Source organism: Mixta sp. (assembly GCF_024610815.1).
GTDB lineage: Bacteria > Pseudomonadota > Gammaproteobacteria > Enterobacterales > Enterobacteriaceae > Mixta > Mixta calida.
The window spans coordinates 1-47,311 of sequence record NZ_JANION010000133.1 but is presented as its reverse complement, the minus strand read 5'-3'; the positions used below and the strand labels follow the sequence as shown (position 1 = coordinate 47,311).

The window sequence follows — 47,311 nt, the reverse complement described above, 5'->3', positions numbered from 1 at the left end:
CCTGCTGTCACCCTTTGACGTGGTGATATGGATGACGGATGGCTGGCCGCTGTATGAATCCCGCCTGAAGGGAAAGCTGCACGTAATCAGCAAGCGATATACGCAGCGAATTGAGCGGCATAACCTGAATCTGAGGCAGCACCTGGCACGGCTGGGACGGAAGTCGCTGTCGTTCTCAAAATCGGTGGAGTTGCATGACAAAGTCATCGGGCATTATCTGAACATAAAACACTATCAATAAGTTGGGACCATTACCTGCAGCCATGATGCTATACGCCACCAAAAATAAAAACGACGTGTTGGACTTGTAATGCAGCGGTGCACGGCCTTACTCCAGCTGAACAGCTTTTTACCATCACGGCTAATCACTTCAATGCGCAGGCATTCTTTCAGATGGATCAGGTCGGTTGCCCCCATGCTTGCAACTGGAGCTGGAGCTGGCTCAAAGGTCGAACCGGGAGCTAAAGATAAATCTTCCATAAACTGGCGGAATCTCTGAAATGTCTCATTACTTGTTATGTGCTTCCATTACAAGTGGAAGGATTCCGAAAGAATAACGAAGTCGCTTGGTTTTGGAAAGGATCTTTGTCATTTAATGCTAAGTAGCTTTTAGCATCACGGCGGTAGTCAAAGCCCTTACCAGACCCCACAGAATGGCCACAACGCTACGTAAAATCGAACTCAATCCCGCATTTCAATACGATCACGCGCCCAGAGTGGCGCAGGATATATTATTGCACCGGAAAAATAATTGCTTCGCTCATCAAATCGGCGCTACACCGCATCCGCCTGCGGGTTTTGCATCAGAAAAATTATTTTAGTTTTCTTTTTTACAAAACGCCCCCATCAGCCCGCGCCGCCGGGCTTCCTGCTGAAAAACCGCAACTGTAATGTGTGAAATAAATTTCACTTTTTTCAGTAAACCGGATCGCCTTTGGACTGCTGGGAAATTAATTTAATGATTTATATGGGAAAGTTAATTTTACTTGGAGCTGAATTGTGTGAGGCCGCCGGACGATCTGAAAGGATGGCAGGCGTGGCGCGGCGCGGCTTTCACGTGCTGGTGAAACTGAAATCTGTTGCGAAGCGAAAATATTGTTAGCCAGCCGAGAAAATCACGAAGAACGGGAGTATTTCAGGCTGCTATCAGAAAACTTACGCAACACTGGGGCAAAAAAGGGTCATTGGGCAGTACGAAAAGAAAAAACCACCTCGAAAGGTGGATTTAATGCGCTGATTTAACAGCTAAAATTTGGTGGCCCCTGTTGGGTTTGAACCAACGACCAAGCGATTATGAGTCGCCTGCTCTAACCACTGAGCTAAGGGGCCTGTGGGGCGTGATTATAAAGTAACTCGCCTGGGCAATCCAGCTATCGCTTATCGGTTGGCGATTTTTACAGCAGTTCAATTGCTTGAAAAGCCTTCATTTCTTTGAGTGTCGACAGCGCAACGGGACGTGTCGCAAAAGCCGATGCCTGCGTCAGGCGATCGGTTGCTAAACTATTAAGCATTATGCCAGGCTGACGTACAACAGGAGAGCAGGGATGAGTGATCATGAGATCAAAGATATTATCGCGCCCGGCCTGCGGGTGGTTTTTTGCGGCATCAATCCGGGCAAGTCTTCCGCCCATACCGGTCACCACTTCGCTTATTCAGGAAACCGCTTCTGGAAAACGCTCTGGCTGGCCGGCTTTACCGAGCGCCAGCTCAAACCGGAAGAGGAGTTGCACCTGCTGGATACCCGCTGCGGTATCACCAGGCTGGTGGATCGACCAACAAAAGAGGCCAGCGAGCTGTCGACGGATGAGCTGCGCGAAGGTGGCAAATCATTGATAGAAAAAATGCTGCATTACCAGCCAGCGGCGCTGGCGGTGTTAGGTAAGGATGCCTACAAAAAGGCGTTTCGTCAGAGCAAAGTGGAGTGGGGCAGGCAGGCTGCCACCATCGGCGAAACGGAAGTCTGGGTGTTGCCCAATCCCAGCGGCCTGAACCGCGCCACGCAGGAAAAGCTGACGGAAGCCTATAAAGAACTGGAAAGCGCGCTGACGCTGCGCGGACGTTAGCCAATAAAAAAGGCTTCCCGGAGGAAGCCTTTTTACGCTATCGATGCGCTTAGTCGTCCAGGAAGCTGCGCAGCACTTCTGAACGGCTTGGATGACGCAGCTTACGCAGCGCCTTCGCCTCGATCTGACGAATACGCTCGCGGGTAACGTCAAACTGTTTGCCTACTTCTTCCAGCGTGTGGTCGGTGTTCATATCGATACCGAAACGCATACGCAGCACCTTCGCTTCACGGGCCGTCAGGCCAGCCAGCACGTCATGCGTGGCGGAACGCAGGCTCTCAGAGGTGGCGGAATCCAGCGGCAGCTCCAGCGTGGTGTCTTCGATAAAATCGCCAAGATGCGAATCTTCATCATCACCAATCGGCGTCTCCATGGAGATCGGCTCTTTAGCGATTTTCAGCACCTTGCGGATTTTATCTTCCGGCATCAGCATACGCTCGGCCAACTCTTCCGGCGTCGGTTCGCGGCCCATCTCCTGCAGCATCTGACGCGAAATACGGTTGAGTTTGTTGATCGTCTCAATCATATGCACCGGAATACGGATGGTGCGCGCCTGATCCGCGATAGAGCGGGTAATCGCCTGACGAATCCACCAGGTCGCATAGGTGGAGAACTTGTAGCCGCGACGGTATTCGAACTTATCTACCGCCTTCATCAGGCCGATGTTGCCTTCCTGAATCAGATCCAGGAATTGCAGGCCGCGGTTGGTGTATTTCTTGGCGATTGAAATCACCAGACGCAGGTTCGCTTCCACCATCTCTTTCTTCGCACGACGCGCTTTCGCCTCGCCGATCGACATACGACGGTTGATATCTTTTACCTGTTCAATCGTCAGGCCGGTCTCTTCCTCGATCTGCATCAGTTTCTGCATGCTGCGCTGCACATCTTCTTCCACGTCGCGCAGTTTTTCAGACCAGGGTTTGTTCATCGCCAGCGCCGCCTGGAACCAGGTTGGGCTGGTCTCATTACCGGTAAACAGGGTAATGAAGTTTTTCTTCGGCATCTTGCACAGTTCGACACACAGTTTCATGATGATGCGCTCTTGCGTACGTACGCGCTCCATCATTTCACGCATGTTGTTGACCAGATAGTCAAACTGCTTCGGCACCAGACGGAACTGCTTAAACACTTCCGACAGTTTCTGGATCTCTTCAATCGCGTCGGCGTGACTGCGGCCTTTCGCCTTGATCGTCAGGCGCGTCGCTTCATACTGATCGCGCAGCTCGATGAATTTTTCACGCGCCAGTTCAGGATCGATGCTGTTGTCGTCATCGCTGCTGTCGCTGTCGTCGTCTTCATCTTCGTCATCTTCATCGGCGCGCTCTTCTTCTGACAGTTCAGAGCCAACGTGGGTAGCAGTCGGCGCCAGATCTTCTTCGGCGTTAGGATCGACGAAGCCGGTAATCAGATCTGACAGGCGTGACTCGCCTGCCTCAACGCGATCGTACTGCTCCAGCAGATAAGTGATCGCTTCCGGGTACTCGGCGACGGAACACTGCACCTGGTTAATGCCGTCTTCGATACGCTTGGCGATGTCGATTTCGCCTTCGCGCGTCAGCAGTTCGACGGTGCCCATCTCACGCATGTACATGCGGACAGGATCGGTTGTGCGTCCAATTTCAGATTCTACGCTGGATAACACCTGAGCTGCCGCTTCAGCCGCATCTTCGTCCGTGTCAGCGCTGTTTTCGTTCAGCATCAGATCATCGGCATCAGGCGCTTCTTCCACCACCTGAATACCCATGTCGTTGATCATCTGGATGATGTCTTCGATCTGATCGGAGTCGACGATATCTTCCGGCAGATGGTCGTTGACCTCGGCATAGGTCAGATAGCCTTGCTCCTTACCACGGGTGACAAGCAGCTTAAGCTGTGACTGCGGGTTTTGCTCCATAAGACGGTATCCACACTTCTGTTAATTTGATTGGTGTCGGGTCAGCCATAAGGGCCAACAATAACAGTTGAAGGCGTTTGGATTATTGCCGCTGCCCTCGTGGCGGCTTTCAGGGTCTGCCTGAGTATATATCGGCACTTAAGCCGCTAAAGTTTGCTGTGAGACTGTCATGCTTATCCGTTTGCGTTCCGGCCTGCGCGTTGCTCCCCCTATTCTGTTTATATCAGGGGACGCCGTGCCGTAAGCGCTGGTAATGTCTCTTGATACCAACGCGATCGCGAATCTATTTCTTTGCCAGCGCCTGGCTTAATGAGCGCACTTCTTCGCGCTCTTCAGGGCTGAGGCCGTGCGTTCTGGAGCGCGCGATCAGCGCTTCCAGACGCTGCTCCAGCGCAGAGTCGTACATTTTCGCCAGAGAATCCTGAAACATCGCCTCTACTTCGTCATCAACAATCATGTGGTTCCATGTTGCGAGCGTTTCAAGGTGCTGGCTAAAATTTGTGCCGCGATATAACTCTAGTAGCTGGCCAGTGGTCAGGCCAGGGTTTGCGTTACAACTCTGCACCAGTTCCATAAAAAGCGGCAATCCTGGCATATTCAGCTGTTCCAGGCCCTGCAACGACGGCACCATGGTCGCCAGATGCGGGTTTTGCACCAGCAGGCCCACCAGAATGCGCATAGTGGTGCGCTTCAGCTGCGGCGCGGCCGGCTGGGCGCCGCTTTCGGCCTGTTTTGGCAGCAGCTTCTCCAGCTGGTTGTCATCCAGAATGCCAAGCATATTGCCCAGTTCCTGACGCAGATAAATGCGCAAGGTTTCGCCGGGGATCTGGCTAATCAACGGCAGCGCCAGCGTGCTAAGACGCGTGCGGCCGTCGCGGGTACTCAGATCGACCTGCGGCAGCAGCGTGTCGAACAGGAAGCTGGAGAGCGGCATCGCCTGCTCCATCCGCGCTTCGAACGCCGCTTTGCCCTCTTTACGAATCAGCGTATCCGGGTCTTCGCCGTCGGGCAGAAACATAAAGCGTAGTTGACGACCGTCATTCATGTAAGGCAATGCGGTCTCTAAAGCACGCCATGCCGCTTCGCGGCCCGCCCGATCGCCGTCGTAACAGCAGATGACGTTGTCCGTACTGCGGAACAGCAGCTGAATATGATCGGCCGTCGTGGAGGTACCCAGCGAAGCGACGGCATAATCAATGCCGAACTGCGCCAGCGCCACTACATCCATATAGCCTTCGACAACCAGCAGCTTCGCCGGTTCAGGATGCTGCTTCTGCGCTTCATACAGGCCATAGAGTTGACGGCCCTTATGGAAAATATCGGTTTCCGGCGAGTTCAGGTACTTGGGTGTGCCGTCGCCCAATACGCGCCCGCCGAAGCCGATAACCCGGCCACGCTTGTCGCGGATAGGGAACATGACGCGATCGCGGAAACGATCGTAACTCCGGCCCTGATCGTTGGTCACCAGCATGCCTGCGTCAATCAGCGACTGACGATCTTCAGGGTTGCGGCCAAAACGCTTCAGAGCGTTATCCCAGCCGGGCGGCGCGAAGCCGATGGCGAAATGCGCAATCACTTCATCGCTTAGCCCGCGCTGATTCAGATAGGCGCGCGCCGCGGTCGCCTGAGACTGGGTAAGCGCCTGCTGATAGAAATCGGCAAGCCCGGTCATAAGCTGATAAAGGCTTTGACGCTGATGGCGTTCCAGCTGGCTGGGACCGCTGCCGGCTTCATAGGGCACTTCCAGCCCGTGCAGCGTGGCCAGCTCTTCAATGCTTTCGACGAACTCCAGACGATCGTAATTCATCAGGAAGTCGATAGCGTTGCCGTGAGCGCCGCAGCCGAAACAGTGATAGAACTGTTTCTCACCGTTAACGGTGAAAGAAGGGGTTTTTTCGTTATGGAAAGGACAGCACGCGTGAAAATTCTTACCCTGTTTTTTCAGCTTAACGCGGGCATCAATAAGATCCACAATGTCCGTGCGGGCAAGTAAGTCACTGATAAATACGCGTGGAATTCGTCCGGCCATAAGCCCCGTTTTCTTCGCTCATAAACGAAAATAAGCCGCGCTTCCTTCCGGAAAGCACGGCCTCTAACTTGACTCTGTCTGCGTTTAACACGCGGTGGAAGCGCAAGGCTTCCGAAAGAAATTAGTACAGACGAGTGCGGCGTGCGTTTTCGCGAGCCAGTTTCTTGGCGTGACGCTTAACAGCAGACGCTTTAGCGCGCTTACGTTCGGTAGTCGGTTTTTCATAAAACTCACGACGACGAACTTCAGCCAGAACGCCTGCTTTTTCGCAGGAACGCTTGAAGCGACGCAGTGCTACGTCGAACGGCTCGTTTTCACGTACTTTAATTACCGGCATGTAACTCTCACCTCGATAAATTCGGTCTTTTGCTGACGTCAGCGTCAGCTCATTTCAAAATGGTGCGGAATTTTACAACAATAGCGTCTGCGTTGTAAAGCAACATTGAGCTATGCAAACCAACAGAGCGCTCTGGCGGCTGCCGGATTTTTGCAGGCGAAGGAGTATAGCGTAAAGCGCAACGGGGCGTTCAATATTTTTTCGTTTTTTGCTCATAAAGCAGGCAGGCACCTCACAAAATCGCGCCAGCGCCATCAGGCGCTGTGGTACACTGCGCGCCGCAACAGAGAGGTAAAGCAACCATGCGCGTTCTGGGTATTGAAACATCCTGCGATGAAACCGGCATTGCCATTTATGACGATGAGGCCGGTTTGCTCGCTAATCAACTCTATAGTCAGGTGAAAGTCCATGCCGATTATGGCGGGGTGGTGCCGGAACTGGCTTCACGCGATCACGTGCGTAAAACCGTGCCGCTAATTCAGGCCGCATTGCAGGAGGCGGGTCTGGAAGGCAAGGATATCGACGCGGTCGCCTATACCGCAGGCCCTGGGCTAGTCGGCGCGCTGCTGGTTGGCGCAACCATCGGCCGTTCGCTGGCGTTCGCCTGGCAGGTTCCCGCCGTGCCGGTACATCATATGGAAGGGCATCTGCTGGCGCCGATGCTGGAAGATAATCCGCCGCAGTTTCCGTTCGTTGCGCTGCTGGTCTCCGGCGGCCATACGCAGCTGATCGGCGTGACCGGCATTGGCGAATATACGCTGCTGGGCGAGTCCATCGACGACGCCGCCGGCGAAGCGTTCGATAAAACCGCCAAGCTGCTGGGACTCGACTATCCCGGCGGACCGATGCTTTCCCGTATGGCGCAGCAGGGCACGCCGGGGCGTTTTACCTTCCCGCGCCCGATGACCGACCGACCAGGGCTCGATTTCAGCTTCTCTGGTCTTAAAACGTTCGCGGCCAACACCATTCGTGAGAACAGCGACGATGCGCAAACCCATGCGGATATCGCTCGCGCTTTCGAAGATGCCGTAGTCGATACGCTGGCGATAAAATGTAAGCGTGCCCTGGAGCAGACCGGTTTCAAACGTCTGGTGATGGCGGGCGGCGTCAGCGCCAACCGCACGCTGCGCGCGAAGCTGGCGGAGATGATGCAGGCACGCGGTGGGGAAGTTTTTTACGCCCGTCCTGAATTCTGTACCGACAACGGCGCGATGATCGCTTACGCTGGCATGGTGCGCCTGAAGGGCGGCACGCGCGGCGAGCTTGGCGTTACCGTTCGTCCGCGTTGGCCTTTGGCTGAGCTGCCGGCGATAGCGTAAAAAGGCGTATCGCTAAAAAACGATGCTGTTTTTCTGAGGGGGACAGCATCGTTTACACAGAGAACGGAATTAATTGCCCAGCAGTTTATTCAGCAAGCCCCCGATCAGCGGGATATTGCTAATACCGCCTTCTAACCATGATCCGATCTGCCATCCTACGGCCTCGCCCAGCTGCTGGCCTAAATCAGGGAAATAATCTTTTATATCGATGGTGCCGATAATCGGCAGTTTAATCCCCATTTCCGGTATCATCGTATAAAGCGAATTGCCGATAAAACCTGCTACGTTGCCGGAAACAGTCGCGATAAAGCCGCTACCGGCTACTTCATGGAATTCACTTTGTGTTAGCTCTCTCATTATTAACCTCTTCTTTTCTTCCGGTGGATATTTATCCCGAGATGAAAAGTGTGCCTGCTGCCTGATAAAGATTCAGGTGCAAACCATCGGTGGGACGCCGACAATTTTCGGCGGCGTCAGGGCGTTTTTATTCTTCGCCGCTTACGCTCGCTAAAGGTTGGCTCAGATGAAAAGGGTGCCCTCATTGACGACATAAGCCGCCGAAAATGGCCAGCGGATTAAATGTAACAACCGGAGCAAAAGCGGGGCTGGATTTTCAGTTAATTAAAAGATTCCGCGCCAGAATAACTGGCGGCGCGTGATTGAGCCGATCGGCGAAAAGATTAAGGAGAACAGCAGACGCGCCGGAAACGTCAGGATCGCACCGTGTGAAAACGGAAAGGCGAGACGGGAAAACGATGCGGATTACTTACGCTTCTTTTTCCAGATTTTGCTTTCCTGACCGCGCCACAGACGCTGAATATTATCGTGATGGCGCAGCAGAATCAGGCAGGAGAGCATCGCGACCGGAAAGGTAAACTGCGGCTTGAACCACCAGACGTAGAAGGGGGCGATCAGCGCGCTGACGATGGCGCCCAGCGAGGAATAGCCGCTCAACAGCACCGTCAGTAGCCAGGTGCCGGTCATCAGGCCGGTCAGGTCCCAGCCGATAGGCGCGATGGCGCCAAAGGCGGTCGCCACGCCTTTGCCGCCGCGAAAGCGAAAGAAAACCGGGTAGATATGTCCCAGACAGGCGGCGATGGCGGTCAGGCCAAGGTAAACCGGTGAAACGCCCAATGCATACGCCAGCCAGACGGGCAACATGCCTTTCAACACATCAAACACCAGTACTGCCGCCGCCGCGCCTTTGCCGCCAATGCGTAATACATTGGTCGCGCCGGGGTTTCCTGAGCCGTTATGCCTTGGATCGGGTAGGCCTGCCAGTCGGCAAACCAGAATAGCGCTGGAAATAGATCCGCACAGATACGCGAAAATGATCATACCAAGCGCGATAGCACTCATAACACCGTTCCGTTTTGTAAGGGTCGTTTTATTCTCATCATCTGTGGATAATACGCATAATTCGCCGGGAGTGGTATCCGGTTAACGTAAAAACAGAGACTGCCATCATGGATATCGTATTTATAGAACAGCTGTCGGTGATCACCACTATTGGCGTTTACGACTGGGAACAAACTATCCAGCAAAAGCTGGTTTTCGATGTCGAAATGGCCTGGGATAACCGCCGGGCGGCGGTCAGCGACGATGTTAACGACTGCCTGAGCTACGCTGACGTCGCCAGCGCGATTATCGACCATGTCGGTCAGGGGCGTTTCGCGCTGGTGGAGCGCGTGGCCGAAGAGGTCGCCACGCTGCTGCTGACGCGTTTCGCCTCGCCCTGGGTGCGCATCAAAGTGAGCAAGCCAGGCGCGGTCGCGCAGGCGGCGCAGGTGGGCGTTATTATTGAGCGCGGCACCCGTCAGCGCTAGCAGGAACAATTCTGAAATAGATCCAATGTGATTGCTATCACAATGAAACCGAACCACATTATGGCTGTCATAAAGCAGGCTTGACGCTGAGTTAGCATCTTTTCTGGCGGTTACGTTTCGGACGTCCGCCTTTTTAATGGTTTAAACATTAGGGTAGAGGATATTTGATGGCAGATATTCATCAGCTTTGGGTGGCTGCAATCCTTGGCATTGTTGAGGGACTGACGGAGTTTCTTCCTGTCTCATCCACCGGTCATATGATCATTGTTGGACATCTGCTGGGTTTTGACGGCGATAAAGCGGAAACATTTGAAGTAGTTATCCAGCTCGGTTCCATTCTCGCCGTGGTCGTGATGTTCTGGCGGCGCCTGTTTGGCCTGATCGGTATCCACTTCGGCGAAGTGAAGCATGAAGGGGTAGGTACCGGACATCTTACGCTGATCCATATCCTGCTGGGCATGGTGCCGGCGGTGGTGATTGGCTTACTGCTGCACGATCAAATCAAGTCGCTGTTTAACCCTATCAACGTGATGTATGCGTTGATTGTCGGCGGCGTGCTGCTGCTGGCCGCCGAGTTCCTGAAGCCGAAGCAGCCGAAAGCGCCGGGGATTGACGATATCACTTATCTGCAGGCGTTTATGATCGGCTGCTTTCAGTGTCTGGCGCTTTGGCCTGGCTTCTCCCGTTCTGGCGCCACCATCTCCGGCGGCATGCTGATGGGCGTAAGCCGTTATGCGGCGTCTGAATTTTCGTTTATTCTCGCTGTGCCGATGATGATGGGCGCTACCGTACTCGATCTCTACAAGAGTCGCGGCTTCCTGACGATGGCGGATTTTCCGATGTTCGCCGTGGGCTTTGTCACCGCGTTTATCGTTGCGCTGCTGGCGATCAAACTTTTCCTGCATATCATTAAGCGCATCTCATTTGTGCCGTTTGCCATCTACCGCTTTATCGTGGCGGCCGCGGTTTACATGGTCTTTATGTAACCCTGAAGCAGAACGAAAAAAGGAGGCGCATGCGCCTCCTTTTTTATGCGGTCAACTTCTCTTTATGCCGCAGTAGCCGATGTCGCCGTCACGCGTTTAACGCCGAACGCCAGCTTTTCACCGCATCGCAGCGGCGGCGGCTCAGCTCCTCGCGCACCTGCGCGCCTTTAAAGCCAGCTTCAATAACCGCTTTTGTCGGCACCGCCTGCGCAATACGGAACGCTTCACGCACGTATGCGCCCTGAGGATATGGGTTGCTCTCCCATCCGGCGCGTCCGCGGGCGTCCGCTTCGCTGGTTTGCGCCAGCTGTTCAACGCGCTGCGGTTTGCGCCAGGCATCAATGCGATCGAACAGCGCGATCAGGCGCTCGGCGGGCTGATTTTCAATGGTATGCACCACATCATGAAACTCCGCCACCAGCACCGCGAGATCGCGAATGGTGTTCGGCACGCGCAGACGCTGGCAGATATTTTCCACCAGCGGGACGCCGGCCGGTCCATGTCCGGGATGGCTGGGCCACTTCTCCGGCGGCGTCAATGCTTTGCCGACATCATGGCAAAGCGTGGCGAAACGTACATCGGTCTCCGGCGTCAGCTGTGCCGCAATCGCGACGGTCATCAACGTATGCACGCCAGTATCGATTTCGGGATGCCATTTCGCCGGCGCGGGAACGCCGAACAGGTTATCGATCTCTGGAAACAGCACCGCCAGCGCGCCGCAGTCGCGCAGTACCTGAAAATAGACCTGCGGATTACGCGCGCGCAGCGCATTTTCCGTCTCTTTCCAGACGCGTTCGGCGGTCAGGTGGGCCAGTTCGCCTCCTGCCGCCATCTCGCGCATCAGCGCCATGGTCTCATCGGCGATGCGGAAGCTCAGGTGAGCATAGCGGGCGGCGAAACGCGCCACGCGCAGCACGCGCAGCGGATCTTCGATAAAGGCGTCCGAGACATGACGTAGCAGCCGCTTTTCCAGGTCCTGACGGCCTTGATATGGATCGATGTAGCGGCCTTCTTCATCCTGCGCAATGGCGTTGATGGTGAGATCGCGGCGTTGCAGATCCTGCTCAAGCGTCACGTCCGGCGTAGACCAGGTGACAAAGCCGGTATAGCCGCTGCCCGATTTGCGCTCCGTGCGCGCCAGCGCGTACTCTTCACGGCTTTCAGGGTGAAGAAACACCGGGAAATCGCGTCCTACCTGCTGATAGCCCTGCTCCAGCATCATGTCAGGCGTGGCGCCTACCACTACCCAGTCTTTGTCTTTGACCGGCAGCTTAAGCAGACCATCGCGTACCGCGCCACCGACAAGGTATGTTTTCACTACGGGTCTTCTCCAGAGTTCATTAAATCAATCGTCAGGCGTGCCGGCGCCAGCTTGCCGCACCGGTAAAAAGCGTGTCCTGAATCGTTATTCTGGCACAACAATAGCAGAATTACGGAAACGACAGCAGCAGGGCGGTCAATCACAGCCCTGTTGCCGTCGCGGTACGCATGAAAAACGCGTGGCGGGTTAGTTCATCCAGCGATTATTCTTTTTGCGGCGCGGAATCATATGCGGAAGCAGCAGACCCAGCAGCAGGCCCACGCCCGCCACGCCGCCGCCATACATAAACCATTGCATGATGATGGCGCGCTGTTTGTCATCCAGCTGCACATTGGCGGCGTTCACCTTTTTCTGCGCTACAATCAGCTGGTTTCTCAGCTGCTGGTTTTCATCTTTCAGGCCATTGATAACGCTGTCGCTGGCCGCGACCTTTTTCTGCATATCGGCGGTGCGCTGATTCCAGCTGCTGTCGATATTGGCCAGCTTATCGGTCAGATCTTTAACCTGCTGCTCCAGCTGCGGCACGCGGGTGCGAAGGCTCGGCTCGGCGCTCAGCTGAGCCAGCGGAATCCAGTTGGTTTTGCCTTCCGCATCGCGGATTTGGCCATACTGGCTCTCATTGTTGGTTTGCAGCAGCGTCACCTGCTCGCCGGCGTTCAGCTTGCCGACCAGACGATACTGATCGCCGGGGCCGCTGCGTACCCAGGTGGATAATTCATCGGAAATATAACGTTTCTCTTCGGCCTGGGCGGGAACAGTCACGCTGAAAGTCAGCAAAGTCAGGGCAATAAGGTGTGATTTTTTCATTCGATATCGTTTTTTCATGTGTTTCGGAAAAATTTTAGGGCACAGTCTGGATAGGCCGCGCAAAAATCTGAATGAGAACTATCCTGGTCTCAAACTGATGCGGCAACGCTCGCGAAAGCATAATAAAGCAGAGACAGCAGCAGGTTATCTGCATTACTCTTCGGCTTAATCCTGAAATCTGCGCCAGTGAAAGATTGAATAAGAAATTATGACCATCGAAATCGAATTAAAGTTCATTGCTACGCCGCAGGCGGCGGAACAGCTTGGCGACCAGCTGGCCGCCTGGCCGCATCAATACAGCGCGCCCATCGCGCTGACCAACATCTATTATGAAACGGCGGATAACCAGTTGCGCCGCTGGGATATGGGGCTGCGCATCCGCGGCGTCGGGGAGAAGTATGAGATGACCCTGAAGACGGCCGGACAGACGACGGGCGGCCTGCATCAGCGCCCCGAATACAATGTCGATATCGCCAGGCCTGAACTGGATATCGCCCGTCTGCCAGCGGACGTGTGGCCCGAAGGCTGCGACACGGTTGCGTTGCAGCAGCGGCTGGCGCCGCTGTTCACCAGCCATTTCAGCCGCGAAAGGTGGCTGGTCACCTATGGCGAAAGCGAAGTCGAGGTCGCGCTGGATCGGGGCGAGGTCGAAGCGAACGATTTGCGCGAGCCGCTGCATGAAATCGAGCTGGAGTTGAAGCGCGGCAAGCTGGCGGATGTGCTGGCGCTGGCGGCTGAACTGGCGAAAATGGACGGTCTGCGTCTCGGCAGCCTGAGCAAGGCGGCGCGTGGCTACTGGCTGTCGCAGGGCAAACCGCAGCAGCCGGTGCGTCCGTTGCCGGTTTTGCAGGCCAAACCGAAAGCGACGGTGGAAGAGGGCATGCAGGCGGCGCTGAGCCTGGCGTTGCAGCACTGGCAGTATCATGAGGAGCTGTGGCTGCGTGGCGAACCCGGCGCGCAGCAAGCGGTTCTGGAAGCGCTGGAAACCGTACGGCAGACGTTTTCGCTGTTCGGCGCGCTGGTGCCGCGCAAGGCGAGCAGCCAGCTGCGCCAAAAGTTGACCAGCCTGGCAGAGGCGCTGGAAAAAGAGCGGCTCGACGCGCAGGCTTTCTGCTACAGCTCACCGTGGCTTGATGCGCAGCTCAGCCTTTCCAGCTGGCTGATTAGCGCGGGCTGGCGTCCTTTTGTCGTCGGCAAAAACGCTGACCGAATGCAGGGTTCTTTCAAACGCTTCGCCGATATTATGCTGGGGCGCGTCGCCGCCGATCTGAAAGAAACCTTCGGCACCATCCGTCAGTACAATGAATATCAGGATAAGGCGGTGCGGCTGACGCACCAGCTGCTGGCGGTGCATCTGTTGGCGGGCGCCTATCCGTCGCAGGATGTAGAACGCTGGCTGCAAAGCTGGCAACAGTTGGCGCAGGCCATTCACGCTAACCGCTATAACGAGCTGGATCCGCTGTGCCGCCAGGCGCTGCGGCAGCCAGCTTTCTGGCTTAACGGCAACGTCTGATTGCCTTTCAGGGAGAGGTTATGCTGCCAACATTTACCGGACCGCTGCCAGCGTCGTTGCAGCAGCAGGCAGAAAAAGCGGCGCAGCGGCTGGAACGCCCGCTGACGTCGCTCAGCATTCAACAACAGGCGGTGCTGGCTTTCAGCGATTTTGTCGCCGACAGTCTGTTACAGCACCCGGAATGGTGGCGGCAGCTCACAGAGCTACCGCCGCAGCCCGATGAATGGCGTCATTACGCCGACTGGCTGAACGCGCAGCTCCAACCGGTAAGTGATGAAGCGGCGCTGATGCGGGAGCTGCGTCTGTTTCGACGCCGGATGATGGTGCGCATCGCCTGGATGCAGACCACCGGCGCAAGCAGCACCGAAGCGTCGTTGCAGCAGCTGAGCGCGCTGGCCGAGGCGCTGATTGTCGCGGCGCGCGACTGGCTGTGGCAGGCTTGCTGCGTCGAGTTCGGCACCCCCTGCAATGCGGCGGGAGAGCCGCAGCCGCTGCTGATCCTTGGCATGGGCAAGCTGGGCGGCGGCGAGCTGAACTTCTCTTCTGATATCGATCTGATCTTCGTCTGGCCGGAAAACGGCGCGACCCGCGGCGGTCGACGCGAACTGGATAATGCGCAGTTCTTTACCCGGCTCGGACAGCGCCTGATTAAGGTTCTCGATCAGCCGACGGCGGACGGCTTCGTCTATCGCGTCGATATGCGTCTGCGGCCGTTTGGCGACAGCGGGCCGCTGGTTCTCAGCTTTGCGGCGCTGGAGGATTACTACCAGGAGCAGGGGCGCGACTGGGAGCGCTACGCCATGGTTAAAGCGCGTCTGATGGGCAACAGCGATGACCGCTGGAGCCAGGAGCTGCAACAGATGTTGCGCCCCTTTATCTACCGCCGCTATATCGATTTTAGCGTCATCCAGTCATTGCGCAATATGAAAGGTATGATTGCGCGTGAAGTGCGGCGGCGCGGACTTAAGGACAATATTAAACTCGGCGCTGGCGGCATTCGTGAATGTGAATTTATCGTTCAGGTATTTCAGCTGATTCGCGGCGGACGCGAGCGTACGCTACAGCAGCGCGCGCTGCTGCCGACGCTTTCCGCCATTGAGGCGCTGCATCTGCTGACGCAGCTGCAGGTTAACGCGCTGCGTGAAGCCTATCTCTTTTTACGACGGCTGGAAAACCTGTTGCAAAGCATCGGGGATGAGCAAACGCAGACGCTGCCGGCTGACGCGTTGAATCAGGCGCGCCTTGCCTGGGCGATGGGCTTTGCAAACTGGGATGCGCTGCATCAGGCGCTGGAGCAGCAGATGGCGCAGGTGCGGCTGATCTTCAACGAGCTGATCGGTGAAGATGCGCCGGACGGCGCAGAGGAGAGCGAAAATCAGGAGATGAGCGAGCTTTGGCATGACAAGCTGGAGCAAAGCGAGCTGGATAGCCTGCTGACGCATCTCGACGACGGCGAAAGGAAAAGCGTGTTCCGCACGCTGACGGAGTTCCGGCAGGACGTTGATAAGCGCACCATTGGGCCGCGCGGCAGGCTGGCGCTCGATCAGCTGATGCCGCGTTTGCTGAATGAAGCCTGCGCGCGCGTTGATGCGGACAGCACCCTGCGCCGTTTGATCCCGCTGCTGCTTGGCGTTGTGACGCGTACCACCTACCTCGAACTGTTAACTGAGTCCCCCGGCGCGCTGAAGCAGCTTATCCGCCTGGTCGCGGCCTCGCCGATGATCGCCAGCCAGCTGGCGCGTTATCCGCTGCTGCTGGATGAGCTGCTGGATCCCGCCACGCTCTATCAGCCCACCGCGACCGACGCCTATCGGGACGAGCTGCGGCAGTATCTGTTGCGGATTCCCGAAGAGGATGAGGAGCAGCAGCTGGAGGCGCTGCGTCAGTTTAAGCAGGTACAGCAGTTGCGCATCGCCGCGGCGGATATCGCGGGCACGCTGCCGGTGATGAAAGTCAGCGACCACCTGACGTGGCTGGCCGAGGCGATGATTCAGGCAGTGGTGCAGCAAGCCTGGAATATGATGGTGCAACGCTACGGGCGGCCTTCGCATTTGCAGCAGGATGAACGCGGCTTCGCCGTCGTCGGCTATGGTAAACTCGGCGGCTGGGAGTTAGGCTACAGCTCCGATCTCGACCTGGTGTTTCTGCATAATTGCCCAGCGGATGCCGTCACTGACGGCGAACGCGTTATCGACGGCCGTCAGTTTTATCTTCGCCTGGCGCAGCGCGTCATGCATCTGTTCAGCACCCGCACCTCATCCGGCATCCTGTATGAGGTGGACGCACGCCTGCGGCCTTCCGGCTCTGCCGGGATGCTGGTAAGCACGCTGGAGGCGTTTGAAGAGTATCAGCGTCAGGACGCCTGGACCTGGGAACATCAGGCGCTGGTGCGGGCGCGCATCGTGTATGGCGAACCGGCGCTGAGCCAGCGCTTTGAGGCGATTCGTCGTCAGATCCTTTGCCTGCCGCGCGAGGCGGCGACGCTGCAAACCGAAGTGCGTGAGATGCGCGAAAAAATGTATGCGCACCTGAGCCATAAGCATAAAGGGCGCTGGGACATCAAAGCTGACGAAGGCGGGATTACCGATATTGAGTTTATTACGCAATATCTGGTGCTGCGCTACGCGGCTCAGGAGCCGGGACTGACGGGCTGGTCTGATAATGTGCGCATTCTGGCGCTGCTGGCGCGGCATAACAAAATCACGCCGCAGGAGGCGGATGCGCTAACGCAGGCGTACGTTACGCTGCGCGATGAGCTGCACCATCTGGCGTTGCAGGAGCAAGCGGGACACGTCGCGCCGGGGGCGTTTATGCATGAGCGTCAGATCGTTCAGGAGAGCTGGCGGCGCTGGCTGCAAACCACTCCGGCCGGGGCCTGACGGAACCTTTATGCGCGGCGCGGCGTTTTGACGCAGCTGTGCTATTATCGCGCGCAATATTTTTACTGCAGTCTGGAGTCTCTGTAATGAAAGTGACACTGCCCGAATTTAACCGTGCAGAAGTGCTGGTCGTCGGCGATGTGATGCTGGATCGCTACTGGTATGGCCCCACCAGCCGTATTTCACCTGAAGCGCCGGTGCCGGTGGTCAAAGTAGACAACGTGGAAGAGCGGCCGGGCGGGGCAGCCAACGTGGCGATGAACATCGCGGCGTTAGGCGCGTCGTCACGCCTTGTTGGTCTGACGGGCGTCGATGATGCTGCGCGTGCGCTGGGCGTCAGCCTGCAAAACGTGAACGTGAAGTGCGATTTCGTTGCGCTGTCGACGCATCCTACCATTACCAAACTGCGTATTCTTTCCCGTAACCAGCAGCTGATTCGGCTTGATTTTGAAGAGGGCTTCGAAGACATCGATCCTGAGCCGCTGCATCAGCGCATTGCCGCCGCCCTGCCGCACACGGGCGCGTTGGTGTTGTCCGACTACGCCAAAGGCGCATTAGCCAGCGTTCAGCAGATGATTCAGCTGGCGCGGGCGGCAAATGTGCCGGTGCTGGTGGACCCGAAAGGCACCGATTTTGAACGCTACCGCGGCGCAACGCTGCTGACGCCTAACCTTTCCGAGTTTGAAGCGGTGGTCGGCAAATGTAAGGATGAGGCGCAGATCGTTGAGCGCGGTATGCAGCTGGTGGCTCATTATGAACTCTCCGCGCTGCTGGTAACGCGTTCGGAAAACGGCATGACGCTGTTGCAGCCAGGCAAAGCGCCGCTGCATTTACCGACGCAGGCGCAGGAAGTATATGATGTGACCGGCGCCGGCGACACCGTTATCGGCGTGCTGGCCGCATCGCTGGCGGCGGGCGACGATCTGGAAGCCGCCTGTTTCCTGGCGAACGCCGCGGCAGGCGTGGTGGTCGGCAAGCTGGGCACTTCTACCGTATCGCCCGTGGAGCTGGAAAACGCCATTCATGCGCGTCCCGAAAGCGGTTTCGGCATTATGACCGAAGCGCAGCTGAAAGAGGCGGTAGCGCTGGCGCGTCAGCGCGGCGAAAAAGTGGTGATGACCAACGGCGTTTTCGACATTCTGCACGCCGGTCACGTCTCCTACTTATCCAACGCGCGTAAGTTGGGCGATCGTCTGATCGTGGCGGTCAACAGCGATGCCTCTACCAAACGTCTGAAGGGCGACAGCCGTCCGGTTAACCCGCTGGAAAACCGCATGATTGTTTTAGGCGCGCTGGAGTCGGTCGACTGGGTGGTTTCGTTTGAAGAGGATACGCCGCAGCGGTTGATCGCCAGCATTTTGCCGGATCTGCTGGTGAAAGGCGGCGATTATAAGCCGGAACAGATCGCCGGAAGCGAGGAAGTGTGGGCTAACGGCGGCGAAGTGCGCGTGCTGAACTTTGAAGACGGCATTTCCACAACCAATATCATCAAGCGTATTCGTTCGTAAAATCCGTCGCTGGAAAACACGCCGGCAGGCTCAGGAGATAATACTCAGCCTGCCGGTGCGATTGATTACCGCCGAAGCCTCAACGGATTGTTACTGCGGATCGACCGTTTTAACGCCGTCCGTTGAGGTGGGGGCTGCTGGCGATGTCGGCGGCGCAGAAGCTGACGCGCCCTGGGACGCAGGCGTTAAAGGCGTAGCGGTCGCATTCTGAGGCGCGGCAGGCGTAATGCCGGGCGCCGGGGCCACCGCCGCGGTTGCAGAGGCTGGCGTTGATGGCGTTGACGTTGCGGTTCCGCTCTGACCTTCCAGCGCAGCCAGACGCTGTTCCAGTACGGCCAGCTTTTCACGGGTGCGCAACAGTACCTGCGTCTGCACATCAAACTCTTCGCGGTTTACCAAATCCATGCGCGTCAGCTGCGCCTGCAGGACCTGACGAATTTTCTTCTCAACATCATCGCCAAATTCACGGAGTCCGCGCGGCATAGCGTCATGCACCTGACGAGCGAGTTGTTCAATTTTTTTCGGGTCAATCATGGCGGTTTCCTGGTCGCAACAAAGATAACTTAAGTGTAATGCCTGTCAGGAAAAGGATAAACCTAAAATGGCAGTTGCGGAAAACGGATAAGCATATGCTGCTATTGAGCGTTGCCGCACCTGCCGTTTGGCGCTATAGTAAATTCGCTTATTCTCAGGGCGGGGCGAAATTCCCCACCGGCGGTAAATCAGCATTAGCTGAAAGCCCGCGAGCGCTTCCGGTCTCCCGATCGGAAGGTCAGCAGATCCGGTGTGATTCCGGGGCCGACGGTTAAAGTCCGGATGGGAGAGGATAACGATTCTTGTCGAGCCACAGGCTCGCCTCGCGTTATTTTTATGCACTCCTCAAGCACGCCCTGATTCTGGTAACCACAATATTGATAAGGTTTATTTACCATGAATCAGACGCTACTTTCTGAATTTGGCACGCCGGAACAGCGTGTGGAACGCGCCATCGCCGCATTACGCGAAGGCCGCGGTGTTATGGTGCTGGACGATGAAAATCGTGAAAACGAAGCTGACATGATTTTCGCTGCTGAAACCATGACCGTCGAACAGATGGCACTGACTATCCGCCATGGCAGCGGCATCGTTTGTCTCTGTATTACCGAACAGCGCCGTCAGGAGCTGGATCTGCCGATGATGGTGGAGAATAACACCAGTTCGTTCGGCACCGGCTTTACCGTTACGATTGAGGCGGCGCGCGGCGTCACTACCGGCGTATCGGCTAAAGATCGTCTTACCACGATTCGTACCGCCATTGCTGACAATGCCAAACCCAGCGATCTGAATCGCCCAGGTCACGTATTCCCGTTACGGGCGCGTGAAGGCGGCGTGCTGACGCGCGGCGGCCATACTGAAGCGACCATCGATCTGGTGACGCTGGCAGGATTTAAGCCGGCGGGCGTACTGTGCGAACTGACCAATGATGACGGCACTATGGCCTGCGCGCCGGAAGCGATCGTGTTTGCTAAACAGCACAACATGCCGCTGGTCACCATTGAAGATCTGATCTCATGGCGTCGCAGCCATGAAACCCGTCAGGCGAGCTAACGCCTCTTGCTGCCTGAGCGCGATAAAAAAGCCGGATAATCCCGGCTTTTTTTATTGCTGTTTGATAAGCAGCCTGCACCCGGCCCTGTTTTATCTTTTTGCATAGAAAATGTGGTTGCCAATGGTGGCGGTGCGGGCGAACTCGTTGCGCCAGGCAGGCGTAACGGTTTGATTATGATAATAGGTTGCGCCGTTAGTCACATCAGAAAGCTCGCCGTTGATAATCTGGTGAGCTATCTGTTGTGCCCGTTGCCAGCCTTTGTCAGCATCAGGCGGGTAGCTGAAAGCGCTTTTCGTCAGATGCGTCCATGAAAACTGTTTTGGGGCGTAAACTACCGGGCAAATTTTTGTGATGTCCCAGTTTGCCCGGTTCATGGTTACCGATGCGACCGCGATTTGTCCCTTTAACGGTTCTCCACGCGCTTCATGGTAAATATTCAGAGCCAGACACAGAAGGGCACCTTGAGCCAGCATAATGTTTCCGTCATTGTCCAGGGGTGACGGAAGTGTACGAAGCGGCGGGGAACAAGCATACCAGACAGGTCCTGAAAAATCGCGAATAGCAACTATCCTGTTGATTTATAGTCCTCTGCGTGATTATTTTCAGATTAATAGCATTAGCCGATGCCGCTGCTTTGTAGCAAAGTGAGGCTAAAACCCATCACCGTCATGCCGCACAGCACGCCATAGCTGGGGTTATTGTGCGGATCTATCTCACGCGCCAGCGGCATCAGTTCGTCCACGGACAAGGCCACCATAATGCCGGCCACCGCAGCCATAATCGCCGCAATGACGACCGGCGAGAGAACTGGCCCAAGCACCAAAAACGCCAACAGACCGCCCAGAATCTCCGCCATGCCGGAAATACAGGCCCAGAAAAGCGCGCGCGCCTTCGAGCCGGTCGCGGCATACATCGGGCCCGCTACCGCCAGTCCTTCAGGGATATTATGAATCGCCACCGCTAGCGCGATGCCCAGCCCCAGCTCCAGATCGCTACTGGCGGTGACAAAGGTGGCGACGCCTTCAGGAAAGTTATGCAGGCTAATCCCCAGCGTCAGCAGTATAGCCGTGCGTCGCAGGCTGCGCGGCTTTTGCGCTGCCGTCATCAAATCCTGCGGGTGCTGGTGAGGCAACAGGCGATCAAGCGCGAAGTAGCCGAGCAGGCCCAGTAAAAACATGCTGTAGCCCAGCAGTGGAGACATCCCTTCGGTGTGCAGCGCGGCGGGAAGCATCTCCATTAGAGAAATTAACAACATAATGCCCGCGGCGAACCCCAGGGCAAACGCCAGCATGCGGTTAGAGGGCCTCTGGCCTATCACGCCTAAAAACGCGCCGACAAAGGTCGCAGCGCCGGCCAGAATAGTCAGAAGTAAAGGAACCGACATGGCATACTCCATATGATAATTATTCGTATTAAGACTATTGAAATTCTGACAAAAAGCGAGGGGGTATTGCGTAAAGTTTTGTCTGAATAAAGGTCAAAATTATTGAATATGATCGTCATGCTTATCCGCCTGCATCCCGTCTTTGAAGGGCGTAATCTGTGCCCAACGAAACCGATGCAACCATTGAGGATGATATGAGCCATACCCGTATGCCTGCGCTTTTCCTGGGACACGGCAGCCCGATGAACGTGCTGGAAGAAAACCGCTATACCCGGATCTGGCGACAGCTGGGCGCTGCCTTGCCGAAGCCAAAAGCTATCCTGGCGATCTCGGCGCACTGGTATACGCGTGGCGTGGCGGTCACCGTGATGGAAAATCCGCGCACCATCCACGATTTTGGCGGCTTCCCGCAGGCGCTGTTCGATACCCGCTATCCGGCGCCCGGATCGCCCGCTTTAGCGCGGGAGATCGCCGAACGGCTGGCACCGGTCAATGTTCATCTGGATACCGCCTGGGGGCTGGATCACGGCTCGTGGGGCGTGCTGATAAAGATGTATCCCGAAGCGGATATTCCGGTGGTGCAGCTGAGCATTGACGGCACCCGGCCAGCGGTCTGGCATTTCCAGATGGGACAGCAGCTGGCGGCGCTGCGCGATCGCGGCGTGATGCTGGTCGCCAGCGGCAATGTGGTGCACAACCTGCGCATGGCGCGCTGGGAGGAAAGTGCTGAACCGTTGCCGTGGGCAAGCGCATTTGAACGCTACGTACGTGATCACCTGGAGTGGCAGGGCGAGGCCGGGGCGCATCCGCTGGTGAATTTTATGGGGCATGACGGCGCGGCGCTTGCCAATCCTACGCCGGAGCATTATCTGCCGTTGCTCTATATCCTCGGCTCGCGTCAGGCAAATGAGCCGGTAACGGTGCCGGTAGAGGGCATCGAGATGTCTACGTTGAGTATGTTGTCCGTTCAGGTAGGGTAACCGTTGGGATTTGCGGCAAAAGCGGGCAGCAGGGGGCTGCCCGTTAACGCTATTCGATAAAGGCGTGCGGATAGAAACGCGAAAGATCTTGTGTAATCATCGCGCGATCTTCGCGCAGGCCAATGCCGGCGGGTTGATCGTCTACCAGCCAGCTGCCGATCAGCGTATAGCTGTCGCCAAACCGCGCCAGCGGATGGAACTGCTGCACAATCATCCCTTCTTCGCCATAAGGACCGTCGACGCGAGCGATTTCCTGTCCTCGTTCGATAATCCGAATATTGGCCCCTTCGCGTGAAAACAGCGGTTTCACCACATACTTGTCCATCGACGGAACGTTGTCTTCAGCAAAATAAGCTGGCAGTAAATTAGGGTGATTCGGGAACATCTGCCACAACAGCGGCAGCAGCGCCTTATTGGAAAGAATGCTCTTCCATGCGGGCTCCAGCCAGCGCACGCCAGCATCGTTCAGCTTGGTAGAGAAAATCTCACGCAGCATAAACTCCCACGGATAGAGCTTAAACAGGTTGCCGATCACCTGATCGTTGAGATCGGTAAACTGGCCTTTTTCGCCAAGCCCGATGTCATCGATATAGAGAAATTCGCTGGGCAATCCCGCTTCGCTGGCGCAGTCCTGCAGATACTGTACCGTGCCGCGATCCTCTTCGCTGTCGCGATAGCAGGTAAAATGCAGCAGACCAAAACCGTGCTGCTGATGCAGAACGGCGAAGCGATCGATCAGCTTTTCCTGCAGGCTGTTGAACTGATCGCTGCCGGCAGGCAGTTTGCCGGCCTTCAGCTGATCTTCGAGCCACAGCCACTGAAAGAAAGCGGCCTCATACAGCGAGGTAGGCGTATCGGCATTGTTCTCCAGCAGCTTGGCGTCGCCGCTGCCGTCCCAGGCGAGATCGAGGCGCGAGTAAAGCGACGGCTGCGAGGTTTTCCAGGAGGAGCGGACAAAATCCCACGTATGCTTTGGAATGCGGAATTTGGCTAACAGCTCTTCGCTGTTAACCACTTTTTCCACCACCTGCAAACACATCTGATGGAGTTCCGCCGTGGTCTCTTCCAGATAATCTACCTGAGCCAGCGTAAACTGGTAGTAAGCGTCTTCACACCAGTAAGGTTCGTCATACATAGTATGAAAACCAAAGCCGTACTCGGTCGCGCGGGCGCGCCAGTCAGGTCGTTCATCAACAGGAATGCGTTTCATCAGGCTGATTAGCCTCCCATCGAACGGCTGCTGGTGCCGGTGGCGCTGCTGCGCTGCATGGTGGATTGCTTGGCGACGCTTTCGCCAAAGCCGCCGCGGGTAACGGTACGGGTTGTCGCCGGTTTCGGCGCCAGCGCTGTTTTCGGCACCGTCATGGTGCGGCCCGGCGTGGCGGCGCCGTAGTTGCGGCCAGTGGCGTCAACGAACTTGCCGTTCATCGGGCTGGCCGGGTTTTTAGAGCTGAACAACGGCTGCGACGCCATGCCCGCGCCGCCGCCCATCAGGCGACCCATCATATAACCCGCCATCAGCGGCATCCAGAAGCTGCCGCTCTGATGCGCTTCCGCGTTGGTGCCTGCCTGCGTAGGCGCCTGCTGGCACTGATCTTCGCCGAACTCCGCCACGCAGTCCTCGCGCGTCGCATACTTAGGCGCGGTTTTTTCCGCCTCTTTCAACGCGTTGTTATAGGCCGTCGTACACTGTGCGCTCTGGCCCGGGTTCGCTTTGCTGCAATCGTCGGCATTTTGATAAAGGGATACTGTTTCGTCCGCTTGCTCACAGCCGGCCAGCATAAAAACAGCGGTGACCGCCAGCGCCACAGGCGTTAAATGGCGGGCGCGCCAACTCTTACGGAAGGCGTCGAGATGAATATTTTTTGTCCGTTTCATGTGGATAGTCCTCTGCCCAAAGGTAGCGCAAAGGATAGGTTAAACCGGTCTAAAAATGAAGCAATGGACGGCGCTGCGCCTGCATATTTACTTAGCTATACGTTCAAATGGGATGCGGGTTCAGGTAAGCGGGAAAGAAAAGAAAAAAGAGATGTTGCGACCGCTGAATAAGTAAGTTTCAGCGGCCGCATTACGCTATCAATGACGGAACGGATTACCGCTCTGGCGCGCCGCTACCGGCGCCGCGCTTTCAGCGCCTTGATTGTCCGCCGCCTGCATCTGCGTGCCGTGATCGGCCGCCGCGTCCTGCTGCGGATTTTCCGGCGCCACCGTTTCCGGCGAGGTCGGGATCTCTTTGCCGAGGCTGGCGTTCAGCGCCTGCAGATCCTGCTCGTTCAGCGTGCCGAGCGCAGACTTGATGTTCAGCTGATTGATCAGATAGTCATAGCGCGCATCGGAAAGCTGTTGCTTGGCGTTGTAAAGCGTCGTAGTCGCGTCAAGCACGTCGACGATAGTGCGCGTCCCCACCTGATAGCCCGCTTCCATCGCATCCAGAGAGCTCTGCGCGGAAACCACCGCCTGCTTGTAAGCGTCGATGCTGCTGATAGAGGCGTTGATGTTATTAAAGGAGGAGCGCACCGTCTGAACGGTGGAGCGATGCGCGCTTTCCAGCTGCTCGCTGGCGCTGACAAACGCGTACTGCGCCTGCTTCACCTGAGAGTTGACCAGGCCGCCCTGATAAAGCGGCAGGCTGAAGCTCAGGCCCACCTGGTTGTTGCCGGTAATGCTGTCGCTTTGTACGGCGCGGCTGCCGCCATATTTGTTGTTGGACAAATTGGTAGAGGCGTTCAGACCGAGCGTCGGCATATGGCCGGATTCATAATAGCGAATCTGCTCGCGCGCCAGATCCTGCGACAGACGTGCGGACAACAGGTTCAGGTTGCGACTTTCCGCCTCTTTCAGCAGCGCATTAACCGGCTGCGGCTTATCAGTGCGGAAGCGATCGATATTCAGCGACGCCAGCGTCGGATAGTAGTTGCCGGTTACCTGACGCAGCGTTTCCAGCGCGTTGTCCAGCGCATTGCGCGCGGCCACTTCATTCGCCAGCACGTTATCATACTGCGCGCGGGCGTTCTGCACGTCGGTGATCGCCACCAGGCCGACGTTAAAGCGCTGCGTGGTTTGATCGAGCTGGCGGTAGATAGATTGTTTCTGCGCTTCAATATAGGACAGCGAATCGATAGCGCGCAGCACGTTGAAATAGGCGGTGGCGGTATTCAGCATCAGATTCTGCTGGGCAGTCTGATAGGTCACATCCTGGATGCCGGCATTTTTTTCCTGCAGCGTCAGGGCGCGCCATTTGCTCATATCGAAAATGGTCTGCGTTAACTGCAGGGAGCCGCTAGTTGTGTTCGAGTGGGTATCGCTGCTGTCGCGATAGCCGCTGGTATAAGTGTAATCGGCGCCCAGACCTAACTGAGGCAGCAAGGGACTACGGGCTTCATTAATCTTTTCAAATGCCGCGTCTCGGTCAGCTGCGGAACTGCGCAGATCGGGGTTAGTCAGTCGGGCCTGTTGGTAAATTTGCAGCAGGTTCTCCGCCTGACTTGCTACGCTGAAGCCGCCCAGGCTCAGGCCAATAAGTAAAGGGAGCAGTTTCTTCATTTGCATTCCTTGTAGTGCAGCAAAGTTGCTATGGTAGCGCTGACATAAGCGAAAAAATATGCGCCGATTCTACCAGAGTGTGCCAGATTGATAAGTTGGCTGAACGTGCCATCTTCCGTTAATTTACGTAAATAATTCAGAAAGAACCACCCTTCCGGGCGAAGCGTAATTGAAACAACTCATCGCTATCCCCACTGTAAAGGACACCGACTTTATGGTTGAAAATACAAAATACCCAGTGACTTTCAGCAAAAACGATGTAGAAATTATTGCACGCGAGCCACTCTATGAAGGATTTTTTTCTCTGGTCCGCTATCGTTTCCGTCACCGCCTGTTTAACGGCCAGATGAGCGACGAGGTGGTGCGCGAAGTTTTTGAGCGCGGACACGCCGCAGTCCTGCTACCCTATGATCCCCTGCGCGATGAAGTGGTGCTGATCGAACAGATCCGCATTCCCGCTTATGACACCAGCCCAACGCCCTGGCTACTGGAATTAGTGGCCGGGATCATCGAACCCGGTGAAAGCGTTGAACAGGTAGTGCGTCGCGAAGCGATGGAGGAAGCGGGCCTGAAGGTTGGCCGCGTACAGCCGATGATTAACTACCTGGCGAGTCCGGGTGGCACCAGCGAGCGCCTGTCGGTGCTGGTGGGAGAAGTGGATGCCAGCGTGGCGCAAGGATGCCACGGTCTGGAGGATGAGAATGAGGATATTCTTGTGCATGTGGTGAGCCGCGAACAGGCTTACCGCTGGGTGGAAGAGGGGAAAATTGACAACGCGGCCTCCGTCATCGCCCTGCAATGGCTGATGCTGCACTATGAGAAATTGCGAAAAGAGTGGAATCCAACATGATCAAGCGCTACGTCCCTGATTTTCCCGAAATGATGCGGTTGAGCGAAACGAACTTCGCGCAGCTGCGTCGTTTGCTGCCGCGCGACGATGCAGCGGGGGCCACGGTGACCTATCAGGTAAACGGCGCCAGCTACAGCATTACCGTTAGTGAATCGACACGTTACACCACCCTGGTGGAAATCCGCCAAACCGCGCCCGCCGTCAGCTACTGGAGCCTGCCATCCATGTCTGTCCGGCTCTATCACGACGCGATGGTTGCTGAAGTGTGTTCAACGCAGCAGATCTATCGCTTTAAAGCGCGTTATGATTACCCGAATAAAAAGTTGCATCAGCGTGATGAAAAGCATCAAATCAACCAGTTTCTCGCTGACTGGCTGCGTTATTGTTTGTCGCACGGCGCGATGGCCGTACCGGCCTGGTAAGCTGCGATAACCTTGATATGGCGTAGAGATTAAGGAAACTCTTTGGATAGCCTGCTAAAACTTCCTGTGGTGAGTGGGGCCAGTATCAGGATATTACAAATAACGGACACCCACCTTTTTTCGGGCAGACATGAAACGCTGCTGGGCGTGAATACCTGGGCCAGTTTCAACGCGGTGCTGGACGCCATCGAGGCGGAGCGGCAGCCGATCGACCTGGTTATCGCTACCGGCGATTTGGCGCAGGATCATACGCCTGAGGCTTATCAGCACTTCGCTGAGGGCATTGCGCGCTTACCGGCGCCCTGCGTCTGGCTGCCGGGCAACCACGATTTCCAGCCGACAATGTACGGCGCGCTGGCGCAGTCGGGCATTGCCGAAGCCAAGCAGGTCTTTGTCGGCGAACGCTGGCAGCTGCTGCTGCTCGACAGCCAGGTGGCGGGGGTTCCGCACGGTATGCTCAGCGACTATCAGCTCGACTGGCTGGAAAAAACGCTGGCGCAGACCGCCGATCGCCACACGCTGATCCTGCTGCATCACCATCCCCTGCCGTCAGGCTGTAGCTGGCTGGATCAGCATAGCCTGCGCAACCCGCACGCGCTGGAAGCGATCCTGCAACCTTATCCGCTGGCGAAAACCCTGATTTGCGGCCACATTCATCAGGAGATGGATGTGGACTGGCACGGCCGCCGTCTGCTGGCGACGCCGTCGACCTGCGTGCAGTTCAAGCCGCACTGCACCAATTTTACTATCGACGCCGTCGCGCCGGGCTGGCGCTGGCTGGAGCTGGATGAGGACGGCGCGGTGCGTACCCGGGTGCAACGCCTGGCGAGCCGCGCCTTTACGCCCGATCTGGATTCCGAAGGGTATTGAGTATGGCGACGCTGCTTTATCTGCACGGTTTTAACAGCTCACCCGCCTCGGCGAAGGCGACCTTGTTGCAGCGCTGGCTGGCGACGCATCATCCGCAGGTGACGATGCTGGTGCCGCAGCTCCCGGCTTATCCGGCTGAAGCGGCGCAGCTGCTGGAGGAAATCGTGCTGGCGCGCGCCGGCGAAACGCTGGGGATCGTCGGCTCCTCGCTGGGCGGTTATTACGCCACCTGGCTGTCGCAGTGCTTTATGCTGCCAGCGGTGGTGGTTAACCCGGCGGTGCGCCCGTTTGACCTGCTGCTCAATTATCTTGGCGCCAACGAGAATCCATACACCGGCCAGCAATATGTGTTAGAGTCTCGCCACATTTACGATCTGAAAGTCATGCAGATTGACCCGCTTGAGTCGCCAGATTTGATCTGGCTGCTGCAACAGACAGGCGATGAAGTACTCGATTATCGTCAGGCGCTGGATTACTACCAGGCCTGCCGCCAAACGGTTGAAGAGGGCGGTAATCACGCCTTCACCGGATTCGAACGCTTTTTCCCATCGATTCTCGACTTTATTGGTCTGAATCGCGCCTGACGTCGCGGGATCGTATAACCCTTTTACAGCCACCAATTCAGAACGATACGATGACTCAATCCAGCTATAACGCTGATGCCATTGAGGTACTCAGCGGCCTCGAACCCGTTCGTCGTCGTCCGGGAATGTACACCGATACTTCGCGCCCCAACCATTTGGGCCAGGAAGTGATCGACAACAGCGTTGATGAAGCGTTGGCCGGCCATGCGAAGCGCGTGGAGGTGATACTGCACGCCGATCAGTCACTCGAAGTGATCGATGACGGACGCGGCATGCCGGTGGACATTCACCCGGAAGAAGGCGTGCCGGCGGTTGAGCTGATTCTCTGCCGTCTTCACGCCGGCGGCAAATTTTCTAATAAAAACTACCAGTTCTCCGGCGGCCTGCACGGGGTCGGCATCTCTGTGGTCAACGCCCTGTCGAAGCGCGTGGAAGTCACCGTGCGCCGCAACGGCGAGGTGTATGACATCGCCTTTGAAAACGGCGACAAGGTACAAGATCTGACCGTCACCGGCACGGTCGCGAAGCGCAATACCGGCACCCGCGTCCACTTCTGGCCGGACGGCAGCTTCTTCGACAGCCCGCGCTTCTCCGTATCGCGCCTGTCGCATCTGCTGAAAGCGAAAGCGGTGCTCTGTCCGGGCGTCGAGATTGTTTTTAAAGATAAGGTCAATAATACCGAGCAGCGCTGGTGCTATCAGGATGGTCTGACCGACTACCTGAGCGAGGCGGTGAACGGCCTGATCACCCTGCCAGAAGCGCCGTTCGTCGGCAGCTTTTCCGGCGACGTCGAAGCGGTAGACTGGGCGCTGCTGTGGCTGCCGGAAGGCGGCGAGCTGCTGACGGAAAGCTACGTCAACCTGATCCCGACGATGCAGGGCGGCACGCACGTCAACGGTTTGCGTCAGGGGCTGCTCGACGCGATGCGCGATTTCTGCGAATACCGCAACATTCTGCCGCGCGGCGTGAAGCTGTCGGCGGAAGATATCTGGGATCGCTGCGCCTACGTGCTGTCGGTAAAAATGCAGGACCCGCAGTTTGCCGGCCAGACCAAAGAACGTCTCTCCTCGCGTCAGTGCGCCGCGTTCGTTTCCGGCGTGGTGAAAGACGCCTTCAGCCTGTGGCTGAACCAGAACGTGCAGGCCGCCGAACAGCTGGCGGAGCTGGCTATCGCCAGCGCGCAGCGTCGTATGCGCGCTGCGAAAAAGGTGGTGCGTAAGAAACTGACCAGCGGCCCGGCGCTGCCCGGCAAGCTGGCCGACTGTACCGCGCAGGATCTGAGCAAAACCGAGCTGTTCCTGGTGGAAGGGGACTCCGCAGGCGGCTCCGCCAAACAGGCGCGCGATCGCGAATATCAGGCGATCATGCCGCTGAAAGGCAAGATCCTGAACACCTGGGAAGTTTCGTCGGATGAGGTGCTGGCGTCGCAGGAGGTGCATGACATCTCTGTGGCGATCGGCATCGATCCCGACAGCGAGGATCTCTCTCAGCTACGCTACGGCAAGATCTGTATCCTGGCGGATGCGGATTCCGATGGCCTGCATATCGCCACGCTGCTCTGCGCGCTGTTTGTGCGCCACTTCCGCTCGCTGGTGAAAGGCGGTCACGTCTACGTGGCGATGCCGCCGCTCTACCGCATCGATCTCGGCAAAGAGGTCTGGTACGCGCTGGATGAAGAAGAGAAAGATGGCGTGCTGGAGCAGCTGAAGCGTAAAAAAGGCAAGCCGAACGTACAGCGCTTTAAAGGGCTGGGCGAAATGAACCCGATGCAGCTGCGCGAAACGACGCTCGATCCTAATACGCGTCGCCTGGTGCAGCTGACGATCGATGATGAAGATGTGGAACAAACGCTGGCGGTGATGGATATGCTGCTGGCGAAGAAGCGTTCTGAAGATCGTCGCAACTGGTTGCAAGAGAAAGGGGACAAAGCGGAGATCGAGGTGTAAATTTCGCCGCCGGAGGGCGCGTCCCTCTCCCTGGATTTCATGCCGCACGGCTGAAAAGAGAACCGCCCGACATCTTACGATGGCCGGGCGGTTTTTTATCATGTCAGCGGAACCGGGAAAGGGCTGGCCGCGCGCTTCGGCATCGCCGTCAGCGCGCGGCTGCGTCAGATACCGAAGTCGAAGGCTGTTCCATGACGAAGATCTTCACATCCAGCACATCGTCTTTAATCCGCTCACGGTGGGCTTCCATATGCGGCTGTTGCTGATGCTGTTCCAGATGACGCAGGCTGTCCCAGTACTCCAGCATAAAAATGGAATCGGGCAGGTTCTGCTTCCACGGCACCTGCGCCTGATGGTCGACCAGCGCCTGATATTTGCTACAGCCTTGTTCCTGCAGAACGGTCGGCGTCAGCGCCTGTATCGCCGCCAGCACCGCTTCGCGGCGGCCCGGCTTGACGCAAATCTCAGCTACAACTGTCAGCATAATGTGTCCCTGTAAAATATTCAGAGCGTTAAGTTAAGCAAAAATTTCCGCCAGGTGCGCGCGATAGCGCTCGATATCGCGCGGAATATCAGGCTGTTTGATCACGTCGTTGCAGATAAAGGTCGGCAGCCCTTCCATACCAAGGAACTGGTTCGCTTTGTGGAAGTGCAGATAGAGACCGTCCACGCCGACGCCCTCAAAGAACTGATCGGGATCGGTAAAGGCTTCCAGCGGCGCGTTCCAGGTCAGCGACAGCATATATTTTTTGCCCTGCAGCAGGCCGCCGGAACCATATTTCTTGCTGGCGTCGGAACGGGAGCGCCCATCGCTGGCGTACAGCGAGCCGTGGCCTTCGGTGAACACTTCATCGATATATTTTTTCAGGATCCACGGCTCGCCCATCCACCAGCCCGGCATCTGATAAATCACCACGTCGCTATCAACGTACTTCTGTACTTCTTCTTTAATGTCGTAACCGTCGTCGACGCGGGTTACCTGAACTTCATGGCCCTGATCGCGCAGGAAAGTCTCGGCGACATTCGCCATCGTGTGGTTCAGCTCGCCTTTTGAGTGGGCAAATTGTTTGCCCGCATCAAGGATTAAAATCTTGCTCATTGTTCGTTGCTCCATTGAAAACGCTGCGGGCAGTGTACGCGCGCAGTCGGCAAAGAAAAATGTGCGTTTGATCATAACACTTTTGCGTACAGCGCAATAATCGCCACAAAATGTGCTGTAAAAAGGCATAAAACAGCGGGGTTAAAACAGCGCGTCGGGCGATGACTAATCTGTGACATCGTCGCATCAGATAAGGTACTATCCTCGCCAAACAGATCGCCCTGCGGCGCGCTGCCGCCCGCCGCAACGTGAGGAATCATAATGAGTGACTTGACGCAGGATGGTGCAGAGCGTCTTGCCCTGCATAAATTTACCGAGAATGCGTACCTGAACTATTCCATGTACGTCATCATGGACAGGGCGCTTCCCTATATTGGCGATGGCCTGAAGCCGGTCCAGCGCCGCATTGTCTATGCGATGTCGGAGCTGGGGCTGAACGCCAGCGCGAAATTCAAGAAATCGGCGCGCACCGTCGGCGACGTGCTGGGTAAATATCATCCCCACGGCGACAGCGCCTGCTACGAAGCGATGGTGCTGATGGCGCAGCCGTTCTCCTACCGCTATCCGCTGGTGGATGGTCAGGGGAACTGGGGCGCGCCGGACGATCCGAAATCGTTCGCCGCCATGCGTTATACCGAATCGCGCCTGTCGCGCTACGCCGAAGTGCTGCTGGGCGAGCTGGGGCAGGGCACGGTCGATTTCGTGCCGAACTTCGACGGCACGCTGAACGAGCCGAAGATGCTGCCGGCGCGCCTGCCGAATATTTTGCTGAACGGCACCACCGGCATCGCCGTCGGCATGGCGACCGACATTCCGCCGCACAACCTGCGCGAAGTGGCGAAGGCGACCATCGCGCTGATCGATAATCCTAAAACCACGCTGGACGATCTGCTCGATATCGTACAGGGGCCGGATTTCCCGACCGAAGCGGAAATCATCACCCCGCGCGCCGAGATCCGCAAGATCTACCAGAGCGGCCGCGGATCGGTGCGTCAGCGCGCAGTGTGGAAAAAAGAGGACGGCGAAGTGGTGATCACCGCGCTGCCGCATCAGGTTTCCGGCGCGCGCGTGCTGGAGCAGATCGCCGCCCAGATGCGCAATAAAAAGTTGCCGATGATCGAAGATCTGCGCGATGAGTCAGATCATGAAAACCCGACCCGTCTGGTGCTGGTGCCGCGCTCTAACCGCGTCGATCTCGATCAGGTGATGAACCACCTGTTCGCCACCACCGATCTGGAAAAAAGCTACCGCATCAACCTGAACATGATCGGGCTGGATAATCGTCCGGCGGTGAAAAACCTGCTGGAGATCCTCAGCGAATGGCTGGTGTTCCGCCGCGATACGGTGCGCCGCCGTTTACAGCATCGTCTGGATAAAGTACTGAAGCGCCTGCATATCCTTGAAGGCCTGCTGGTGGCGTTCCTCAATATCGACGAAGTGATTGAGATCATCCGCAGCGAAGATCAGCCGAAGCCGGAGCTGATGTCGCGCTTCGGCATCAGCGAAACCCAGGCGGAAGCGATTCTTGAGTTAAAGCTGCGCCACCTGGCGAAGCTGGAAGAGATGAAAATCCGCGGCGAGCAGAGCGAGCTGGAAAAAGAGCGCGATCAGCTACAGGCGACGCTGGCTTCCGAGCGCCGCATGAACACGCTGCTGAAAAAAGAGCTGCAGGCCGACAGCGAAGCCTACGGCGACGATCGTCGTTCGCCGCTGAACGAGCGCGAAGAGGCGAAGGCGATCAGCGAGAACGAGCTGGTGCCCTCCGAGCCGGTCACTATCGTCCTTTCCCAAATGGGCTGGGTGCGCAGCGCCAAAGGCCACGATATCGATCCGGCCGGGCTGAGCTATAAAGCGGGCGACAGCTATCTGGCGGCCGCGCGCGGCAAGAGCAACCAGCCGGTGGCCTTTATCGACTCTACCGGCCGCAGCTATACGCTGGATCCGACCACGCTGCCGTCGGCGCGCAGCCAGGGCGAGCCGCTGACCGGCAAGCTGACGCCGCCGCCGGGCGCGGTGTTCGAACAGGTACTGATGGAAGCGGACGATCAGCGGCTGCTGATGGCCTCCGACGCGGGCTACGGCTTCGTCTGCACCTTCGCCGATCTGGTGTCGCGCAACCGCGCCGGTAAAACGCTGCTGACGCTGCCGGAAAACGCGAAGGTGATGACGCCGATGGCGATCCATAGCGACGACGATATGCTGCTGGCGATCACCGCCGCTGGCCGTATGCTGATGTTCCCGGTGGGCGATCTGCCGCAGCTGTCGAAAGGCAAAGGCAACAAGATTATCTCCATTCCGTCGGCGCAGGCCGCCAGCGGTGAAGATCGCCTTGCCTGGCTCTATCTGCTGCCGCCGGGCAGCGCCATTACGCTCTACGTCGGCAAACGTAAGCTGACGCTGCGTTCGGAAGAATTGCAAAAATTCCGCGCCGAGCGCGGACGTCGCGGCACGCTGCTGCCGCGTGGCCTGCAACGTATCGACCGCGTTGAAATCGACGCCCCGGCGCGCGCCGTTTCCGACGACAGCGAGGCCTGACAGCAGGCAGGGAAACCGGCGCGCCGCCCAGGCCGCGCGCCGGTGCAATACCGGTGTGTTTTCATATAAAGCCGGTATACTTAGGCGGAAGCCACAATGAGGTCGTTATGCTGGTAATTTTACGTACCCTGATAGTTATTATTTATTCAATTCTGGTTTGTGTATTGGGTTGTATCTGGTGTCTTTTTTCACCGCGAAATCCGCGTCACGTCGCTACCTTCGGCCACCTGTTCGGCGCGCTGGCGCCGCTGTTCGGCGTGAAGGTGGAAGTGCGCAGGCCGGAAGGCGCGGAGCATTACGGCAACGCCATCTATATCGCTAACCATCAGAACAACTACGATATGATTACCGCGGCGAACATCGTTCAGCCGACCACGGTTACGGTAGGGAAAAAAAGCCTGCTGTGGATTCCGTTTTTCGGCCTGCTTTACTGGCTGACGGGCAACCTGCTGATCGATCGCGATAATCGCGCCAAGGCGCACAGCACCATCGCCAAAGTAGTGGACGAGTTTAAAAGAAAGCGCATCTCATTCTGGATGTTCCCGGAAGGCACGCGCAGCCGCGGCCGCGGCCTGCTGCCGTTCAAAACCGGCGCGTTTCATGCGGCGGTGGCGGCGGGCGTGCCGATTATCCCGATCGTCGTCTCCACCACCCATAATAAAATCAAGCTGAACCGCTGGAAAAACGGGCTGGTCATTGTGGAAATGCTGCCGCCGGTTGACGTCGCCGCCTTTGAGAAAGAGTCGGTGCGCAAGCTGGCGACGCACTGTCGCGAGTTGATGCAGGCCAAGCTTAACGAACTGGATGCCGAAGTCGCCGAGCGGGAAGCCAGCGGCAAGTTATAATTCATTCGGGCCGCAGTCGCGGCCCGCACAGCAATCCCTGAACAACAATAAAAACGGACCGCGTCAGCCTGGCGCCACGCGCACCGCTATGGAGTCGTTATGTCTTTCAGTCGACGTCAATTTATACAGGCATCGGGCATAGCCCTGTGCGCGGGCGCGTTGCCGTTCAGCGCGCGGGCGGCAGGCAGCGAAACGCCGTTACCGATCCCGCCGTTGCTGGAATCGCGTCGTGGCCAGCCGCTGTTTCTGACTATGCAGCGCAGCCACTGGTCTTTCTCTGGCGACAGCAACAAGGTGCCGGTTTGGGGCGTCAATGGCCTCTACCTGGGGCCGACGGTGCGCGTCTGGAGCGGCGACGACGTAAAGCTGATTTACAACAACCGGCTGAATGAGCCGGTAGCGATGGGCGTCGGCGGCTTACAGGTGCCGGGCGCCCTGAGCGGCGGCGCGCCGCGCATGATATCGCCGGGCGTTGACTGGGCGCCGGTGCTGCCGGTGCGTCAGCGCGCCGCTACCTGCTGGTATCACGCCACCACGCCCAACCGCATGGCGCAGCACGTTTATAACGGGCTGGCGGGCATGTGGCTGATTGAGGATGAGGTTAGCAAATCGCTGCCGATCCCGAAACACTACGGCGTGGATGACTTTCCGCTGATCATTCAGGACAAACGTCTCGATACCTTCGGCGCGCCGGTCTACAACCCGCCCGAGAACGGCGGACTGGTCGGCGATACGCTGCTGGTCAACGGCGTGCAGAACCCCTTCGTCGAAGTATCGCGCGGCTGGGTGCGCCTGAGGCTGCTGAACGCCTCTAACTGCCGTCGCTATGAAATGATGCTGAGCGACAGCCGTCCGTTTCACGTTATCGCCAGCGACCAGGGTTTCCTGCCTGCGCCGGTGGCGGTGCAGCAGCTGTCACTGGCGCCAGGCGAACGCCGCGAAGTGTTGCTGGATATGTCGCAGGGCGAAGAGGTCTCCATCACTGCTGGCGTAGCGGCAGGCATTATGGATCGCCTGCGCGGCCTGTTCGAACCTTCCAGCATCCTCACCTCCACGCTGATTCTTACGCTGCGTCCTACTGGCCTGCTGCCGCTGGTCACTGACAACCTGCCGATGCGTTTGCTGGCCGATCAGATCCTCGACGGCACGCCGGTGCGCACCCGCGAACTGCGTTTAGGCGATGCCCAGCCGGGCATCAACGGCGCGCTGTGGGATATGTCGCGCATCGATATCCAGGCGCAGCAGGGCACCTATGAGCGCTGGATCGTCCATGCCGACACGCCGCAGGCGTTTCATATTCAGGGCGTCATGTTCCTGGTAAAAAGCGTCAACGGCGCGCAGCCGTTCGGCGAAGATCGCGGCTGGAAAGATACCGTCTGGATCGACGGCGAAGTCGAACTGCTGGTGGCCTTTACGCAGCCTTCCTCTGAACATTTTCCCTTCGTCTACTACAGCCAGACGCTGGAAATGGCCGACCGCGGCACGGCGGGGCAGCTGCTGGTGCAGCCGAGCCAGGGCGGCTAACGCCCTGTCTGAACAGGGGAATCGCGCAGACCGACGGCGTTCCCCTGTGATTCGTCAAAAGTGTGTAAAACGCTTCCCACCGCCTCAGACTCCAATTCAAAGCGATTCCAGAGCCAGAACGTCGCCACGAAGCAAAAGCCAGAAAGCTGGCACGAACCAAAGGGTTTTAAAGCGATCTCGATGCCAGAGAGCGGGGAGGCCGGGCAGAGGAGTAAAGCGTCCCGCGCCAGGGATGGCGCGGGCCGAGCAGTCAGGGATGACGAATTTGCGTCTTTACGATCGGTCCGGCCTCCCCGCATACCCACGGACATGACAGCGACGTTTGATCATCAACGACGCGTCTTATCGGACATTCACGGAACGTGCAACGACGTTTGATCATCAACGACGCGTTTTATCGGGCATTCACGGAACGTGCAGTGACGTTTGACCATCGCCGACGCTAAAAAGCCAACGGCTTCTCCGCGAATTCCACCGGACTTATAGCTGCGTTTAATCCGCCGCGACAGTCCGCCTGAAAATCTTAGTTCAGCTCATCCGGGTGCGGGCCCAGACGCGTGCCGCTGTCCATCTTAGCAATCTCGCTGATCTCCGCTTTCTCCAGCCGGAAATCAAACACCTTAAAGTTTTCTTCAATGCGCGACGGCGTTACCGACTTTGGAATCACCACCAGACCGCAATCCAGATGCCAGCGAATCACCACCTGCGCCGGCGTCTTGCCATACTTCTTCGCCAGCTGCTTAATCACATCCTGATCGAACACGCCCTTGCCGCCCTGCGCCAGCGGGCTCCAGGACTCCGTCTGAATCTGGTGCATCGCGTTCCAGGCATGCAGCTCGCGCTGCTGCAACATCGGATGCAGCTCCACCTGATTGATCACCGGCGTCACGCCCGTCTCGTCAATCAGCCGCTTCAGATGCTTCTCCTGAAAATTACAGACGCCGATGCTCTTCGCCAGCCCCTGCTGTTGTAGCTCGATCATCCCTTTCCAGGCTTCAACATAATTATCCTTCTCCGGGCAAGGCCAGTGCATCAAATAGAGATCCACATATTCCAGTTGCAGCTTCTGCAAACTGCTCTCCATCGCCTGCTGCCAGTTCAGCTGATCCTCATTCCACAGCTTAGTCGTCACGAAAATATCGTCGCGTGCGACATCCGTCTGCTGCAGCGCCTGGCCGATGCCTTCCTCATTTTTGTAAATCGCGGCGGTATCGATAGAACGATAACCTACCTCCAGCGCCTTCAGCGCGGCATTACGCGCCTCTTCAATCGTCGCCTGCCAAACGCCCAGCCCCAGCTGCGGCATCATATTGCCGTCACGCAGTTTGATAATCGGTTGGTCTGCCATAACTTCTCCTTACTGGTTAGTTGGACCCGATAACGCTTAAGTCTAGTCGAGATATCCTTTTGCGGCGGCGCCGTCTAAACCCCATTGTCAGAAAGCAGCAGGAAAGGCTCAATGCTTATTTCTACGGGAATCTTGCCTAATCCTGCTGACGGCTGGAGAAATTTCCCAGCAGCGGGCAAACTGCCGATGAGTTCATCACCGAGAGTTAACATCATGGAGCGGGAAACTATCTGCGCCGCCCTGGCGCAAAAAGTGATTCAGCTGCGTCAGAGCGGGCGCGCCGCCTTGCCTGAACTGCCGGAAGTACAGCTGCTTTATGCCGACAGCCTGTGCGGACGCACGCCGGTTATGTACCGGCCCGGCATCGTCATCCTCTTTCAGGGCAAAAAAGTCGGCTACATCGGATCGACCACCTTCAACTACGACGCCAGCAAATACCTGATGCTCACCGTGCCGCTGCCGTTTGAGTGCGAAACCTTCGCCACGCCGGAACAGCCGCTGGCGGGCATCATGCTGCATGTCGATATCCCGAAACTGCAGGATCTGCTGATCGAACTGAACAACGACGACAGCTTCCAGACCAGGCCGCTTAATCAGGGCATCCACTCCGCCTTTCTCTCCGGCGAACTGCTCTGCGCGACGGAGCGGTTGCTCGATGTCATGCAGAAAAACCGCGACGCGCGCGTGCTCGGCCCGCAAATCGTGCGTGAAATACTCTATTACGTCCTCACCGGACCGTGCGGCGGCGCGCTGCTCTCGCTGGTCAGCCGCCATACTCAGTTCAGCCAGATCGCGCGCGCTGCGGCGCATCGAAACCAGCTTTACCGATAACCTCAGCGTCGAGTTGCTGGCGGCGGAAGTCAACATGAGCGTCTCAGCGTTTCATCATAACTTCAAGGCGGTCACCAGCACCTCGCCGCTGCAATACCTGAAAAGCTACCGGCTGCACCAGGCGCGCACCATGATGCTTCAGGAAGGCTTAAAGGCCAGCACGGCGGCGATGCGGGTGGGGTATGAAAGCGCTTCGCAGTTTTCGCGCGAGTTTAAACGTTATTTCGGCGTAACGCCGGGAGAGGAGATGACCCGTATGCGGCTGGCGGGATAAGTTCCCGCCAGCCGCATGCGGCTCAGGCGCGCTGACGGCGCTTTTTCCAGATCAGCGCAACGCTGCCGGCAAGGCCAAGGAACAGCAGGGCGACCGGCAGAATAATCAAAATCGCCATTACCTGATCTTCATGACGCTTAATGAAAGGTACCTGGCTAATGCCGTAGCCGAAGGCGATCACGATCGTTACCCACAGCAGGCCGCTCAGCCAGTTAAACAGCTGGAAGCGGCCATTTTGCAGACCGGAAATGCCCGCCATGGTCGGCAGCAGCGTGCGCACGAACGCCAGAAAACGGCCCACCAGCAGCGCCATCAGGCCGTGACGGTTGAACAGATGCCAGGCGCGCTGGTGATACTGCGCAGGCAGGTGCATTAGCCAGCTCTTCACCAGCCGCGTATTGCCGAGCCAGCGCCCCTGTAAATAGCTCAGCCAGCAGCCCAGGCTGGCGGCGGCGGTGAGAATCACTATCGTCGGGATAAAATCCATCACCCCTTTGGCGATCATCGCGCCCGCCAGCAGCAGCAGGCTGTCTCCCGGCAGAAAAGAGGCGGGCAGCAGACCGTTCTCCAGGAACAGCGTAATAAACATAATGCCATAAACGATCCAAACCACGTCTGGATTGGCCAGCGCGGCAAAATCCTGATGCCATAGCGCCTGAACAATCTCATGTATCACACCCATCTGTTTCCTCGTTGACTGTGGTCATCGTTTAAGTGTAACTGTAAATGGCCGTCCCCTTCCCGTCGAGGCGAGCGTAGAGGACGACCGGTTAAGCTTTTGTTTAAGATTAGCGTGCTTTACGCCGCTTATGCCTGAGCAATGCGCGCAAAACCGGCGGCCAGGTCGGCAATCAGATCGTCGACATGCTCCAGGCCAATATGCAGACGCACCAGCGTGCCGCTAAAATCCACGCCATTGACCGGACGGATCGCCGCCAGCTCCTCCGGCTGATTTGCCAGAATTAACGATTCAAAGCCGCCCCACGAGTAGGCCATGCTGAAATGGTGGAAGCCGTCGAGAAAGTGTGCCAGCTTTTCATCGCTCAGTTTTTGTTCCAGCACAAAGGAAAAGAGTCCGCTGCTGCCGCTGAAATCGCGTCGCCACGCCTCATGGCCCGGACACTGCGCCAGCGCCGGATGATTGACGCGCGCGACCTCAGGACGCTGCGCCAGCCAGTTCGCCACCGCCAGCGCGCTCTCTTCATGCTGACGCAGACGCACCGCCAGCGTACGCAGGCCGCGGCTGGTGACGTAGGCGGTATCGGCGTCCACCATCTGCCCCATCAGATAGGAGTTTTCACGCAGCTGTTCCCAGCAGCGCGCGTTGCTCACCGCGGTGCCGATCATTGCATCGGAATGGCCTACCAGATATTTGGTGCCAGCCTGGATCGAAATATCCACGCCGTGATCCAGCGGGCGGAACAGCACGCCTGCGGCCCAGGTATTGTCCAACATAATAATGGCGTCAGGCGCCTTACTGCGCACCGCCTGCACGATCGCCGGCACATCCTGTACCTCCATCGTGATCGAGGCGGGAGATTCGAGAAACACCACTTTGGTATTGGGTCGCACCAGATCGGCGATCTGCGCGCCGAGAGTGTGATCGAAATAGCGCGTGGAGACGTTAAGCTTGCTGAGGATTTTATTGCAGAAATCCTGGGTCGGCTCATAGACCGAACCGGCCATCAGCACCTCGTCGCCCGCTTCGACAAACGCCAGAATCGCGTTGGACACCGCTGCCGCGCCGCACGGATAGAGCGCGCAGCCCGCGCCGCCTTCCAGCTCGCACATCGCGTCCTGTAGTGAAAAGTGGGTCAGGGTGCCGCGGCGGCCGTAGAAAAGCTCGCCCTGCGCCCGGCCTGCGGTGGCGCGTTTCTTATCGGCGACGGTATCAAAAACCAGGGAGGAGGCGCGCTGGATCACGCTGTTGACGGCGCCCTGCGTGTAACGTTTGGTTCTTCCGGCGGCGATGAGTGTGGTTTCAATATTCTTTTTCGACATGCTGCAAGCGGTCCTGCTAACCCGTAGTGATGCTCTAACTTACCACGTTTAACCGGCGGGGGTTGAGACCGTTTTGTCACTATCAGACAGTGGCGGGGAAGCGACGACGGAGGCGCGCATAGCCGCCGTCGTCGCCGGGGCTACATGACGCCCATCATGCGCGGCAGCCATAGAGAGATGGCTGGTATATAGGTAATCATCATCAGCACCACAAACAGCAGACAGTAGAACGGCAGCATCGCCTTCACCACCTGTTCGATCTTCTGTTTGCCCACCGCGCTGGCGACAAACAGTACCGATCCCACCGGCGGCGTAATCAGGCCGATGCCGAGGTTGATCATCACGATCATGCCGAAATGCACCGGATCGACCCCCAGCGCATTGGTGACCGGCAACAGCACCGGCGTCAGGATCAGGATAATCGGCGCCATATCCATCAGCGTGCCGATCACCAGCAGCAGGACGTTGATGCACATCAGAATCACATACTTGTTATCCGACACGCTGGTGAAAAACTCGGTAATCAGCTGCGGCAGCTGCATAAAGGTCATCACCGCGCCGAAACCGGAGGCGAAGGCGATCAGCACCATCACAATGGTGACGGTCTTGATGGTGCGAAACAGCAGGATATGCAGCTGGTTCCACTTAAAGTCGCGGTAGATAAACATGGTGACGAAGAAGGCCCACAGACAGGCGATCGCCGCCGATTCCGAGGCGGTGAAAATACCGGAGAGAATGCCGCCGAGGATAATCACCACGGTGAACAGCCCCCAGAAGGCGTCGAAAAAGATCTTCAGCGCCTGCTGAAAGGGGATGCGTTCGCCGCGCGGATAACCGCGTTTGCGCGCAAAGCCGAGACACATCACCATCAGGCAGAGGCCAAGCAGCAGGCCGGGGAAAATACCGGCGACGAACAGCGATGAAATCGTCACCACGCCGCCGGTGGCCAGCGAATAGATTACCGAGTTATGGCTGGGCGGCGTCAGCACCGCCTGCACCGATCCGCTGGCGGTGACGGCGGCGGCGAAATCGCGCGGATAGCCTTTCTCCTCCATTTGCGGGATCATCACCGAGCCGATAGAGGCGGTATCCGCCACCGACGAGCCGGAGATGGCGCCGAAAAAAGTCGAGGCGACGATATTCACCAGCGACAGGCCGCCGCGAATAAAGCCGACGAAGATATAGGCGAAATTGACCAGCCGTCGGGCGATGCCGCCTTCGGCCATAATTGCGCCCGCGAGAATAAAGAAGGGAATGGTCAACAGCGAAAACTTATTTACCCCGTTAGTGATTTGAATCACCACCGCTTCCAACGGCAGATCGATCCACCAGGCGCCGATAAAAGCGCTCAGGCCCACGGCGAAAGCCACCGGAAAGCCGATCAGCAACAGAACCATCATACTGCCTACTAAGATCAGTGCGTCCATCATAAGCTCCGAATCAGTGGGTGCCACCGAGGCTGACCAGCGGGCGTGCAGACTGATCGCCGCACAGCAGGCGCTCAATCACGAACAGGATCGTCAGCAGCGCGCCGACCGGAATAGGCAAATACATCTGACCAAAGGTCACCGCCGGCAGTGACGCCTGCGGCTGAAGCCACATCGCCTCGCACAGCGCGTAGCTCGCCTGGAAGATAATCACGCACGCCGCCAGCATCAGCAGATCGCTGGCAATCGCGGCGATTTTTTGCCCGCGCGGCGACAGGCGATCGGTAACCATCGATACGCAGATGTGGGTGCCGGCGCGAAAGCCGACCGGTGCGCCGATAAAGGTGAAAATGATCATACAGACGATAGCAACCGGCTCCGGCCAGGAGAGCGCATCGTTAAGCACATAGCGGGCAAAAATGCCGACAGGGATCACCGCGACCATCAGCAACAGCGCAATCGCGGCGATCGTCATGCAGAGCAGATAGACCGCATCCATCAGACGTGAATAGGCAGACATGATTTTTTACCTGGTTAACGGCGCCGCGAGAGGACGCGGCGCGGGAAAAGGTTATTTCACCGCAGCGATTTGCTGCATCAGATCCTGATAGTTCTTGCCGTATTGATCGCGCACCGGCTGGGTGGCTTTGACAAAGTAGTCGCGATCGATCTGTTGGAAGGTCACGCCGCCGGCTTTCATTTTATCCAGCGACTGCTGATTATATTCGGCCCACAGCTTGCGCTCATCTTCCTGTGCCTCTTTGCCCAACTTGCGCAGCAAAGCCTGATCCTCGGCGGAAAGCTTATCCCAGGAACGTTTGGAGAAGAGGATCATCTCCGGCTGGATAAAGTGGCCGGTCAGGGTGTAATACTTCGCCACCGGCATATAGTTATGGGCGACAAAGGTTGGCGGGTTGTTCTCTGTGCCGTCCACGACGCCGGTCTGCATGGCGCTGAACACTTCGCTGACGCCCATCGCCACCGGGTTGGCGCCCATCGCTTTCAGCGTCGCCAGCGAGATGGCGCTGTTCTGTACGCGAATCTTCATCCCTTTCAGATCTTCCGGTTTCGTCACCGGCTTTTTGGTGATCATGTTGCGTACGCCCGCATCGGTCCAGCCGAGAAACACCATGCGGGTATTAGGATCGTTATCGAACTTATCGGTGATCGCTTTGCCGATCTCGCCGTCCAGCACGCTGTGCATATGCGCCTCGTCACGGAAGATATAGGGCAGCGTCAGCACGCTGGTTTCCGGCGCGAGAGTAGACACCGGCGCCAGCGAAACGCGGATCATATCGACTGCGCCGATCTGCACCTGCTGCAACGTCTGTTCTTCATCGCCTAACGTGCCGCCAGCGTAGACGCGCAGCTCAAGCCGACCGTCGGTAGCCTGCTTCAGCTTTTCTCCCATATGTTCAAGCGCGACGACGGTGGGATAACCGGCAGGCTGGACTTCCGCGACCTTCAGCACCTTAGCCGAGGCGGCGGTGGCGGTGAACAGCGCGGTGGAAGCCAGCGCTAACACCAGCAACAGTTTTTTTACTTTCATCATTGTTCTCCTGCGCCTAAAGGATGCCCCGTCACTGGTTGTAGAAGGGTAGAGGTATGCGCCAGCAGGGCTGATTCACTATAGATAAATTGCGCAGGCGGAAAATCAGCGCGCATAAATTGAATGAATTGCATCACAAAATTAAAACGACGTTTTAATAAATTTATACGCAGCGTCACAGTTTAAAAACTAACCGATCACAATTTACTTACCTGCCTGTCGATAAGCGGCGCAGGACGGGGAAATCTTTGTAAATAGTAATGAGAACTACTATCAATTCACCTCTGTTTTGGTATGATCCTGACCTGTTTTGATGAATTCCATTAAGGTTGGAGAAATAGCGTGGTGACCAGTGAGTTGATGCAGACGGATCTCTCCGTCTGGGGCATGTTTGAACATGCGGACATCGTGGTAAAAGCGGTAATGATTGGACTGCTTCTGGCGTCCGTCGTCACCTGGGCCATCTTCTTCGGCAAGTTTACCGAACTGTCCTCGGCACGTCGGCGTCTGAAACAGGAACAGCAGGCGCTGGCGGAAGCGCGTTCGCTGCGCCAGGCGGCGGAGCTGAGCGACGGCTTCCACGCGCGCAGCCTGACGACGCAGCTGCTGCAGGAAGCGCAGAACGAGCTGGCGCTTTCCGCCGGTTCGGAAGATAACGAAGGCATTAAAGAGCGCACCGGCTTCCGTCTGGAGCGCCGTGTCGCCGCCATCAGCCGTCACGCCGGTCGTGGCAACGGCTTCCTCGCTACCATCGGCTCCGTCGCGCCCTTTATCGGCCTGTTCGGCACCGTCTGGGGCATCATGAACAGCTTTATCGGCATCGCCAAAACCCAAACCACTAACCTCGCAGTCGTTGCACCCGGTATTGCGGAAGCACTGCTGGCGACGGCCATCGGCCTGGTGGCGGCGATTCCGGCGGTAGTGATCTACAACGTCTTCGCCCGCATGATCGCCAACTACAAAGCGAGCCTGGGCGATGTAGCCGCGCAGGTGCTGCTGTTGCAGAGCCGCGATCTCGATCTGGCGCGCGGCAACAGCGCGCAGCCGGTACAGAATGCACATAAACTGCGGGTAGGTTAAGCGTTATGGCGATGCGGTTAAATGACGATCTGGACAGCAATGGCGAAATGCATGAAATCAACGTGACGCCGTTTATCGACGTAATGTTGGTGCTGTTGATTATTTTCATGGTGGCCGCGCCGCTGGCGACGGTGGACGTCCGGGTCAACCTTCCCGCCTCCACCAGCGCGCCGCAGCCGCGTCCTGAAAAGCCGGTCTATCTCTCGATTAAAGAAGATAAGCAGATGTATGTCGGCAACGAAGCGGTCTCGAAAGAGAAGCTGATTGAGGTGCTGAACGCGCAAACGGAAGGCAACAAAGAGACCACCATTTTCTTCCAGGCGGATAAGTCAGTGGATTATGAAACGCTGATGAGCGCCATGGATGCCCTGCGCGGCGCAGGCTATCTCAAGATTGGCCTGATGGGTATGGAAACCGCGCAAAAATAGCTGCACGGCGCGCGCTGAAGTATAAAAAAACCGGAGCCTCTGCTCCGGTTTTTTTATCGCTGCCGATTATCCGTTTTTGTGCAGGGAACGGCTAACACGCTGTGCGCAGCGGCAAGAGAGGCCCCGGCTTTCTGGCTTAGCCCAGATGTTCGCCGCCGGTGACGCCATGCACTTCTGCCGTCACATAGCTGGATTCCTGCGACGCCAGATAGACATATACGCCTGCCAGCTCGGCTGGCTGTCCGGCGCGCTTCATCGGGGTTTGTTTACCAAACTCCGGCAGTTTCTCCTGCGGCTGGCCGCCTGCCACCTGCAATGCGGTCCAGATCGGGCCTGGCGCGACGCTGTTTACGCGAATGCCTTTTTCCGCCACCTGCTTGGCCAGCGCACGGGTATAGGCCAGGATCGCCGCTTTGGTGGAGGCGTAGTCCAGCAGATGCGGGCTCGGCTGATAGGCCTGAATCGAGGAAGTAGTGATAATTGACGCGCCTTCCGGCAGCAGCGGAATCGCCGCCTGTGTGATCCAGAACAGCGAGAAGACATTGGTTTCGTAGGTTTTACGGAACTGTTCGGTGGTCAGCTCGGCGATATCTTCTACCGCGACCTGTTTACCCGCCACCAGCGCCAGGATATCGAGTCCGCCCAGCTCTTCGTGCGCCTGTTTTACCAGCTGCTTGCTGAATGCCTCATCGCTGATATCGCCTGGAATCAGCACCACTTTGCGACCCGCTTCACGGATATAGTCCGCTACCTGCTCTGCGTCGCGCTGCTCGGCGGGCAGATAGTTAATCGCCACGTCGGCGCCTTCACGGGCATAGGCGATAGCGGCGGCGCGGCCAATACCGGAATCAGCGCCGGTGACCAGCGCTTTGCGGCCTGCCAGACGCTGGCTGCCGCGATAGCTCTGCTCGCCGCAGTCCGGTACGGGCTGCATATCCTGTTGGATGCCGGGGGCGGGCTGACGCTGTTTCGGGTATTCACCGTTGTAATACTGGGTGAGAGGATTTTGCATTTTATTCTGGTCTGCCATGTTTCCTCCTGGTTTCACAAAGAAAATTCACTATCAAGGCTAGGAAAAACGGCGCGCTTGTCGAGACGTGTAACAGACGTTAAAGAACAACCCATTGTTGTAAAAGGAAAATTTAACAAAGGGAAAATGCGAATAAATATGAGCAAATATGAATATCGTACGGTAAATGCGCATGTTGTCAGTGAGGAATGTGTTGTTCGCGCTTCTGTTAAATAATGGCGACTAAGCCAATCTTTTTGTAAATCGAAACAGAGGTTCACTTCATATTATGTCGGGCCGAAACGGGAAAAAACACAAGGAAGCCGGTTTACAATCCACCACACCTTTATAAAAGCCGCCCCGCAACGGAGCCAAATCCATCTGTAGCGTGACCAGCGGCAGCTTCCTCGAAATATATACTTTTATGGTTTTCGGTTACTACGCCAGTGCCAAAACCTTCTTTCCTGACAATAACCCCTTCGCCGCGTTTTTCAGGCCTGCTGGCGGCATTTTCAGCAAAGAGAGAGGAGCGCTCTGACGTCGGCTATCTGAAAATTGTCAACAATGTTATTTTCTTGCGCTGGCGTTGATCGCGCGGATTTTTACGGCTGTAGCTGGCCCTGCCGGATAAGGCGGGTGGCGTAGGGAACGGCTGGTTTTTTGACGCGTATTGACGCGGCACGTAAAAAGTTTCAAAAAATGCTGGCAAGGC

At 57.2% G+C, this 47,311-nt stretch carries 44 protein-coding genes, 1 tRNA gene, 1 pseudogene and 1 riboswitch; of the genes and pseudogenes, 22 read left to right on the top strand and 24 right to left on the bottom strand.

The window, feature by feature from the left end:
- The coding region (locus tag MYY08_RS09765; protein ID WP_000674753.1) for an IS1 family transposase at positions 1-241 on the top strand (241 nt) is incomplete at its 5' end.
- Here MYY08_RS09765 and MYY08_RS09760 read toward each other — a convergent pair.
- Positions 235-480, bottom strand: coding sequence for a hypothetical protein (locus tag MYY08_RS09760; RefSeq protein WP_288013972.1), 246 nt, complete (start codon positions 478-480; stop codon positions 235-237). The genes MYY08_RS09765 and MYY08_RS09760 overlap by 7 nt on opposite strands.
- 773 nt (positions 481-1,253) lie before the next feature.
- Positions 1,254-1,329 (bottom strand) — tRNA-Ile (locus MYY08_RS09755).
- A 215-nt stretch (positions 1,330-1,544) separates the two neighbouring features.
- Between MYY08_RS09755 and mug the strand changes: the two genes are divergently transcribed.
- The gene (gene mug / locus MYY08_RS09750; RefSeq protein ID WP_084970213.1) at positions 1,545-2,063 is read left to right on the top strand and encodes a G/U mismatch-specific DNA glycosylase; all 519 of its coding nucleotides are present in this window, start codon (positions 1,545-1,547) and stop codon (positions 2,061-2,063) included.
- 49 nt (positions 2,064-2,112) lie between these two features.
- On the opposite strand, the gene rpoD is transcribed toward mug, so the two are convergent.
- The 3 genes from rpoD to rpsU all read right to left on the bottom strand — a co-directional run bounded on the left by rpoD (position 2,113) and on the right by rpsU (position 6,323).
- The gene (rpoD, locus tag MYY08_RS09745; protein WP_038624060.1) at positions 2,113-3,957 is read right to left on the bottom strand and encodes an RNA polymerase sigma factor RpoD; all 1,845 of its coding nucleotides are present in this window, start codon (positions 3,955-3,957) and stop codon (positions 2,113-2,115) included.
- 283 nt (positions 3,958-4,240) lie between these two features.
- Positions 4,241-5,986, bottom strand: coding sequence for a DNA primase (gene dnaG / locus MYY08_RS09740; RefSeq protein ID WP_038624062.1), 1,746 nt, complete (start codon positions 5,984-5,986; stop codon positions 4,241-4,243).
- Between the two features lie 121 nt (positions 5,987-6,107).
- Positions 6,108-6,323 carry a 30S ribosomal protein S21 gene (gene rpsU / locus MYY08_RS09735; protein WP_001144069.1) on the bottom strand — a complete coding sequence of 72 codons (216 nt, stop codon included), beginning with the start codon at positions 6,321-6,323 and terminating at the stop codon, positions 6,108-6,110.
- 302 nt (positions 6,324-6,625) lie between these two features.
- Here rpsU and tsaD point away from each other — a divergent pair, with 302 nt between their 5' ends.
- The gene (tsaD, locus tag MYY08_RS09730) at positions 6,626-7,642 is read left to right on the top strand and encodes a tRNA (adenosine(37)-N6)-threonylcarbamoyltransferase complex transferase subunit TsaD (protein WP_038624065.1); all 1,017 of its coding nucleotides are present in this window, start codon (positions 6,626-6,628) and stop codon (positions 7,640-7,642) included.
- Between the two features lie 69 nt (positions 7,643-7,711).
- Here tsaD and MYY08_RS09725 read toward each other — a convergent pair whose 3' ends face one another.
- Positions 7,712-7,999, bottom strand: coding sequence for a hypothetical protein (locus MYY08_RS09725; RefSeq protein WP_038624067.1), 288 nt, complete (start codon positions 7,997-7,999; stop codon positions 7,712-7,714).
- Positions 8,000-8,404: 405 nt separating this feature from the next.
- Entirely contained in the window at positions 8,405-9,001 is a 597-nt protein-coding gene (gene plsY / locus MYY08_RS09720; RefSeq protein WP_038624069.1) for a glycerol-3-phosphate 1-O-acyltransferase PlsY, read from the bottom strand.
- 107 nt (positions 9,002-9,108) lie between these two features.
- Between plsY and folB the strand changes: the two genes are divergently transcribed.
- Both folB and bacA read left to right on the top strand, forming a co-directional pair.
- A complete protein-coding gene (folB, locus tag MYY08_RS09715) occupies positions 9,109-9,468 on the top strand; it encodes a bifunctional dihydroneopterin aldolase/7,8-dihydroneopterin epimerase (protein WP_038624071.1) in 360 nt (119 codons plus the stop codon).
- Between the two features lie 167 nt (positions 9,469-9,635).
- Positions 9,636-10,454: an undecaprenyl-diphosphate phosphatase gene (bacA, locus tag MYY08_RS09710; protein ID WP_038624073.1), complete on the top strand. Its 819-nt coding sequence runs from the start codon at positions 9,636-9,638 to the stop codon at positions 10,452-10,454.
- 88 nt (positions 10,455-10,542) lie between these two features.
- Here bacA and MYY08_RS09705 read toward each other — a convergent pair whose 3' ends face one another.
- A complete protein-coding gene (locus MYY08_RS09705) occupies positions 10,543-11,772 on the bottom strand; it encodes a multifunctional CCA addition/repair protein (protein WP_038624076.1) in 1,230 nt (409 codons plus the stop codon).
- Between the two features lie 189 nt (positions 11,773-11,961).
- Positions 11,962-12,582, bottom strand: a complete 621-nt coding sequence (locus MYY08_RS09700) for a TIGR04211 family SH3 domain-containing protein (RefSeq protein ID WP_038624078.1) — start codon at positions 12,580-12,582, stop codon at positions 11,962-11,964.
- Between the two features lie 208 nt (positions 12,583-12,790).
- Between MYY08_RS09700 and MYY08_RS09695 the strand changes: the two genes are divergently transcribed.
- The 3 genes from MYY08_RS09695 (at position 12,791) to hldE (ending at position 18,482) form a co-directional block, all read left to right on the top strand.
- A complete protein-coding gene (locus MYY08_RS09695) occupies positions 12,791-14,095 on the top strand; it encodes a CYTH domain-containing protein (protein ID WP_288013971.1) in 1,305 nt (434 codons plus the stop codon).
- 20 nt (positions 14,096-14,115) lie between these two features.
- The gene (gene glnE / locus MYY08_RS09690; RefSeq protein WP_038624083.1) at positions 14,116-16,974 is read left to right on the top strand and encodes a bifunctional [glutamate--ammonia ligase]-adenylyl-L-tyrosine phosphorylase/[glutamate--ammonia-ligase] adenylyltransferase; all 2,859 of its coding nucleotides are present in this window, start codon (positions 14,116-14,118) and stop codon (positions 16,972-16,974) included.
- An 86-nt stretch (positions 16,975-17,060) separates the two neighbouring features.
- Positions 17,061-18,482, top strand: a complete 1,422-nt coding sequence (gene hldE, locus MYY08_RS09685) for a bifunctional D-glycero-beta-D-manno-heptose-7-phosphate kinase/D-glycero-beta-D-manno-heptose 1-phosphate adenylyltransferase HldE (RefSeq protein ID WP_038624085.1) — start codon at positions 17,061-17,063, stop codon at positions 18,480-18,482.
- Between the two features lie 90 nt (positions 18,483-18,572).
- On the opposite strand, the gene ubiK is transcribed toward hldE, so the two are convergent.
- Positions 18,573-19,016: a ubiquinone biosynthesis accessory factor UbiK gene (gene ubiK / locus MYY08_RS09680; protein WP_052133849.1), complete on the bottom strand. Its 444-nt coding sequence runs from the start codon at positions 19,014-19,016 to the stop codon at positions 18,573-18,575.
- 146 nt (positions 19,017-19,162) lie between these two features.
- A riboswitch (FMN riboswitch) is annotated at positions 19,163-19,314 on the top strand.
- A 98-nt stretch (positions 19,315-19,412) separates the two neighbouring features.
- On the opposite strand from ubiK, the gene ribB reads away from it, so the two are divergent.
- Positions 19,413-20,069, top strand: coding sequence for a 3,4-dihydroxy-2-butanone-4-phosphate synthase (gene ribB, locus MYY08_RS09675; RefSeq protein ID WP_038624087.1), 657 nt, complete (start codon positions 19,413-19,415; stop codon positions 20,067-20,069).
- 90 nt (positions 20,070-20,159) lie between these two features.
- Here the strand turns inward: ribB and MYY08_RS09670 are convergent, their stop codons facing one another.
- Positions 20,160-20,543, bottom strand: coding sequence for a cell wall hydrolase (locus tag MYY08_RS09670; protein WP_038624089.1), 384 nt, complete (start codon positions 20,541-20,543; stop codon positions 20,160-20,162).
- Positions 20,544-20,686: 143 nt separating this feature from the next.
- Positions 20,687-21,454: a zinc transporter ZupT gene (gene zupT, locus MYY08_RS09665; protein ID WP_038624091.1), complete on the bottom strand. Its 768-nt coding sequence runs from the start codon at positions 21,452-21,454 to the stop codon at positions 20,687-20,689.
- Positions 21,455-21,648: 194 nt separating this feature from the next.
- On the opposite strand from zupT, the gene ygiD reads away from it, so the two are divergent.
- Positions 21,649-22,434: a 4,5-DOPA-extradiol-dioxygenase gene (gene ygiD, locus MYY08_RS09660; RefSeq protein ID WP_038629873.1), complete on the top strand. Its 786-nt coding sequence runs from the start codon at positions 21,649-21,651 to the stop codon at positions 22,432-22,434.
- Between the two features lie 49 nt (positions 22,435-22,483).
- Here the strand turns inward: ygiD and MYY08_RS09655 are convergent, their stop codons facing one another.
- On the bottom strand, positions 22,484-23,644 hold the full coding sequence (locus MYY08_RS09655) for a glutathionylspermidine synthase family protein (RefSeq protein ID WP_038624093.1): 1,161 nt from the start codon (positions 23,642-23,644) through the stop codon (positions 22,484-22,486).
- A gap of 8 nt (positions 23,645-23,652) precedes the next feature.
- Positions 23,653-24,312, bottom strand: a complete 660-nt coding sequence (locus MYY08_RS09650) for a DUF1190 family protein (RefSeq protein ID WP_038624095.1) — start codon at positions 24,310-24,312, stop codon at positions 23,653-23,655.
- Between MYY08_RS09650 and MYY08_RS09645 the strand changes: the two genes are divergently transcribed.
- Positions 24,289-24,483 carry a hypothetical protein gene (locus MYY08_RS09645; RefSeq protein WP_133052056.1) on the top strand — a complete coding sequence of 65 codons (195 nt, stop codon included), beginning with the start codon at positions 24,289-24,291 and terminating at the stop codon, positions 24,481-24,483. The genes MYY08_RS09650 and MYY08_RS09645 overlap by 24 nt on opposite strands.
- 27 nt (positions 24,484-24,510) lie before the next feature.
- Here the strand turns inward: MYY08_RS09645 and tolC are convergent, their stop codons facing one another.
- Positions 24,511-25,977 (bottom strand): outer membrane channel protein TolC, encoded by a 1,467-nt coding sequence (gene tolC, locus MYY08_RS09640; RefSeq protein ID WP_038624097.1) that lies wholly within the window; start codon positions 25,975-25,977, stop codon positions 24,511-24,513.
- 214 nt (positions 25,978-26,191) lie between these two features.
- On the opposite strand from tolC, the gene nudF reads away from it, so the two are divergent.
- Genes nudF through parE form a run of 5 tightly spaced genes read left to right on the top strand, consistent with a single transcriptional unit; the run spans position 26,192 to position 30,649 of the window.
- Positions 26,192-26,827, top strand: coding sequence for an ADP-ribose diphosphatase (gene nudF / locus MYY08_RS09635; RefSeq protein ID WP_038624099.1), 636 nt, complete (start codon positions 26,192-26,194; stop codon positions 26,825-26,827).
- Positions 26,824-27,249 (top strand): DUF1249 family protein, encoded by a 426-nt coding sequence (locus MYY08_RS09630; RefSeq protein WP_084970211.1) that lies wholly within the window; start codon positions 26,824-26,826, stop codon positions 27,247-27,249. The genes nudF and MYY08_RS09630 overlap by 4 nt, the downstream gene beginning before the upstream one ends.
- A gap of 42 nt (positions 27,250-27,291) precedes the next feature.
- Positions 27,292-28,119: a 3',5'-cyclic-AMP phosphodiesterase gene (gene cpdA, locus MYY08_RS09625; RefSeq protein WP_038624103.1), complete on the top strand. Its 828-nt coding sequence runs from the start codon at positions 27,292-27,294 to the stop codon at positions 28,117-28,119.
- Between the two features lie 2 nt (positions 28,120-28,121).
- Complete coding sequence (gene yqiA / locus MYY08_RS09620) at positions 28,122-28,703, top strand: esterase YqiA (protein WP_038624105.1); 582 nt, start codon at positions 28,122-28,124, stop codon at positions 28,701-28,703.
- 50 nt (positions 28,704-28,753) lie between these two features.
- Positions 28,754-30,649, top strand: coding sequence for a DNA topoisomerase IV subunit B (parE, locus tag MYY08_RS09615; protein WP_038624107.1), 1,896 nt, complete (start codon positions 28,754-28,756; stop codon positions 30,647-30,649).
- Positions 30,650-30,797: 148 nt separating this feature from the next.
- Here parE and MYY08_RS09610 read toward each other — a convergent pair whose 3' ends face one another.
- Both MYY08_RS09610 and MYY08_RS09605 read right to left on the bottom strand, forming a co-directional pair.
- A complete protein-coding gene (locus MYY08_RS09610) occupies positions 30,798-31,133 on the bottom strand; it encodes a putative quinol monooxygenase (RefSeq protein WP_038624109.1) in 336 nt (111 codons plus the stop codon).
- Between the two features lie 33 nt (positions 31,134-31,166).
- Positions 31,167-31,748, bottom strand: coding sequence for an NAD(P)H-dependent oxidoreductase (locus tag MYY08_RS09605; protein ID WP_038624111.1), 582 nt, complete (start codon positions 31,746-31,748; stop codon positions 31,167-31,169).
- Positions 31,749-32,009: 261 nt separating this feature from the next.
- Here MYY08_RS09605 and parC point away from each other — a divergent pair, with 261 nt between their 5' ends.
- From parC to ftsP, 3 genes are all read left to right on the top strand, one after another.
- Positions 32,010-34,283: a DNA topoisomerase IV subunit A gene (gene parC / locus MYY08_RS09600; protein ID WP_038624115.1), complete on the top strand. Its 2,274-nt coding sequence runs from the start codon at positions 32,010-32,012 to the stop codon at positions 34,281-34,283.
- A 107-nt stretch (positions 34,284-34,390) separates the two neighbouring features.
- Entirely contained in the window at positions 34,391-35,128 is a 738-nt protein-coding gene (locus tag MYY08_RS09595) for a 1-acylglycerol-3-phosphate O-acyltransferase (RefSeq protein WP_038624117.1), read from the top strand.
- Positions 35,129-35,227: 99 nt separating this feature from the next.
- Positions 35,228-36,652: a cell division protein FtsP gene (gene ftsP / locus MYY08_RS09590; protein ID WP_288013970.1), complete on the top strand. Its 1,425-nt coding sequence runs from the start codon at positions 35,228-35,230 to the stop codon at positions 36,650-36,652.
- A 523-nt stretch (positions 36,653-37,175) separates the two neighbouring features.
- Here ftsP and dkgA read toward each other — a convergent pair.
- Positions 37,176-38,000: a 2,5-didehydrogluconate reductase DkgA gene (gene dkgA, locus MYY08_RS09585; protein ID WP_038624121.1), complete on the bottom strand. Its 825-nt coding sequence runs from the start codon at positions 37,998-38,000 to the stop codon at positions 37,176-37,178.
- A gap of 213 nt (positions 38,001-38,213) precedes the next feature.
- Between dkgA and MYY08_RS09580 the strand changes: the two are divergent.
- Positions 38,214-39,105 (top strand): annotated as a pseudogene (locus MYY08_RS09580) (AraC family transcriptional regulator).
- Between the two features lie 22 nt (positions 39,106-39,127).
- Here MYY08_RS09580 and MYY08_RS09575 read toward each other — a convergent pair.
- The 5 genes from MYY08_RS09575 to MYY08_RS09555 all read right to left on the bottom strand — a co-directional run bounded on the left by MYY08_RS09575 (position 39,128) and on the right by MYY08_RS09555 (position 44,082).
- On the bottom strand, positions 39,128-39,787 hold the full coding sequence (locus MYY08_RS09575; protein ID WP_084970210.1) for a DedA family protein: 660 nt from the start codon (positions 39,785-39,787) through the stop codon (positions 39,128-39,130).
- Between the two features lie 125 nt (positions 39,788-39,912).
- Positions 39,913-41,106, bottom strand: a complete 1,194-nt coding sequence (metC, locus tag MYY08_RS09570) for a cystathionine beta-lyase (RefSeq protein WP_038624126.1) — start codon at positions 41,104-41,106, stop codon at positions 39,913-39,915.
- Positions 41,107-41,246: 140 nt separating this feature from the next.
- Positions 41,247-42,533 carry a TRAP transporter large permease gene (locus MYY08_RS09565; protein WP_288013969.1) on the bottom strand — a complete coding sequence of 429 codons (1,287 nt, stop codon included), beginning with the start codon at positions 42,531-42,533 and terminating at the stop codon, positions 41,247-41,249.
- 13 nt (positions 42,534-42,546) lie between these two features.
- Positions 42,547-43,053: a TRAP transporter small permease gene (locus MYY08_RS09560; protein ID WP_038624128.1), complete on the bottom strand. Its 507-nt coding sequence runs from the start codon at positions 43,051-43,053 to the stop codon at positions 42,547-42,549.
- A gap of 51 nt (positions 43,054-43,104) precedes the next feature.
- Complete coding sequence (locus MYY08_RS09555) at positions 43,105-44,082, bottom strand: TRAP transporter substrate-binding protein (protein ID WP_038624130.1); 978 nt, start codon at positions 44,080-44,082, stop codon at positions 43,105-43,107.
- A 345-nt stretch (positions 44,083-44,427) separates the two neighbouring features.
- Here MYY08_RS09555 and exbB point away from each other — a divergent pair, with 345 nt between their 5' ends.
- Both exbB and exbD read left to right on the top strand, forming a co-directional pair.
- The gene (gene exbB / locus MYY08_RS09550) at positions 44,428-45,162 is read left to right on the top strand and encodes a tol-pal system-associated acyl-CoA thioesterase (RefSeq protein ID WP_038624132.1); all 735 of its coding nucleotides are present in this window, start codon (positions 44,428-44,430) and stop codon (positions 45,160-45,162) included.
- 5 nt (positions 45,163-45,167) lie between these two features.
- Positions 45,168-45,590 carry a TonB system transport protein ExbD gene (gene exbD, locus MYY08_RS09545; protein ID WP_038624134.1) on the top strand — a complete coding sequence of 141 codons (423 nt, stop codon included), beginning with the start codon at positions 45,168-45,170 and terminating at the stop codon, positions 45,588-45,590.
- Between the two features lie 136 nt (positions 45,591-45,726).
- On the opposite strand, the gene MYY08_RS09540 is transcribed toward exbD, so the two are convergent.
- Positions 45,727-46,620, bottom strand: coding sequence for an SDR family oxidoreductase (locus MYY08_RS09540; protein ID WP_038624136.1), 894 nt, complete (start codon positions 46,618-46,620; stop codon positions 45,727-45,729).
- Positions 46,621-47,311: the final 691 nt, after the last annotated feature.

Bases quoted from the DNA above. Each gene is read 5' to 3' on its own strand.
- MYY08_RS09630 (WP_084970211.1), top strand. From the start codon at position 26,824: ATGATCAAGCGCTACGTCCCTGATTTTCCCGAAATGATGCGGTTGAGC.
- rpoD (WP_038624060.1), bottom strand. From the start codon at position 3,957: ATGGAGCAAAACCCGCAGTCACAGCTTAAGCTGCTTGTCACCCGTGGT.
- MYY08_RS09575 (WP_084970210.1), bottom strand. From the start codon at position 39,787: ATGGGTGTGATACATGAGATTGTTCAGGCGCTATGGCATCAGGATTTT.
- metC (WP_038624126.1), bottom strand. From the start codon at position 41,106: ATGTCGAAAAAGAATATTGAAACCACACTCATCGCCGCCGGAAGAACC.
- MYY08_RS09650 (WP_038624095.1), bottom strand. From the start codon at position 24,312: ATGAAACGGACAAAAAATATTCATCTCGACGCCTTCCGTAAGAGTTGG.
- MYY08_RS09560 (WP_038624128.1), bottom strand. From the start codon at position 43,053: ATGTCTGCCTATTCACGTCTGATGGATGCGGTCTATCTGCTCTGCATG.
- yqiA (WP_038624105.1), top strand. From the start codon at position 28,122: ATGGCGACGCTGCTTTATCTGCACGGTTTTAACAGCTCACCCGCCTCG.
- MYY08_RS09595 (WP_038624117.1), top strand. From the start codon at position 34,391: ATGCTGGTAATTTTACGTACCCTGATAGTTATTATTTATTCAATTCTG.
- rpsU (WP_001144069.1), bottom strand. From the start codon at position 6,323: ATGCCGGTAATTAAAGTACGTGAAAACGAGCCGTTCGACGTAGCACTG.
- dnaG (WP_038624062.1), bottom strand. From the start codon at position 5,986: ATGGCCGGACGAATTCCACGCGTATTTATCAGTGACTTACTTGCCCGC.
- MYY08_RS09655 (WP_038624093.1), bottom strand. From the start codon at position 23,644: ATGAAACGCATTCCTGTTGATGAACGACCTGACTGGCGCGCCCGCGCG.
- MYY08_RS09700 (WP_038624078.1), bottom strand. From the start codon at position 12,582: ATGAAAAAATCACACCTTATTGCCCTGACTTTGCTGACTTTCAGCGTG.
- MYY08_RS09760 (WP_288013972.1), bottom strand. From the start codon at position 480: ATGGAAGATTTATCTTTAGCTCCCGGTTCGACCTTTGAGCCAGCTCCA.
- MYY08_RS09555 (WP_038624130.1), bottom strand. From the start codon at position 44,082: ATGAAAGTAAAAAAACTGTTGCTGGTGTTAGCGCTGGCTTCCACCGCG.
- MYY08_RS09565 (WP_288013969.1), bottom strand. From the start codon at position 42,533: ATGGACGCACTGATCTTAGTAGGCAGTATGATGGTTCTGTTGCTGATC.
- MYY08_RS09725 (WP_038624067.1), bottom strand. From the start codon at position 7,999: ATGAGAGAGCTAACACAAAGTGAATTCCATGAAGTAGCCGGTAGCGGC.
- ftsP (WP_288013970.1), top strand. From the start codon at position 35,228: ATGTCTTTCAGTCGACGTCAATTTATACAGGCATCGGGCATAGCCCTG.
- MYY08_RS09610 (WP_038624109.1), bottom strand. From the start codon at position 31,133: ATGCTGACAGTTGTAGCTGAGATTTGCGTCAAGCCGGGCCGCCGCGAA.
- dkgA (WP_038624121.1), bottom strand. From the start codon at position 38,000: ATGGCAGACCAACCGATTATCAAACTGCGTGACGGCAATATGATGCCG.
- exbD (WP_038624134.1), top strand. From the start codon at position 45,168: ATGGCGATGCGGTTAAATGACGATCTGGACAGCAATGGCGAAATGCAT.
- tsaD (WP_038624065.1), top strand. From the start codon at position 6,626: ATGCGCGTTCTGGGTATTGAAACATCCTGCGATGAAACCGGCATTGCC.
- plsY (WP_038624069.1), bottom strand. From the start codon at position 9,001: ATGAGTGCTATCGCGCTTGGTATGATCATTTTCGCGTATCTGTGCGGA.
- ubiK (WP_052133849.1), bottom strand. From the start codon at position 19,016: ATGATTGACCCGAAAAAAATTGAACAACTCGCTCGTCAGGTGCATGAC.
- glnE (WP_038624083.1), top strand. From the start codon at position 14,116: ATGCTGCCAACATTTACCGGACCGCTGCCAGCGTCGTTGCAGCAGCAG.
- mug (WP_084970213.1), top strand. From the start codon at position 1,545: ATGAGTGATCATGAGATCAAAGATATTATCGCGCCCGGCCTGCGGGTG.
- MYY08_RS09670 (WP_038624089.1), bottom strand. From the start codon at position 20,543: ATGCTGGCTCAAGGTGCCCTTCTGTGTCTGGCTCTGAATATTTACCAT.
- MYY08_RS09605 (WP_038624111.1), bottom strand. From the start codon at position 31,748: ATGAGCAAGATTTTAATCCTTGATGCGGGCAAACAATTTGCCCACTCA.
- parE (WP_038624107.1), top strand. From the start codon at position 28,754: ATGACTCAATCCAGCTATAACGCTGATGCCATTGAGGTACTCAGCGGC.
- ribB (WP_038624087.1), top strand. From the start codon at position 19,413: ATGAATCAGACGCTACTTTCTGAATTTGGCACGCCGGAACAGCGTGTG.
- parC (WP_038624115.1), top strand. From the start codon at position 32,010: ATGAGTGACTTGACGCAGGATGGTGCAGAGCGTCTTGCCCTGCATAAA.
- ygiD (WP_038629873.1), top strand. From the start codon at position 21,649: ATGAGCCATACCCGTATGCCTGCGCTTTTCCTGGGACACGGCAGCCCG.
- MYY08_RS09645 (WP_133052056.1), top strand. From the start codon at position 24,289: ATGAATATTTTTTGTCCGTTTCATGTGGATAGTCCTCTGCCCAAAGGT.
- folB (WP_038624071.1), top strand. From the start codon at position 9,109: ATGGATATCGTATTTATAGAACAGCTGTCGGTGATCACCACTATTGGC.
- tolC (WP_038624097.1), bottom strand. From the start codon at position 25,977: ATGAAGAAACTGCTCCCTTTACTTATTGGCCTGAGCCTGGGCGGCTTC.
- hldE (WP_038624085.1), top strand. From the start codon at position 17,061: ATGAAAGTGACACTGCCCGAATTTAACCGTGCAGAAGTGCTGGTCGTC.
- bacA (WP_038624073.1), top strand. From the start codon at position 9,636: ATGGCAGATATTCATCAGCTTTGGGTGGCTGCAATCCTTGGCATTGTT.
- zupT (WP_038624091.1), bottom strand. From the start codon at position 21,454: ATGTCGGTTCCTTTACTTCTGACTATTCTGGCCGGCGCTGCGACCTTT.
- MYY08_RS09540 (WP_038624136.1), bottom strand. From the start codon at position 46,620: ATGGCAGACCAGAATAAAATGCAAAATCCTCTCACCCAGTATTACAAC.
- MYY08_RS09695 (WP_288013971.1), top strand. From the start codon at position 12,791: ATGACCATCGAAATCGAATTAAAGTTCATTGCTACGCCGCAGGCGGCG.
- nudF (WP_038624099.1), top strand. From the start codon at position 26,192: ATGGTTGAAAATACAAAATACCCAGTGACTTTCAGCAAAAACGATGTA.